This window comes from Belnapia moabensis DSM 16746 (genome assembly GCF_000745835.1).
GTDB classification, from domain to species: domain Bacteria; phylum Pseudomonadota; class Alphaproteobacteria; order Acetobacterales; family Acetobacteraceae; genus Belnapia; species Belnapia moabensis.
Genome location: NZ_JQKB01000046.1, coordinates 1 through 42084 on the forward strand (window position 1 = coordinate 1; position 42084 = coordinate 42084).

Consider the following 42084-nt stretch of genomic DNA (forward strand, 5'->3'; position numbering starts at 1 on the left):
GATCTCTATGGCGCTGGCGGCGACGCACTTCTCACGCGCAACTTCCTCCAGGCGGGCGGGGAAGGTTTTTTAAAATTCTCGATGGCGTCTTCCGCCTGCGCATGATGGCGAGGACGTGCCGAGAGCTTGCGGTAGCCAAGGGCCCGCACCTCGCGGCTCATGGTCTGCTTGGCGGCCGTGACCCGGTGCTCCTCCCACAGCCACTGGCAGAGATCGACCAGCCGCCACCGCACCACGCCATGGATGGCCGGTATCGGGCCGCTCTCGAGCACCGCCGCCAGAGCCGCACGATGCGTGCTGCTCAACCGCGATGCCTGGCCCAGCGCCTTACGGTCAATCAGCCCAGCCGGACCCTCGGCATTGAACCGAACAACCCAGTCCCGGACGATCTGCACCGTCACCCCGCCGATCCGGGCGGCCTCCGTGCGCGACACTCCGTCGTAAATGGCTGCCAAGGCCAACAGGCGACGTGCCTGGGCCGCATCCTTGGTCCGTCGAGCCGCAGCACGAAGCCCAGCCGCGTCAAAGTCAGCTCGGAGTGGGATGGGCATGGCGAAGCTCCCCTGTTCGCCACGTTGAATCAGAGCGCCGTCGTCCCGGGAATCCCCAGCGAGTCACGCTCTCCGAGACTTGGTATAACTGGATCGAAGCATAGGGTAGTCGGGCGAAATCCGCTGCGAGCCACAAGTTCGGGGCGCTGCAATGAGACAGATGTGAGACATTTGAGCAGATTCCGGCTCATGCCTCAAACACGTGCGAACACGAGGCACCGCCTTGGATTGCGCGTTGAGACAACGCCGAAATGCCCGGCACACGGCGTCTCATCTTCCGCCTGCACTCTGGAGAGCGGACGAGACGGTCGTCGTCAGCCGGTGCGTGGCGCGGCAGGCAGCAGGGGCGGTGCTGGGCGGGCTGGCGGTATTCCATCCGATCGCGGCGGAAGGCTACCTGCCCGGACGGCCATCGCCAGTGGGGGCCAGTGGAGCATCCAGTCGGTCGGCCCGGGTGACGGGCGGCCGAAGTGTCGTCTAACGATCGCATCGACTTCGGCCCAACCCAATCGGAGCTCAAGACTCACGGTTCGCGCTAACTCTTGGATCGCATCCCATGCCGCGCGGCCTCGTACGAAGGCTTGAGCCAGCCGGCGAGCACGGGCCGCCATGGCGATGCCCTCCGGCCAATCGGCGATATCGGTCTCAATCAGGGCCCAATCTCCCTCGCCACCCCCACCGTGAAGGATGCTTTCCGCATCGAGCCGCCAGTAGCGCCGGATGGGCTGTTCCCCCGGGCGTCGGAGGATGTACCGCCGTGTGTGCCCCGCATCCGCTAACGGACCGGCGTAGGCGCAGAACATCTCCATCTCGGTAGCTGCGCGACCACGGGCCAGCGCCTCCGCGTCTCCTGCCGCCGCCCGCGCAAGCCAGTCCCGCCGTGGCGGTACCAGGGCGAAGCCCGACACAGCACCCGCCGTCATCGCTATTGGCCCGTCCTCCGGGTTGAACGGTGGTTCCCTCCTGGAACACACCCGGATTTCGCCGAAAGGGACGCCTACATACCAGTGGGCCACAGCGTGGCCAGCCTCGTGGATGCACGTGTCCATCCGGGCCTTGTGCCCCCACCGTCCCACGGACCTCGGCAGGGGTACTTCGCTAGGCATGGATGCGGCGGTTGTATCCTGCTCGGCAGGGGTATCGGGGGCACAAGTCACTGCCGCGGCCCGCTGCGCCTCCTGCTCCACATAGATGTCAGCCATTATACGAGCGAGCCCCGGTGGCCCCATGCAAGCAACGATCTGGAGGCGTCGCAGTCGTGCCTCTTGCTCTGAAAAATCTGCTGGGTCTTTCCAGGAGAAGGTCCGTGCCTCAGGCGATTCGGCCCTGGCCGGATCGAGGCGGGCGGGGGCGGGCGGTTGGCGCTCAGTCATCGACCTGCCGCTCCAGGCGGTGTTGCGTCAAAGAGGTCCGCCTGCTGGCTAGAGCGCCAGCGTCTCACTGAACTTGGCGGTGTAGCTGGCGACCGCCTTGGGTGCCCGCTCGTCGCCCGACCCTGCGAGTTTGGGGACGCACTGCTGTGGTCTGTCCCTGTGCGGGGTGCCCAATGCTCGGAGGTGGACGCCGAAACCGAAGCAGGGTTTGGTCCGCTGGGCGTCGGCTGCGCAGTCCGTTTGGCTATGTAACGGTAGACCGATGCCCGGCTCACCCCGGTGGCAGCGGCGATTACCTCGGGTCGCATTCCTGCCATGGCCAGCGCGGCGACGCGGTCCACAAGCGCCGCCCGCGAAGAGGAGTGCTCCGCGCTGCTCATCAGCCTAGGGGCAGCAGGCCTGGATTTCGGCCGCATTCGCCTCTCGAGAACCTCTAGACGCTCTAGAATGTCGGAGATTGGATAGGCTTCGGTATGGGAGAGCTGCGGCGATTCCAGCTGCTCCAACCGCCGCAAGTGCGCGTGGAGCGCGTCTACGACGAGGCGACCAACCGTTAGCCCGCGCGCACTGGCCGCGGCGGAGATTGCTTTGGTCAGATCCTCCGGAACGCCGCTAACCAGCCACGTCTCTACCACGGTTCCGCTCCTCTCATATGGCTCGAAGATCGTTCTGGACTTTTTGGCAGACACCGGTCTGTTGCCATGACCGGCAGTTGCTATCCGCGACGACGTCATCGATGGATGCTGACCCAGGCCAGCGTCCCGCCACCCTCCTGCCGCCACGACAGGCCGGCCTCGCCAAGGCGGGCGAGATGTGTCGCGTGTCGCGATCACAACGTCTCCTACGCCGCGGCTACCGTTTCTGGGGGTGTCTCAACAGCGTCATCAGCGTCACGCGCCGCTACAGCGTCATGCCATCTTGAATTGGGGTGTGACGCTGTGACGCTGATGACGCTTCTCGCCCGCCTGCAGCAGAGATGGAGACGAGGCGAGCGGTGCTCGTCCGCGTTTGTGCCACCTCCACCCCGGCACGCCGGAGCGCGGGCGCCACTCGTCTCAAATGCCCCGAAAGGCGTGCGGAGTCCTTCGGCCAGCCCCGTTCGCGCTGGCGCTCTTGAGGTGTGTCCCGATTTATCGCGGCAAGTAGTTCGCTTGCGGTTCCGGACCAGCCGCCGTTCTGCTCCGCCAGACCCTGCACCGCCACCGCGACGGGATCGGCCTCGATCACGCCGGCGACTGTCCCGACCCGGTTCTGCTCCAGCGCATCCAGCATGTCGTTGGTCGTCCAGCCGAACGCCGGGGCCGCAGCGCAGGCGATCTTGGCAAAGTCCGCCATACGGGGCAGCCGCGGCAGGTGCAGGCGGGGTGCATCCTTCAGCGCCAGTGCCAGCCCATCCAGCAGCAGCGCCAACATGCCGGGTGCGGCGGCGTCGAAGTTCTGCCAGATCTCCGCTTCCGTCCGCCGCGCCGCGTCCGGGATCGATGGCAGTGTCAGGGCGATCGCCCTATCGGCCAAGTCACCTCGGGTCAGCAACGAAGGAATGCCGTTCAGCAGGACCGGGTTGCAGACGTAGACAACGAACTCGCCGCCATTCGTGCCGAGTTGCCGCTCGCCAAAGCCGCCGCCGGTGGCCACGCGACAGAGTGCGTCGGCCATCTCGGACGATAGGGCGCTTAGATTGTCGAGTGCGACCAGCCGGCCGTTGGTGGCGGCGACGCGGAGGTCGCGCTCCTCCCGCGGCACAGCGCGCACATCGGCGCGGTTCGGGTCGACCAATCGGCGTAGTACCCTGCAGAACGTGGATTTTGCACTACCCTGCTCACCGTCTACCGCGAGCACAGGATATGGACCGTTGGGGTGCAGCGCTGCCACCAGCCACGCCACAACCAGTCGGAAGTCATGCTCCGAACCGAAGTTCAGCAGGCTACGAAATGCCTGCAGGGCACACGGCGACCGCACAGGCTCCGGCATTGCCTTCATGCCAGAGGGGCGCAGCAGAGGCACGTCTGCCCCACCCACGAGCTGCCAGGTCTCAGGAGTGATCCGCACCAGACGCCAGTCCGGCCCGCCAAGGTCTAGCCACACCTCGTTGCCCTCGCCGCGGCACAAGCGCGGGCGCGGCTCGCGCTTTGCTCCGCGGAGCGCGAGCGCCTCGAAAGCGCCCAGGGCGTCATTAAGTGAGTGCTGAGACGCCGAGCCAGGCCGCGTGCCGCCTCCCTTTGTTGCTGCCGGGTGAGCGTCCCCGTAGAGCAACAGGACGAGGTTACGAAAGTCGCGCGAGCGGACCGGATAGCGCTCGATGCGTCCCTCGTTTGGTATGGTGACAAAGGCCTCCCCGGACGAGTCGCGCCAGAACGTGGCGCCGGCGTCGAGCACCACCGCAATGATCTTCTCGCTCTTAGTCTCCAGCGGAGACTTATCTTGGCCCTGCACCACTGCCATGTGCGGATCAATCTCCACTGTGTCGCACACGGGGAAACTGTTAGTTGAGGCCATGCTGCACCCCCACCGAGGCAGCGATGCCACAAGCCGAGAGGTCGGTGCTCGGGTTGTCAGGCGTGGCGACGTGCACAGGGCGACTCTCGGCCCGCCAACGACGGGCTGCTTCCCACGCAGGGTGCTGGCCAGCTTCGTTGTGATCGGCGGCGATGACCGCGGTCCGCACAGCCGCCGGCAGCGCAAGCCGCTTGATCAAGTTGCTGGCGGAGATGGCCGACCAAGCAGGCGCCCCGAGCAACCGGCCAGCGGAGAGAGCGTCGCATGTTCCGCGGCACGTCCTGTGGAGCGTCGCGGGAATGGGCACGGCAGGAACGTTGCGGCCAGCGGCTACCGCGTGCTTGAAGTAAGTGAGGTGCGACCTCGCCAAGCCACACGGCTTTGCCACCGTGCGCTTCGCCATTGTGGCACGGCTACCGATGGTCGGGCGCTGAGAACGCCATGCGAGTGAACGGTGCTGCCGGCGGCACGCGAACGGCACGGCGCCACCGGCACCGCCAAGCGAGCGAATAATTAATTCGATCATAATGCTGCGCTCCTCAGAGCGCGGCTAGCAGCGGCGGCGCGGAGCACGCCCATAGCAGCGCTTCCGGCCGACCTGTCATCGACCAGCTGTCCGCAGGGACACCCGCAACCCGCCCGGCCGTGCCGCGCGGGTTGCGTTATGCGAAGATTGGGCGGCGCTTCCGTGCCAGTTCGGCGGCACGGTCAGGGTGCGTCCGTTCGGCCAGCCAGGCCTCACAATCTGTCAGCCGGTACAGGATACGGCGCGGTCCGACCCTGACGAAGGGCGGCCCCTCGCCGATTAGGCGCCAGCGCTCGATCGTGCGCTCGGACAACTTGTAGCGCTTAGCGATCTCGCTTTGTGTCAAGTACTCACTGACCACCGCTGGTCCATGCGGTTCTGCGTGCTGCAACTTTGAATGGGGCATGGATGTCTCGTGCGCGGCGCCCGAAGTCGCCGGAGGAAGTTGCTGCCTTGCGCGGGTGTATGTTGTCCGCCACGCGGCTTGGCTATAGACTTCACTCCGGCGGCTCCGTGCTGCCGCTTGATCCCAGTCAAGCTCTGGCCCCCGCCGTGTAGCAGCACGGCGGGGGCTTTCCCTGTTTGCAGGGAAAGCCCCCCAAGGGGTTTCCTTTTGGCCAAGTCAGCGATCTGCCTCATGGCCCCAGAGCTGAACCAGAAAATGCCCCAGTTACGCTTTGTGCGCCATAAAGCATTTCTTCCGATCTTTCGAATTCTGTTGCCCTACAATGGCTTATAGGATCCTATTTTGAATCCTATTCCTTATTTTCCAGTGCCTAACGTCCGGCGCCGGTGCGAGTGAATGGGGCTACGAACAAAAATTCACAAGCCTGCGAGGATTGAAGGCGGTCATCTCCAACTGAAAGCGAGCTTGGATTTAGACCACCCAAGACAGGTCACTGCGGGCAAGCCCGGCGCAGTTCACGGGTATCAGCTGGGCCACACCATCCACCATCACCACAGGCAGGCGGCGATGCTCTGCTCTTCCTCCCACACGCCATTATGTATGATAATATCTTTTATCATCCGTAGCGCTGGACCCGACGCCGCCCGCCCGGCTAGGCTTCGGCCAGGAGCCATCCCCATGCCCGCCACCGTTCCCGTGACCCTCGAGGTCGAGCCCGACGTGGCGGCCGCGCTCGCAGACCCCGCCACCCGCGAGCGGGTCGCGCGCCTGGTCAGCCGCGCCGTGCGGCCCGCCCCCTCGGCCGAGGCGCGCGCCGCAGCCGGCGAGACGCTCGCAGCCGAGTTCCGGGCGTTCCGCCGCGGCCGCAGCCTCGGCGGCCTCGATCCCAAGGCGCTCATCCGCGAAGGCCTGCGGTAAGCCGCCACGATGAGCCTCTGCGTGCTGGATGCCTCGGCCACCTTCCCGTGGCTGTTCGAGGACGAGGCTTCGCCTGCGACCGACGCGCTGCTCGACCATGTGACGGAGCACGGCGCCGTCGTGCCGGCGCTGTGGTTCCTCGAATGCACGAACGGCCTCGCCATGGCGGAGCGGCGCGGCCGCATCGACGGCACGAGCCTAGTGGCGGCCGTCGCGCTGTTGCGGCGCCTGCCACTCGTCGTGGACGACGCGGCGCCGTCGCGTGCCCTCGACGCCGTGCTCGAGCTCGCGCGGACCCATCGCCTGACAGCCTACGACGCGGGCTATCTCGACCTGGCGCTCCGCCGCGGCCTGCCGCTGGCCACGAGCGACGCACCGCTGCGCGCCGCCGCCACGGCCGCCGGTGTCAGTCTGCTGACCATTGGCGCGTGAGGGAGGGACCGGGATGGCGCATGACCTGATCGACCTGGGTGCAGGATCCCCTGCCCTGCCCGCCCTCGTCGCCGCCAGCGGCGAGCGCGCGGGGCTACGCTTCCTGGAGTTCTTCGCCGCCGCCATCCGCAACCCGCATACCCGGCGCGCCTACGGCCAGGCGGCGGGCGCCTTCCTGGACTGGTGCGCGGTCGCCGGTTTGCCGTCGCTCGCCGCGGTGCAGCCGCTGCACGTCGCCACGTGGATCGAGCTGCAGACCCGCGAGCACTCCGCCCCGACCGCGAAGCAGCGCCTGGCGGCGCTGCGCCACCTGTTCAACTGGCTGGTGACCGGCCAGGTGCTGCCGGCCAACCCGGCGGCCGCGGTGCGCGGGCCGCGGCACAGCGCCCTCAAGGGAAAGACGCCGGTGCTAGACGCGGCCGAGGCGCGCCTGCTGCTCGACAGCATCGACGTCGCCACGCCCGCCGGCCTGCGCGACCGGGCGCTGATCGCGCTCATGGTCTACAGCTTCGCGCGGGTCGGCGCGGCCACGGCGATGCGGGTGGAGGACGTGTTCACCCAGAACCACCGACTCTGGGTGCGCTTACGCGAGAAAGGCGGCAAGCGGCACGAGATGCCATGCCACCACACCCTCGAGGCGTACCTGCACGCCTATCTCGACGGCACCGGCATCGGCGCCGATCCGAAGGGGCCGCTGTTCCGCACCCTTGGCCGCGGCACCGGGCGGCTGACGCGCACGGCACTGCCGCAGGCCAATGTCTACGCCATGGTCCAGCGCCGCGCCGCGGCGGCCGGTATCGGCACCAGGATCGGCAACCACACCTTCCGGGCGACGGGGATCACCGCCTACCTAAAGAATGGCGGCACGCTCGAGAACGCCGCTGCCATGGCCAACCATGCCAGCACCCGCACCACCCAGCTTTATGACAGGCGTCGAGACGAGATCAGCTTGGACGAGGTCGAGAGGATCAGGGTGTGACGGCGCAGAGCTCCAATCAGCCTCCTAGCATATTTTCTCAACTCTGACCCGAGCCGGATACGAGGTCGGGTCAAAGGAGTGGCGCTATATGCCGAAGCAAGCCCGAGAGATCATGTTGCAAGCCCTAGTCTCCTGCGTTCATGGCTACACCCCCGAGAATACAGAAGCCGCCAGTGACGCCGAACTCGAGTTTACAGACGGCACTCTACACGAGCTGGAAAAGCAGGGCTGGACCTTGGCTCCAGTCTCTGATCGGCAAGAGAGCGCGGAAGCGATGGTGAAGGCGCTGATCATCGCTCTTTACGGCGACGCTCCTGAAGACCTGGGAAACCCCGACTACAGCGACGCTGTCAGCCTGGGCAAGGACATCCTTGCCAAGCTGGCGAACCACGGTTGGACGCCGGTGCGGATCAGGAGCTCGAAAAGCTAGGTCCTGATCCTGCCTCTTTCCTGCAGCTTCACAATCTGAAAGGACAAGTTGGCAGACTGGGAATATATAGTTTTTTCAATGATATGTGGGCCAGCAAAAGTTAGTTTTGCACGTGCCTAGAGCATGATGAAGGGACGCCTGCAACCGAGGATGACTCTTGCAAATTAGCAACAATGCGGCGTTTATAGCCTTTTGCAGTGAGCCTAGGCCGAATGACAGAAGGCATCCTCCTCTTCCAAATGCTCATTATCTCGACGATCTTGGTAACGCGAGTTGTTTCCAAGGAACATGTCCTGGCAGCCTGTTGGGCTTGGACCCTCTTCACCCTCGTCGCCGTATTTGCCTCGGGATTGATGGTGCTGCAGCTTGTGGTCGTGTGGGGCGCCTACATGCTCCTGCGCCCGAAGGAAAGCGTCGGGTCTGAAACACCGAAAGAGGTGGCGAAGCAGGACGGGAAGTCTCCACCGCGCGCTCCCACCCCAGTTCCAAGGCAGATGGCTTCAGTAACCGAAGCCCGAGCTGTAGAGACGACTGCGACGCCGCAAACTTCGACCTTTGAATTTTCTCTGCAAAGTATCGACGGTGCCATCTCGCGGCAGTCCGCGATCATTGAGGCGACGGGTGGATTGCGCCTCACCTTCTCTGTCGAGAGGCAGATGCTTGAGATGGCCCTGGAACGCGCTACGAGGCATCTGCAGCACGAAAGACATATCCAGTCCCTGGGAAAGGAGAGAGGAGAGGCGTACCGAAAAATCTACGAGGAGAATCGGGCGAAGATTTCCGCTGTTATTGACTCCAAGCTGGAACCTAAGAGACCTCTCCCCGCGCACCCCGTCCCCGACTTCACGTTATCGCCGCGCTACGCGGACGACATCCACAGGGATGCAATCGAGCAAAAAGTCGCACAGATCAAGGTGGAGCGCGATCAGTTCCGTTCTGGGCTCCTTCGGGAATTGCGGGCGAATGACCGGCTGCGCGAGAGATTCTGGGAAGAGTTGTCCAGGCTGGGACAGCCGCACATACAAGCGAGTCTCTATGATCTTTGGTTTGGTAGCTCGCCGAAATCCCCGAGGCTTGTACCGAGACTCACGTGGGAACAGACGTTTGCGTCCGTCCAATCGGCCAAGCTCGGTGCAGCCGAGATCGACGGGCTCTTCGCGGCAGCATACGTCAAGCAAATCCTTTGCCTCGCCAACTCGCGGAAGACGGGGGGACGCTGCATTGCCGGGAAGGAGTGGGATGACGGATGCGCCGGCGCCTGGCTGCGCCCGGTCAGCGCGCGCTCCAGCCATGAGGTCTCGGACGCTGAGCGCCGATACGAAGGCGGCGGTGAGCCGGGGGTGCTAGACATCTTGCAGGTGCCCCTGCTCGATGCATGCCCTGACGGATGGCAGCAGGAGAACTGGCGCCTGAACCCCGACGAATGCTGGAAGAAAACGGGACGGCTCGAGTGGCCGAAGCTCGCTGACTTCTGTGATCCAGTCGCGCCGCTCTGGCACAACGGGGACAGCACCTACTACGGGAAGAACGACGAGATCCCGCTGGAGCGCGCGAAGCTCCTCCGATCATCTCTGCGCCTCATCCACGCACCGGCAGTCCGTCTGCGCGTGTTCCGGCCTGGAGAGGCGTTTGGAAACCCAAAGCTACGTGTGCAGGGGCTTTTCGAGCACGCGGGAGATAAGTATGCGCTTCGCGTTACGGACCCGGTCTACGAGCACCAGTTCCAGGCGAAGCGGGAGGGCTACTATGATCTGGGCGAGAGCTATCTGACGATCAGCATTGGCGAGCCGTACGAGAAGCGGCAGGCCTGCTACAAGCTAATCGCCGCCATCATCCCCCGTGACCCGGGCACAGCCGTATGAGCGTAAAGCCGAAGTCTCTCCTGACCATCGGGCATTCCAACCATCCGCTGGAGATGTTCCTAGCCTTGCTGAGACAGCATGGGGTGACGGCGGTGGCTGACGTTCGCTCAGCCCCGTTCAGCCGCTTCAACCCACAATATAATAAAGTGGAACTGGAGCGCGGCCTCAAGGCGGAAGGCATCCGCTACGTCTTCCTTGGGCGCGAGCTAGGCGCGCGTTCCGATGATCCTGCCTGCTACGAGGGAGGACGCGTGCGGTACGCGCGCCTGGCCTGCACCGAGGCTTTTCGCCAGGGCATCGAGCGTTTGTGCCGCGGCGCTCTGGAGCACCGCATCGTTTGCCTCTGCGCCGAGAAGGAACCGTTGGAATGTCATCGAACGCTACTCGTAGCCCGCGCGCTCGAGGCGGAGGGCGTTGAGGTGACTCACATCCATGCCGATGGTGGCCTTGAGCCGAACACGATGGCAATGGAGCGGCTGCTCGACGTTACCGGCTTGCCGCGGGAGGATCTGTTCCGATCACGCGAGGAGCTAGTCGCTGAGGCCCTGGCGCGGCAGGAGGAGAAGGTCGCCTACGTGGACGAGAAGCTGGCCAACGATGCGGAGAACACCTGATGCAGGTCTTCACGATCGGCTTCACAAGAAAGACGGCAGAGAAATTCTTCGGCCTCCTCCGCGCGTCCGGAGCGAAGCGCGTCGTGGATGTGCGGCTCAACAATGTCTCGCAGCTCTCGGGCTTCGCCAAGAAGGATGACCTCGCGTACTTTCTGCGAGAAGTAGCAGCCATGGACTACGTGCACGTCCCCGAGCTCGCCCCGACGCAGGAGATGCTGGCCACCTACAGGAAGCAGACTGGCGACTGGCCGCAATACGAGCGGCGCTTTCTCGGGCTGATGCGGGAACGCAGGATCCAGGAGAGTCTGCCCCGCTCTATCTTCGACGGCGGCTGTCTTCTGTGCAGCGAGGACGGGCCGCATCACTGTCACCGCCGCTTGGTCGCGGAGTACCTCCAGGAGCACTGGGGCGACGTCACAGTGAGGCATCTCACCTGAAAGCAGGCGGCCGCCGCTGCTGGCTTGGGCGGCAGCCTCAGCCTAAGGCCTAGCCCTGACCCGCATCATGAGGTTGCCCGGCCGCCAGGACCACCCGTCGCACCTGGGCGGGCGACCAGCGTCGTCCACCGCGCGGCGCCGGCACACCTCGGGCCATGAGGGCCTCCGCGATCGCCGCGAGCGTGCCCGCACCCGCGCGTCGTGCCTGCTCGATGTATGGCGCGACCGCGGCGGCATGCCGGCGTGCTTTCTCGTGCTGGACCGCGTTTCACGACGCCGAGAGTGCCGCGCCGCCCATGAGTAGACGCGGATTGCCGAGCCGCACCCCCCCTCGCCTTCGCCGCAGCGAGCGCCGCCTACGTGCGCGCCGAGACCAGGCGCGCCTCCTCCTCGGCGACCGCGGCGAGGACGTGCACGGTGAGGCAGTTCACCATCGGCATGTCGGCGGCGACGAACTCGACGCCGCTCTCCATGAGGTTCGAGACGAAGGCGACGTTGCGGGCCAGGCGGTCGAGCCGGGCGATGACGAGCGTAGCGCGCAGCGCGCGGCAGGCCGCGAGCGTCGCAGCGAGCTGCGGCCGGTCCTTCTTCCTCCCGCTCTCCACCTCGACGTGCTCGGCAACGATGGAGCCGCGGCCGGCGGTATGGGCCGCGACGGCGGCGCGCTGCGCCTCGAGGCTTAGGCCGGAACGCCCCTGCCCGTCGGTCGAGACCCGGAGGTAGGCGATGAAGCGGGTGGGCGGCGCGGGGTCGGCCATGCTGCGATCGGAGCTTGACCGGACCGTTTTTTCAACCCCAAACGACCGTTTGAGAGATTGTGAAGCCTTGAATGGACAAGCACTATTTGGAGCGACAATGGTTAGTTACCGGGGTAAACGTAAGCGCCGAGTATGGTCCACTGGGGGGCCGGCGCTGCTCCGACGCGGATTGCCCCCCAATCGGCGCTGGGTGTGTTCCTCGGCGTCAGCCTAGCCGGATCAACATGGCGGCGCGCTTGGCCCTCGTCAGGGCCACGTAAATGAGCTTGCGCCTGTCCAGCGTATCGTCGGTCGGTCCGAGGTAACTGCTCGGCGCGACGACAACGACGGCGTCGAACTCTAAGCCCTTCGCACGATGCATCGTCGCGACGCGCACGGCGTCGGGCGCATCGGAGTGGTTGTTCTGCGCCGAGATGGTGACGCACCTCACACCGGCTGACTGAAGCTGGTCCGCGACAGCGTCGCGGCCCTTCTCGCCTGCCGCGATGACGCAGATAGAGATCACATCACCGCCCACTTGGCCGCCCCTAAACCGCTCCACGAATCCGACAGCGTGGGCCGCAGCGGCCTCGAGGCCTTCAGCCGCGACCTCCAGCGGTGCAGGCCCGTGCGACAGAGACTTGTAGAGGCGGCTCTCATCGTGTCCGTCGTCGAGGTCGTCGATTTCGCACCCTTCCAATAGCGCCACTGCGCGGCGCCGGATCTCATCGGTCGTGCGATAGTTCAGGTACAGCTTCCGGGAGCGACCACGTATGTCGATCCCGCACTTGCTCATGGCTGCGCGGTGCCGGCTGTAGATACGCTGGTGTCCGTCGCCCACGAAGAACAGGTCGTTGGCTCCTTTCGCAATCATCGCCCGAAGAAGTTTCAGGGCCTGCGGCCCAAAGTCCTGGGTCTCATCGACAACGATTGCGCTGTAGGCTCCCTCTTCTACCTGCACCCCCGTCAGCAACTCGGCCACTTCGCGGTAGGCGTCGTCGACCTCCTTCAACTTGCGGGAGGCGAGCTGGCCACGATACTCCTCGAAAACCGGCCACACGGCGTCCCGTTTGGCGCGGCTTAACACCGCTGAACGGCCGGTTCGACGCGCCACCCGGTACTCGTCCAGTGTCGTGATACCCTGGGCAAGTATCACCTGCTCGAGTTCCTGCTCGTAGAAGTCGTCCGACAGGTCGAGCTTCGTTTCGCGTACGGCCATTGCGGCCTGCCAAGCCTGCAGCGTTGCCTCCTGCCTGCGGTCGTAGACGATGCGGTGCTCGAGCTTGCGTGCGCGCATGAACCCGTGCACCCACGCGTCCAAATTCTTCACTTCGATCTTGGCCAGCGCCTCCGCGCCGGACAGCGTCCTGAGGTTCTGCTCGATGTCGCCGGCCAAGTTACGGGTGAAGGTAGTGAACAGTACCTTCTTACCCTCGGGCGTCCTATGCTCGGCGAGCCACTTGGCGCGGTGCATCGCGAGGACCGTCTTACCGGTTCCTGCTCCGCCGAGCACGCGTACCGGACCGCTCCTATCACCGCGCGCCAGCTTGCGCTGGGTTGGGTGAAGGAAGACGCGCCACTGCGCGAGCGGCGCGTTCATGATGGCGAGCATCGCCTCGTCGTCCTCGACGACCACGAAGCGCGACATCGACTCGGGGGTTGTCAGCGCGGTCGCAAAGTCCGCCGGGTCCACAACGCGGTCGACGCGAGTCTCGCGGTCGCTCAGCACCTGGCTTACGGTATCACCCGCTGCCACGAGGAACAGGCCCTCATAAGCTTCGACGGGCAATCGCCCCTGCATGGCGTCGAGTTGCTCCTCGGAGACAACGGTCCGCACTGCCCCGAGGGAGTCCTCAGGGACCCCGAGTCCGAGGAGATCGCCGTCGCTAAGCTTTGCAAAGAGCGGCTCTGCGGGCGTGCCAGCCGCAGGCGACACACTCATCGGCGCCGGCTGAGCGACTATGTCGGGGATGCCAGCGGGCGCTCGTTCTGGCACGCTCTCGAGGATCACCAGCTGCATTGCGCCGGTCACAGGATTGACGGCTAGCTTGCGGTGCTCGGCCCAGCGATAGGCGTTGTCGTGGTGGTCAACGTAGAGCAGCACGTAGACGTCGCCGCTGTTCGGTTTGAACACGATCCCGCGCCAGTCGCGGTCGATCCGAACCGACTTCAGGTTCGGGTCGCGGGCGCCGTTGATTTTTTCATAGTTGATGCCTGGGCTGGTTGGGTCCGACTGGAACTGGACAGCCCACTTCATCACCTTCGATTGGATGCTGGCCGGAAGCTTCGCTAACTGCAACAGGAAGTCCTGGGAAAGGGCTACCTTGGGCTTGAGGGTCACGGCGTCAGTCCTCGTCGTTCTTCAGCGTCAATCCGAGGGCCGCGGAGGTCATCGTCTCCCAGGGTAGCCCCTCTCTTGTCCTCAGCGTATCGTTCAGCCGGACCACTCTCCACCCCGCCCGCTCCCAGTTCTCGGCGAGGTCGCCCTGGTCGGGCCGCAGCACCGCTAGCTTCTCGTCTGGCCAAGCCAGCTCGGCGTCTGCGGCGACGCGCCCCCTCTCGTCCGCCAACTCCATTCCCACCTCCGGTGGCGGCGCTCCCGCGAGGGCCAGCACTTGAAGGCCGTTTCTCAAAGCCCGTAGCGCCTGCTCTATGGCCTGCTGCCAGACAGCGCTGAGCGCGGGCTGCGCCGGAGGGCCCGCCGGCGCATTGGGCGCGCCGGCAGGGCCAGAGAAATGGTCGTAGTCGTGCCCGTCGAACCCGGACATCGTGGCAACGATGAAGCCCGGCAGGAACTGCATCGCGTTGGCGACCTGTAGCCATCGGCGCCAGCTGGCGTGGAGTGCCTCCTCGTCAGCCGCCACGGCCTCGTCAAGCACCGCGACGGCCGGCGCCACCCAAGGCCATGCGGCGGGCATCCCCTTCGCCAGCACCATTGGCCAGCTGCCGACCAAGGCAACAGGCCCGTTCGGCCGCGACATCATCGGTGCGTAACCGGTGCCAGGCTCGCGGATGTAAGGGGGGAGCTTTGGGAGGACCTGCGCGCGTTGGGCTTCGCATACGGCGCGGTCCTGCGAACTTGACGGGATCATGCGAAAGCCGAGCCCGGCAGCGTCGCGCTGCATAACGTCCAGCGAGTGGTCCCCGGTGGCCCCACCAGGGCCGATCGCCAGCCAATGCAGGAGGCGCGCAACCGCGTTCTGCGTGAACGCCTTCTCCTGCGGGCGGGGGATGCTGGCCGGTGCCCCTGCGCCGTCGTTCCTTGCCATCACCACCAGCGGGGACTCCAGGTCGGTAGTCAGGCTGCCGCCCAACGCTGCGGCAACGTCCTGGTGCGTTACCGACCAGACCCAGTACCGCGCGCTAGCGAGGATGGCGCTGCGCTTCAGCGCGTCCTCCCGCAGCTTGCCCTTGTGGTAAGCCCACCCGTCGCAGAAGATCGCAACTGGCCTGCGCCGGGAGCCGGCAGCCCAAGGCCAGAGGACGAAGTCCGGCTTGCTCGGCACGGACACGCCATCTTGGCCGCCGACCTCGACCTGCGGCTCGATGCGGTAGCGCTGACCGCCGACCTCCAGCACGTAGCCCGCCTTACCGTTTACGATGTCCTGCACAAGCTTGACGGGCGGAAGGCCGCCGACGCCGCCCAGCTTCTTCAGGCTCTGGACGAACCGCGCCTCGAGAACCGAGTCGAAATTCGGATTGATGTAGATGTCCGAGATCGTGTCGACCCGCACTAGGGAGCTCAGCGCCTCCAGCAGCTCGGACAGGACGGACTTAGCGGTCTCCCTGGAGACCAGCCCCATCTGTCTCCCAAGGCGATACTGGTAGAGGCAGCGATAGCAACCATCCTTCTCCGGGTCCTCGTTGCAGGAGCAGCCAGTAAGGGCCTCCAGGGCCATCCGTAGGACGTCACCCAGCGTCTTCGCGTCGTGCGCCAGCAGCTGGTGCAGGTAGCCTGTTCCGCCTGGAACGGAGTCGTAGAGCATCACGTAGTGCTTGCGGGGGCCGCCGTCCTTGCCCGGCTCGTCCTGCAGCACCATGCGGATGTGGTCGACCTTGCCGCCGAAGCGCCGCTTCAGGCCCAGCTGTACGGCGGCCATGAAGGACTGGACCACTTGGTCGTCTACGCCGAGCTTTGTGTAAGGTATAAGGATGCGCAGCGCCTCGGACTCGAACTCGCGGTAGAGGTAGAGGCATTCCAGAAGGTTGCCGGGATCGTCGGTCCCGTGTTTGACACAATCGAAGCTGTGGACATGGTCGGCCGCGCGGCCGCCGGAGCGGGCCGTCTTCTGGACTTTTCCGCAGTGCCGGCACAGCCTGAAGCCCGGACGCTCCGCCTTCCGGCCGGCGACCTTGAAGTCCACGCCGGGCCTCGCGAGCTCGCCGAAGTTGACGTCGCGGAACGCAGCGCGGGAAATGAACTCGAACCCGAACGGCGTGCCGCCCGTCGGTATCTGCCAGGCTTCCCGCACGTCGGTCGGAAGGAAGTCCGCCATTAACTGGCGGACGTAGTACTTGGGCTCCCGGTCCTCGCTGCTGTCGTCAATGCGCACCTCGGTATCGTTGCTGTTTGCGATCGCCTGGCGGAAGCGCAACAGGGTGCGCCTCTGCCCGCCGTCCGACCACATCGGATCGGCGCAGCGCGGACAGGTCGGGTGGATGTCCGGCTCGACTGCAAGGTTCTGCATGTGGTGGCAGCTCGGGCAGAAGCGCCAGTCCTCGGTCTTCGCCAGTGACATGTTCACCTGGTCGACCTCGACCCGTCGCTGGTTTGCGTAGAAGCGATTCTCGGGCGCGAACTCGGACAGCGCTGACTGCGCGGGCCGCTCGTACTTCTGCGCGGCCAGGGTGACGTAGGCGCCCGGCCCCGGCTCGTCGCTGCCTCGCTTCCTCCACAGCACCGATTTCAGCTGGATCCCGGCCTCGGGGAAAGCGTAGTTCGGTATGAGGCCGGCATCCGTGAGCGTGCCCAGCAGGTCGCGCCCGTTTATCTCCGCGATCAGTTGGAGCATCTTGTCGCGCTCGCGCTCCAGGCCCTCGATCTCCTTCTGGGTCGCCTCGTCCTGTGGCCTTTGCTGGGCCTTCGCCCTGGCTTTATCGAGCTCCTCCCTCTTCGCCTTGTAGGATCGGCGCTCCTCCACAAGTTCCTGCAGCACCTTAAGCAGGCGGGACCGCAGCCCGTCAGTTTCGCCCTGACCCTGCATGAAGTCCCAGAGGCGGCTACGCACGACGTCGCTGGCGTCGGGCCCGAGCAGACCGACGAACGCGTCAAAGAGCCGCTGCTCGTGCTTCAACACGTGGTCGGAGAAGAGGTACGGAAAACGGTCCTGCCTCGACTGGTCGACCGCGTCCAGCACGGGCGAGGTCTTCTCGGGAAGTGCCGCGGGGTTGCCCAGGGATGCGACCCAGTCGTCCATGCAGAAGGCGAACAGCTGGCGGCGCAACACCTCGGCGGCCTGGAGGAACACGCCCGGAGGCGCGACCTCGCCCACCATCATCTCCTCCGTCTCGGCGAAGAAGTAGAGGTCGTGCGGGCTGTTGCCGTCAGCCAGGGTGGTGCTCATCGCGTTGCCGTCGCGACGCCCTGCCCGGCCGACCCGCTGCAGGAAGCTGGCCTGGTTCGGCGGCACCGAGCACAGCAGCACCGACGACAGGTCGCCGATGTCCACGCCCATCTCCAGGGTGGGCGTCGCGGACAGCAGGTTCTCGTACCACGGCCTCGGCTGCCGGTCCTTGAAGCGCTGCTCGAGCGCCTCGCGCTCCTGCCGCTCCAGCAGGCCGGTGTGTTCCGCGGCGATCACGCGCCGGAGGTCCCCGCGGCTGAAGCGGCCTGCCCACCAGTCAGCAGCTCTGGGGATCAGCAATACGTACATTGCATCGACCGCGTCGAGGCAGGGAGCGCCTAATAGGCGCTCCGCGTCCTGCCTCGGGAGCGCGAGCTGACGCCTGCTACCCTCAGCGGCAACGAACGCTACGTCGGTATCGACCTCTAACGCCTCAGGGTTCAGTGCCAGCGTGTCCCCGAGGTGGTGTGCCGTGCGCACCAGGACGCCATCTTCTACAAGCTCTCGGAACGCCACGCGGTAAAGCTCCGCAGCCATCCCAGTCGCCATGAGCATCTGTCGGCCCAGGGCCGCCGCCGCCCACCTGTCGTACCACGTGGCACGGGTGTTGCCGGTGAGTTTGTCGAAGAAGCGATGCTGTCCAAGGGTGAGCAACACTGGGCGGGGCGTCTGCTCGCCCATCTTCGGCAGCCACTCGGCGCGGCCGGCCGACCTAGCAAAGCCAAAAACGTTCCCCTCGGCGGCGTACGTCCCCATCTCGGGATGCATGACGCCGCCCCGCTGCCGCATGTGCGCCAGGGTGCCCCAGAGCCACTGTGTCAGGACCCACAGTTCCAGACCCTGCGTCCCGAACTCCTCCCTGAACCGCGGAAGGAGCTTCTCGGCGACGGCCTCCACTCGCGCCCAGGGCACGGAGATTGTCACCTTGCCGATGCGCTCGAGCGTCCGCCCTCGTCGGCTCTGGTAAGTGAGGTCGCTGAACAGGTGCCAGAGCAGGCGCTTCTTCACCCTCTCGGGCAGCCGCGAGTTCTGGGGGAGCTGCCCGTGCTTCAGCAACCCTTCAGCCCAGTCGCGCTGCCAGGTCATGTCGGGCGCCAGGAACTCAGCGATCAGCGTCTCGGCGGGCAGGTTGAGCACCGAGCCCGGCTCGCCGAAGCGCCTTTCCACGAGAAGAAGAAACTCCGACCAGGGTATGCGGGACACCTGCAACTCATCAAGCACACGCGCCCAGGCGGTGCGGACGTTGTTCTGCCAGGTACGGGCTCCGAAGAAGCCGGCTCGGTGGGCGGCATCCTGCACGGAGTCCGAAAAGGCGATCAGTTTCTTGTCGTCGTTGAAGACGCTGGCCCAGCTCGCCTCCACCACCTGCGCGCCGAGCGTCGCACTCCGGGCGCCGAGCAGCAGCAACTCACCGCGCTCGCCGCAGCCGGGGCAGGTGTCGTCATGTCGGGTGAACTGCGCATTACCGGAGACCTGCGTCCGCTGCGCAGTCACTCGAAATACGGGCGCCACTTCGTGATGTGCGCAGGCGATGCAGGCCGCGTCGCCCGGCTGCACATTTCCGCAGGACACGCAGGCGTACTGGCTGATGCCCGCCACCTGTGAACGACCCACGCTGGTGGCCGGGTAAAGACGCGCTGCCTCAGGCCGACGACCAAACCAGGTGTTGTAGATTTCGTCGAGGTCTGTGGAGAGCTTGTTGCTGCCCTGGACAATCCGGGAGAGCCAACCTGTCGTGCGGCACTGCCTGCACTGCACCATTGGGAGGTAGACCCCGTCGCGGGCGCCCGGCAGGTCGCGCTCACTGCACAGGCGCACCTCCGCCGGATCCTTCGACAGCTTTGTTACCATACGACGGAGCTCGCGGACCCAGAGTTGCACGCGCAGCGTCACCAGGGGCTGGTTGCCGTCACGACGTGCCCAGGCGACCAGCACCAGCAGGGCGTCCACCACGCGCACTACTTGCTCGGTCGTGGCCGTGGGCATGCTCCGCGAGAAGGCGTCCGTGAGCGCGGCGTAGCTCACCACCCCGCCCTTCGTGACGCGCAGTAAGTTGACGAAGAGCTGGTGGCGCTTCAGCACTTCGCCTAGGACCCTGCGCCAGTCGTCGTGGAGCGTTTCGGTCTCGGCGGCCGGCTGCGCCAGCTCCGGGAAGAATAAACCGAACCAGGTACGGACGGCCGTCTGCGGCAACGCGTACTGCGTAGGTTCCAACGCGGCGTCGAGTTCTGGCCGCCAAATGAACATGTGGTCCACGGTCGCGTCGCCAAGGAAGGCGTCCACCGACAGGCGGCTCTCGGTGATCACCGCCTCGCGCGGGAACGGTACACCGAACACCTGTCGCGCATACTCGCGCAGCGGCTCGGTATTCGAAGCTCCACCCAACGTGGCGGAGGTGCCGCAACAAATCAGCTGGCCCCCGTCCATCTTCAGCCGCGCGCGCAGGCGCCGCAGCAGCAGCGCGAGGTCCGTTCCCTGCGCGCCGTCGAAGGTGTGCAGTTCGTCCACCACGACGTAGCGCAGTGTCGCCGGCCCGTTATGCGCCCAGAGCGGCTGGTCTCTCGGCCGCATCATTAGGTAATCGAGCATCTTGTAATTGGTCAGCAGCACGTCAGGCGGGTGCTTCCGCAGCGTCTCGCGGTCAGTGATCACACCCGTCGGCGTCATCACCATGCCCTGACCCGGCTTGCCGGCGTTGCCACCCACGTACAGGCCGACGCGCAGGCCGGCGAAGGCGGGCACCTTTGCCACCAGCTCCGCGATGCGTCGCGCCTGGTCGCTGGCAAGCGCGTTCATGGGGTAGATGACCAGCGCCTTGATTCCGGCCTCGCCCGCGGCGCGGGCGCGCCCGCAGTGGTCGAGGAGGGGAAAGAGGAAGCACTCCGTCTTGCCGCTGCCCGTGCCGGTGGCCACCAGCGTGCTGGCGCCAAGGTGCCGGCTGGAGAGGCGCAGCCACGCCTGTTCCTGGTGGCTGAAGGCGGGGTGCTCGGTCGCGAAGTTCTGGAAGAAGCCGCGTTTGGCAGTGCCCGTTGCGAAGGGCAGGCCCAACTGGACATAGGGACCCTTCAGCCAGGCGGCCTCGTCTTCCGCAAAGCGGGTCATCAGCCCGTGCAGGAAGGCGTCGGCGGGCTCGAAGCCAGCGACGAGGAACTGCTTCAATCCCGTGCGGATGTCGCGTGCGAGTAGCGACGGAAGCATGCGGTCCCCCTTCAGTCAGCTTTGCTGCGCTTGGAAGAAGGCCCAGGCGGTACGGTAGTCCGCCTCCCGGTCGGCGCGGGTGAAGGGCGCGACGTAGCTACGCTCCACCGTGCGCGGGCCGTCAGGCAGCGTGTCGTCGGCCACCCATTGAGTGACGATCGTGCCGTCAGGCACAAGGAATTCATCGTCTCTGTGCAGATCCTCCCAGCCGAAATTGCCTTCGCGGGCCCTGCCGTGCGGCGTGCGGATGCGTGTCCGCGGCGTCGTGCGACTGCCTTTGCGTGGCAGACCAATGCCGACGAGGCCCTTGCTGTTAGTGAAGACGATGCGGCCCTCGATGTCATACCAAGTGTCGCGCTCATACTGCTGCATAACCGGAAACTGCACGCGATAGATCAGCAGCAACTCGTCCAACGCGAGGCCAAGCGCCTGAGCTACAAGCACATCAATTTCGACTAGCGCCATACGGCGCGCGTAGTCGGCGCGCAGCGCGCAGCGACGCGTCCAGGTGCTGGTCAGATTGGACCAGAACTCTTGTGGCAACCGAGGATTGGAGGGCTGAGTCCAGCTTAATTCGGTGAAAGGAAGATCAAAAACCGACTCCCATATGTCACTGTATCGGGTCGTAAGGCAGTTTAAAGCCAGAGCCCGGGCTACCACTGCAGGATCCCAAGAAATTGGTATGGGCAACTGACCGACGAGGGTGGAATTTGCGTGCCCCATGCCGGTAGATTTCACACGGTAATCAGTCACGACCGAATGTGACCACGCCAAAGCAGCACAAAGATCCCGCGGATTTCGAAACGCATGCGCAAGAACAGTGTTGACGTGCGCGCCTCCGGGCGCCACCAGCGCGCTGATATACGTCCGCTCGTTGGACGATACGATCATTTCACGGTTTACCATTCTGTAGTAGCTCGTGACGGGCCTTCTTTGACCATCTTTCGTGTCTCGCCAGGTGACGCGCGGAATGCGAGCCACGTAGGTCGCGCGGTCTTGCATCGGCCTGTAGTTCGTCCGTGCCATATAATCGTCGGGAAGGTCCAAAAGGTCGATTGCAGTGTAAGCGCCCCGAGTATTTGATATTCGGTCTGGCGTCTTGCTAAACGGATTTGCCACGTAGAAATGAGGGCCACTCATTACTAAATCTTGAAGGCATTCAGGAAATCCTACATCTCCGGCAGCTCTCCGCACAATAGTACCATCTTTCTGACTGCCTGTTTCGTTCCAAAATTCTGTAGAAAACCAATCTTGGCCCAGATCAGATATGCGACGAGGCCAAAGCGCAAGCTTAGCCATAACGCTGCTCAGACTCTGCGCATGCAACCCTGGCAAGCGCGCATGACGCGCTGGAATATCCGGTGAACCGTAGAGCTGAGCAAACACCGCCAGTGCTTCGTCGTTCACGCGGACTATACGTTTGGCGTGACCTACCGTGTTCCAAGCCCCAGCAGCGTCCCGAATGCCTCCGACTTCGCCTGTTCCATCGTGCTGAAAGCAAGCATCGACCGTTTTCGGTGTGAAGAGATTAGAGATATGGTCAAAGTCTACTTCAGCACGTGGCGGACCGTAAATGTGCAAGCCGAAGCGTAGGCGGCCATGATCGTTCGTGCCCACGAAGAGCTGCAACTCATTCTGAAACTGAAAATGCGCCCGCAATCTCGGATAGAGCGCCGCGCGGAGATTCCCGCCTTTCGGGTCGTCGTAAGGTCCCTCGGGATGCAGCAGTCCAGAGATGCCGTGTTGAGAATTCAGACTCCAAGCTAGCGGCATAAAGCATTTGTAAAGATTCGCTTTCATTCCTTGAAGAAGTGAGTAGTTCTGCACCGCGTTTAGAAAGCTTTGCGTCCCCTCCGCTTCCTCCAGTTCGGACGTCCATGCCTCGCGCAGCCCTGCGTGACAATGGAAAGCCTGGGCACGTAGCTTCGCTAGCTCGGAGGCGCTGACGTTCCGGATGGCAAATACTGGATCAGCCTCGCCGAGCACTCCCGCCTCGTTCCAGGCGACCTTCAACCATGGCGGGTTACCAAGAACGAGGTCGAAGCCGGCCCGATGGATCAGCACATCCGCAAAACAGAGCTCCCAATGCATGAAGCGACGCGCCGCGGCGATCGCTTCCACCTGCTTGACCCTCGGTAAGTGCTCTCGCATGCGGCTGATGCGCAGCTGACCGAAGCGGTCGTGCAGACGCGGCGGCTCAGTGACATGGCGTAGCGGCAGTTGGGTCTCGAGACCGGCAAGGGTGCCCTGGCGCTCGGGCACCAGCAGCGGGCCAGGGTTCTGCAGCAGTGGTTGGAGATCGAACTCCTGCTGCGGCGCGACGTCCACGACGTTGCCTTCCAGGATCGCGCCGACTTCCAACCACCAAGCCTCGCGGCTCGGCAGTTCAGCGCTCGCGGTGATCGGCCAGAACCACAGCGCGCACCAGTAATCCATCACCAGCTTCAGCCGGCGAAAGGGCGTGGCCAGGTCGCCATCCTCGTTTAGCAGTCCCTGGCGCCGGATATCCTCCTTTTGCGCGCGGGTAAGCACGGGATGCGCTTGGTCCTGCGACTTCTTGGTGTGCGGCCAGATATCCAGCGCGTCCTCGGTGCGGGCGCGGTCGCGGGCGAGCGCGTTGATGTGCTCCTCCCACAGCTCCTCCACCCTAGAGCTGAGCTGCTGCAGCCGGGCTATCTCGTACGACTGCAGCGGCGCTGTGAAGGCGCGGCGCCACGCCTTCAGCTGCTCGAAGTGCTCCGGATAAAGCTTCTTCGCGTCCTTGTCGGTATAGTCGGCCATGCCGGGGTCGGGCAGCAGGAAATGCCAAATCTCGTCGGCATTACGCGGCGCATCGGCAGTGACGCGGCGGGGCGGCCCCTCGTGCCAGGCCGGCTTGGCGCCCCGCGTCAGGCTGCTCGCGTCGTAGACCTGCCGGCGCGCGCCGATCAGGCTGTTACCGGTAAAGAGCTGGTAGCCGAACCAGGGCACGCGCGCGGCCAGCGGGCGACCCTCGCCGTCGGTCTCGCCGTAGATGGCGTTGAGCCATATGGACACCTCCGCCAGCTCCACCGCGACGGGGTTGAGGTCCACACCGAACACGTTCCGGGCGGCGAGGACCATGCGGACCTTCTGTAGTTCTTGCGCGAAGTCCTCATGCGGAACGCGGCGACGCAGCTCCTGCTGCTTGCGCTCGAGATAGGCGTCGGCCAGCTGGTTGACTGCCTCGTTAATGAAGGCAGCGCTGCCCATGGCGGGCTCGCAGACCGTCAGAGTCAGGATGTCGTCGGCCTTCCGCACGCGCTCGCTGTTGAGCAGTTCTTTCAGCGCGTACTTCACCAAGCACTGGGTCAGCACCTGAGGGGTGTAGTAGCTGGCGCTTTTCTCCCGGTCGCGGCCGGCGAGGCGGTAAATAAAGCTACCCTTATCGTGCTTCCTCAGCTTTTGGTGCCCGTTCTCGTCCAGGTCATAGACGCGCTCTTCTTCCCTGAATTCCTTGAGCCGGCGGGCTGGGACGAACCAAGCGTTCTCCAGCTTGTCGTCACCGTTCTGGCCCACCCGGCCGCGGCGAGAGGAGGGGGTGTCCTTGGCCTCGCCCTCCTCGTCGTCGCTCTCTGCTCCTTCCTCGCTCTCGTCCTCGCCGGTGGCTCGCCCCTTCTTTGGCGCGGGCTTCACCTCGTAAAGGTCCTCGGCTGCGAAGAAGCCGCGGTAGCTCAGTAGGGCCTCGTACACCGCGCCCAGCTGGTTGATGGAGAGCAACTGGTAGCTCACGCGGCCGCTGCGACGCCCCCGACCCTGGCCGCGGCTCAGCGACATCAGGCGGATCACGCGCTGCCACACATGGTTCGGAAAGCGCACCTTGTTGAGCAGCGGCAGGGCGGTGTCGTCGAACAGCCTGCTGTCGAGCGGCGCTAGAGCAAAGGTGTCCTTGGCGCCAGCCACGGAAGCGGCGAGCTGCTGGTTCGCCACTGTGAAACCACAGCCCCGGGATACAAGCGTAAACAGACGGCGCAGCGTCGCATCAAAGAAGAAGCCATCGTGCGCCTGTGGCGAGCTCAGCGGTTGAAGTTCCAGGTCGCGCAGGCTCTCCAGACTGTAGCCTTTGAGGTAGACCTCGCTCTTGCGGATGGGCACGTAGCCCAGTTCTGGCCGCGCCTCGATGTAGAACATGAAGAGCAGCCGGTAGACCATGCGGAGGCATTCGAGGCTGAGGTCCGAAGGGTCCAGCTGGTCCTTTCCGCTGAAGAAGCCCTTCTTTGCTTCCGCCGCCTTCTGGCGAAGCTGGACGGCGGCCTCGTTGCCGAGAAGCTCGATCGCCTCGCGCAGCGCGTACTTCAGGTCCTCGCTAACGCCGAAGGCATGCTTGTGCGCGTTCTCGTCCAGGCTCTCGAGGAGGCTGTTGCCCTCGCCCGGGGTCAGGCAGTCCTTGTGCAGCAAGGCCGCGCAGGCCTTGAGGGTGTCGGAATCCTTGCGGTCGAGGATCTCGGCCCAGTCGAAGCGTAGTGCGCGGTTGTTGGGCCACTTGTAGCGGTCCAGCAGCAGCCATTGGTCGAGGCCAACAAGAAGCACGTAGCGAGGCGGGTGCTCGGCACCGAAGACCGCGTCCGAAAGCAGTTCTGCCCAGGGCTCGCCCTGCAAAGGCTGTGGTACCGCCTCGCCGGCGTAGTGAAGGGGCCTCAGCTCCTGGTCAAGCAGGTCCGAATCCTCAGCCCCCGGCTGATAGGCGGGGATGACGGCGAGGCGCGGGACCTGCAGGCGCCAGAACGGCACTGGAGATCCCGGGACCAGCTCGTGCGGGGTCGGCAGAGCCGTGGGGGCGGCGTAGCCGAGCGCCTGTAGCAGGCCGGCCTGCAGTTGCGAAAAGACGTCCCAGCGCTCTGCGCTGTCGCGCGCGCGCTGGATCTGGCCACGCAGGCTGAACCATTTCTGCGCCCAGGATTGCAGGCGCTTGAAAGGGGCTCGGTGTGCGTCATCCCCGGGGTGCTCCGCCTCGGCGGCCTCCCAGGCGTCGAGGCGCGCCTTGATGTCGCCCTTCAGGACCTCAGCCAGGTAGTGGTGGCTGTAGAACTCGTTCTCGTTGGTGATGCCAGCGAAGGTGTGGACGGCTTCGAGGACGGGCATGGTCAGGCTGTCGCCTTCAGCGTGTTGGGATGAGCAACGGCCGCGAGCACCTGGATCCAGGGCTGCGGTTCCGTGGTGAGGGTGTCGTTCACCCATTGGCGGTACTCGTCAAAAACGCGGTTGATCTGCCGGCTCCGATGCTCGAAGCGACCCCGCTTGACCGTCTCGAGCTGTCGGTCGAGCTCCAGGCTCAGCTGCTCGATCTGCCGACCCTGCAGGCGCTTAAGGTCCCGGAGAGTGCCTTGGAGCCGCTCGTTCAGGCTCTCCGCAAACGCCCTCTGCTCCTTGACCATGTACGCACGCATCGCCTTCACGGCCAGCGGTAGGGCCCGCTGCATGCCATCCATGACGCGCTCCAGGCCGGGCGCCTCGCCAGGGTTGGGCAGCTTCCCGGCCTTGATGCCAGCGCGAGCCACGAAACCCTCGAAGGGCTCGAGTGCGAACCCGCCATCCGGGTCGGCGCCGATGCGTCGCGTGGCGACGCGCCAGTTCACAAGGAGCGGCTGTCCCTTCCGGTTCGGCACGAGGCTCATCAGGATGAAAGCCTGCTCATCCGGGTCCAGCCGGGGGCTCAGAAGGAGCGGCGCGCGGTGGCGGCCAAACTGCGTGAGCACCCGGTCGCCGAGCCACTCCATGATCGGGTGCTGAGGCCAGAGGTAGTGCAGCTGCGGCCAGGTATCCTCCTCGGCTCGCGCTTGGCGCGCCGTCTCGATTGCGGCGGCCATCCGCTGGCGGTCGGCGCAGAGCGAATAGTAGTCGTTCTTGTCCTGAGCCTCGCGGGGTAGCTGGCGGAGCCGATCCTGGAGGTCGCGCGGGGCGGTGATGGTGATGAGGCGCTCCGCGTCGCGCGACTCCCACTGGCACACCGCTCCCCGCTGGTTCAGCTGGCTGAGGGCAGTCTTTGCATAGTGGTAGTCGTCCTCGAACAGGGACGCCGGCTCATCGATCTGCGCTAAGCTGTTGACCGATGCAGGCCCGGGCGCGTTGTCGGCCCCCGCGCCGCCACCGAACAGCTGCATGAGGAAGTCGCCCTCGTTGTCGCCGACGCGTGCTGCCGCATCGTCGAGCATCTGCTCGACTCGCTCGGGCGCGAGGCTATCAGCCATGAAGCCGCTGACCTTCTCGGCTTCCTTATCCGGGTCGAACACGTTGAGGAAGGCGGAGGGGTCACCCAAGTTCAGGTTGGCCTGGTCGTCCTTCCTTTGCAGGATCTCGAGGATACGCAGGTCTCCGCGGACGCGTTCGTTCTGCGTCTCGGTGAAAAGGTAGACGATCTGTGGCTGGAGCTTCTGACCGTAGCGGTCCACCCGACCGTTGCGCTGCTGGAAGACCATGAGGGACCAGGGCAGGTCGAAGTGTACTAGCCGGTGGCAGAAGTAGTGCAGGTTCAGGCCCTCGCTGGCCACGTCGGAGCACAACAGCACGCGGATAGGGTCTTCGAGGCGGCCGAATCGCTCGACGAGCTGCTGCTGCTCGGTGTCCGCCAGCCCGCCGTGCAGGACCTCCAGTTGGCCCCGCCCGAGCTGCAAATCCTTCGTCAGCTGCTGCTGGAGCCACTTCAGCGTCTCTATGCGCTCCGAAAAGATGACGAGGCGATCGTGGGCTTCGTCCAGTTGCCAGCCGAACTCCGCTGACTGAAGGGTTCGCAGGAGCCGTTGGTATCTGGTGAAGGCACCGGACGACGAGACCTCGGTCAAGGCGACGAGTGCGGCGCGGAGAGCATCCAGTCCCTCCAACTCCGTCCGCTCGTCGTCGGTCGCGTCTTTTTTGGCGCTGAGCAAATCGATGCGGCGGCGCGTAGACTCGAGGGCGGCTGCCGGGCTGGAGAACAGCGCCTTCTGGAGGCCGACGCGTTGCAGCTCCTGTTGGCGTCCCGCCCTGTGTCGGCCGTTCTGGGTAAACGCCACGCCGAGCAGCGCACAGTACGCTGCCTCCTCCAGCGTGGAGGCTGCCTCACGCAGACAGGTCGTCTGCCGCTCCTGGAAATCGGCTTCAACCTGGTCACGGATGTCCTTCTTAAAGCGCCGGATCACCAGTCCCTTGCTGCTGAAGTCGTCGGGCCTGTAGTCGTCCGGGTCGGAAATCGCGGTCGGGTCGAGCAAGCTCATTAGGGACGCGAAGCTTCGCGCAGAGCCGTCGTGCGGCGTGGCCGACAGCAGGATGAGCGTGTCCGAGCGGGCGGACAGCAGCTTGGCGAGGCGGGCGCGACGCGACAGGCCGGACTCGCCGGCGCGCGCCGCGACGTTGTGGCACTCGTCGATGACGATGACGTCCCACCAGGCGTTCTCGAGATAGTTGCGGTACTCGAGGTTGCTCTTGAGCGTGTCGACCGAGATGATGCTCCGATCAAAGTAGTTGAAGGGGTTGTGGTTGGCTGGGATCCGGTTGCGCATCCTCGCCAGGCCTACGGAGTCCAACCGCACCAGGGGGATGGAGAAGCGGCTCCACCACTCCTTCTGAAACTGAGTGAGCATCGCCTTCTGCGTGACCACCAGGATGCGCTTGCCGCGGCCGCGTTGGATCAGCTCGGTAGCGAGAATGCCAGCCTCCAACGTCTTGCCGAGGCCCACGGCGTCAGCGATCAGGATGCGCGCGCGCGGCTGGCGTAGGGACTGCAGGGCTGGGTCGAGCTGGTAGGGCACCAGGTTCATCACCCCTCGGTGTCCGAGGTGGATCCTGGCGTCGTTGGCGACGCTGCGGCGCCGCATGCTCTCGAGGTAGAGGACAGTCGCGTTGTAGGTGGAGCTCGCGTCGGGCACCAACTCGGTTTTGGCTGGGTCGAGAACCTCGACGTCATCCTCCAGAGTGGTCAGGAAGAGGGGGGAGTGGCCCCGTACAAGGTCGGAGACGCCGTCGCAGCTCAGCAGCCAGCCGCCGTCGGCGGCTGGGTCGACACGTCGGATGAGCCACTCCTCGTCGCGGATGACGACGCGAGAGCCGGGCGCGTAGGGCAGCAACATGACGTCCTAGGTTTGCTGTTTTAGGGGGCAGCTAAATTCCGAGGTGCCCACATTCAGGTGGTGGCCTTGGCTGGACCACCGCCTTTCCCGCCTTGGTCTCTGATGAGGGTCGCCTCGCACCCGCGAAGCAGGCGCACGGAGGTCCTCCGTCTTCATGGACACGAGCGGACCGCGCAGGCAAAGCCTCGCCGCACTCGCTGCCGTCAGGCCCGATGTGGTCCCGCACACGCCCCCCCTCGCAGAGCCTGCACCGTTCCCCTGACGGTGCGAACAACTATATAACGTAATCTCCTAACAGGCGCACCTCGGAGCAGCGGGCCGCTGACCGCCTCTGCTACCCTCGTGCGCGGCCACCCCTCGCTACCCCCTGTCGAAGCGATTGCGGCGAGCCGTCGGTGCAGCGGCGTTAAGAGCATCTTGCTCTGTCGCCAGGCTCATGCGGGGGCACCGAGGCGGACGAGGCGCTGGAGGTTGTAGGTAAGTCCGCGAAGTAGCGCCTGGACGCGCTGCGTCGGATCTAGCTTGGCGGTGAGCGCCTCGCCATGGCATCGCTTCACAACGGACATGACGGTCTCCACCTTCCACCTTTGACGGTAAGCGACGCGATCGGCTTCGACGTCTGGCTTGCCGAGCCGCCGGACCATCTCCTGCCGCAGCGGCGTGGTTGCGACCACGCGGGCCGAGCGCCTCTTCTTGGCCGGGATCAGGCTGTCGACGCCGAGACCTTCGCGGCAGTGGCGGTGGTTGGCTTCGCTATCATAGCCTGCGTCTGCCAGGAGCTGCTCGAAGGGCATGCGGCTGGCCGCCGCGCTCGCCAGAGGCGGCAGGTCGGTGAAGTCGCCGCACGGGCCCGGCCTGACCCGCTGCGCCAACAGGATCTGGGGCGCGACCCACATGGCGAAGGCCCATTTCAGCCAGCCGCGCTGGCCCCGGTGCCGCTTCGCGCGCCACTCAAAGTAGCGGGACGTGTGTGCGAGGAAGAGACCGGTAGAGTCGAGCGCGATCTGGGACGCGCGCTCAGTACCCCCACGGGCGCGGCGGACGGTTTCATTCAGGGCCGCATCCAGCAGATCGGGGCCGGCATGCCGGCGGGCGAACCGCCATACCGTCGCATGGTCCGGGACAGCTCGGAGGCCGAGAAGGCGGCGGAGTTGGTCCGAGAGGCGGAGAAGATCCTCCAGGCCACGGTAGGTCAGCCGCAACCTCTCCCGCAGCAGGAGCAGGGCGAACAGGGACGCTGGCGCGTAGGTCGGGGTGGCGAAGCGGCTCGGGGTGGGGGCTACGCGGCGCGCCACCGTCACCGCGAGCTGGGCAAAACGGAGCAGTTCATTGTCCATGATCCCCAAAGTGGGGCTTCAAGCCTTATCCTGCCCGGATAGGCTCGCGACAGAGCAAGATGCTCTAAGCCAGTCTGGAGGCACCAGGCGGTGAAGTGGCGCCAGTCGCCGGCATAAACGCGACAGGTCTCGGCGGCATCGGCGCGGGCGATGTAACCGAGGGCGCCGCGCAGGGCCTGTTCGCCCTTCGGCGTCGGCCGCTCCGCAACGGCCGCCGTCGCCCCGACCAGGTCCGCGCCCACCGCGCCCTACCCTTCCCTACCGCCGGGTCGAGGCCTTCCAGTGGGACGTCGAGGCCAAGCCGGTCGGCGATCGCCTTGAGCGCCGTGACGTCGCCCTCGTGCCATTGCCAGCGGGTCAGCAGGCGGACCACCTCGACCGAGGGCAGGCCGGTTGAGGCGTCAATCGCCGCCGGTGTGGTGATGGCACGGTCCTCGAGATAGGTGTTGATGCTGTAGCGTAGGCGGATGGCCTGTAGCCGGCTCCGCCTGATGATCCTTCCTCGTGGCCTCTGGCATGCCCCTGCCGTGTTGTGCGCCACGCGTCCGGCCGGTGAGCAGCCTAACCCCTTCGGTAGCTGTTTCCACTTGCGATAATACTCTTTCCCGCAAAGTAGCCCGGGGCGCCACAATTCTGGAAAACCGCGGCGGGAAAGCCGTCTGCCCGGATCTGGAAAGGCGGAGCCGAATGGCCGAGCTACTCGATCGCTACCGCCGGGGTGCAAACGCGGAGCGGCGGTCACTGCCGCACCGATTCGCAGTCTAGGCTGGACTTTGGGAGGAGATGGCAGGCCCGCCGTCCCCAGTTTCGCCTGAACTCTGGAAGGGATAGGCTGATCTTTGGTAGGAGGCACAAAAATCGCCATCCATAATGCATCAATGGCTTATTGAGGATATCTACAGGACTTTGGTAGTCCATACTAGGTAAGAGACTAATAACTCTAGCTAGGCCTACCAAAGTCCAGCCTGCTTGGCGCCGCCGGTTCTGGTAGAAGCAACAAAGGCTCATGAGAGGAGTCGGGAGCCGATGGGCACCGTCCACCAACTCCTGCTCGATCTGGGCAAGGAAGGCGCGCTGAAGGCCGATGTAGACCGTCCGGTCATCGAGGCAGCAGCAGCCTATCTGACGGCCGAGGACAACGAAACCGGCTATCTCTACTCCGGTTGGGCGCAGGCAGCCTTGCCGCACAAACGCCTAGCTGACGATGCGCTGTGGCAGGTGAAAAACGACCGGGTGACGCTTGTGGTGCAGCCCGGCGTCCGCGTGGTCGAAGACGGCCCGCCGGTCTATGTGGGCGTGCCTTACGGCTCGCGGGCCCGTCTGATCCTGCTCTATCTGCAGTCAGAAGCGCTTCGCACCGGCTCGCGGGAAATCGAACTGGGCCGGTCACTCCATGCGTGGCTGCGGCGGCTCTCCATTCCCATTGGCGGCAAATCGATGCGCGACGTGCGCGACCAGGCCGAGCGCATCAGCCGGTGTCGCATGTCCTTCGAGATCAAGCAGGGCGCACGCACGGGGCTCGCCAACCAGCTAATTCTCGATAGCGCTATGTTCGAAGAGGACGGCGGGAAAAAAGGTTTGCAGTTCATCGAAACCGCCACGTTATCGCAAACCTTCTTTGAGCAACTAAAAAAGCATCCCGTACCGGTCGAAGAAGCTGCTGTCCGGCAGCTTGCCAACAACTCGATGGCACTGGATGTCTATTGCTGGTTGGCCTACCGACTTCACTCACTGACTAGCCCGACGCCGGTTTCATGGCGGGCGCTCTATGCGCAGTTCGGCCAGGGGTACGGGCGGATAGACAACTTCTGCCGTAAGTTCCGGGGTATCCTGCATCTGGCGCTAGCGGTGTACCCAGAGGCACAGGTAAAGGTGGAAGAACGCGGCGTCCTACTGAATCCCAGTCGCCCGCCGGTGGTCGGGAAAGGACCACGCCTGGCACTGGTGCCCACGCGCTCCCTGCTCAAGCTCTAGCCGTCCGGCTCCTCCCAAAGTCCAGCCCCACCGCAACCGTCTCCTAGCAGAGAAGTAGACTTTCCGCCGTGCGGCCTTGGCGCGGCTCCGAGGATCAGGAGGCGTCGATGGCCGTGCTCAGCATCCTTGTCACGCTAGCCTTACTTCTGTTCGGCCTGCTGAGCCTCGCCTCTCCTTGGGCGTCAGAGGAGGATGTCATCACGTTGCCGGACGGGCACACAGGCCCGGGTGCGCCGCCCGCACGGATCGGACAGCAGATTTGCCGGGGGCGGCGGCGCCTGTTATCAGAAGCCCCTTCCCCCGCCTGAAATCGGTAAAGAATAGGCCAAGACGTAAAGTCTACTCCCCGCCTTGTAGAGAAGCCTCATTGCCCTCTCGGGCAGATTTCCGCCTTGCCGTGCTTGGCGAACAAGTCGTTGAAGGCCTCCGCGATCAGGTCGTGCATCGTCCGATCCAGCTCATTGGCCAGCCCCTTCAGCTGTCGCCGGACCTCCTTGGGGAAATGTGCGGTGATCGGGGCCGTCCCGTCGCGGCTGGGCTGGCGATAGGGTTGCTCGGCGGCCTCAGCCCGCTCCTGCCCGGCGCTCGATACCAGCGGCGGCTCGGACCGGCGGCGGGTACTCCCGGCCTGCTCGGCGAGGGCGGCGGCAAGATCGGCCTTCTTCACGTGGTGGCTTCCCTACAATGCGCGGAGTAGACTTCTATAAGAGGAGAAAACCCGGCTTGGCTCAAGCGGAGGCCTTCGCCTTGGCGCGTTTGCTCGTCTCCGGCTTGGCGGATTGGCTTGAAGCTTGATTGCCAACAAGGCGCATAATCTCCAAGTAGACTTGTCTTACTTCCTCCGACGCGCGGCTTTTGCCGTCAAGTTCGAGGACGGACAGGCCGAGCGCCCCGGCGTCACCGAAGGCAGCCCGCTGACCGATGGTGTGAGCGCTCACGGCCACGCCCAAGTTCTCGATCGCCTGCCGTGCCTGTTCATGGCGACTGCCCTGTGCCGGTACGGCAGTCAGGACAGCGATCATGGGCGAAGCGTCCTTGCCGGTCCGCGCCGTGGCGACCAGCTCCAACGTATTGGGAATAGTTTCCAAATCGTACATTTGGGGACGGCAGGGCAGTACGATCACGTCGGCCAGCTTGGCGGCCGCCAGCGCCGCGTCCGCGGAACGGGGAGGCGTGTCGATCACGGCGAGCTGGATACCCCCTTCCTGCGCTTTCTGCAGGGCGTTCGCCAAGCGGGCGGGCTGGGCATCGATGACAATTGGGGATTCCGCCTTTCGCCGGTCGCCCCATTTGCAGGCGGTCGCCTGCGGGTCGAGGTCGATCAGCAGGGTCTCTTTGCCCGCCTCGACCCCGGCACAAGCCAGGGAGATCGAGAGGGTCGTTTTCAACGCGCCTCCCTTTTGCGACAGCAGCGCCACAGTGATCATGAGTATACTTGTCTCCTTGGCTCGCTGGAGCATATCAGCCTTGGTGCACACTCTTAATTTCGGCTTGGTTCGTCAACGGAAAAGGAGCGGTGGAGGCGTGGTGCCAAGTAGACTTGTCGGCAAGCAGGGGTAGGGCGCCATCCTTGGACGGCGGTCCGTTCGTGCCTGCCAGGCAGCGCCCCGGATACTGTTTGCACACGTGGTGACTCAGATCATACGCCGGCTCATCAACCTTGTGGTTCTGTCAGCGTCGGTGCACTACGTCAGTCTCTCACGCTCCATAACCGCCCTTCCAGAGCTGGAGCAGTGACCTTGATTAGCAGTGCAGATCTACGAGAAGAGCTTATTGAACAGCTCCGGTTGGGCGTCGAGAAGGCGGCGAGCCATTTGGTTGGCGTAGAACATGTCGGGGCTCGCCTGCACGGGCAAGACGATCTCTGTATAGTCGGGCGCGTCCTTATTGAGGGTGAAGGTGACGAGCCCGACACCATGAATACTGCAGAGCGCCTTCAAGCGACCAAGATCATCTTCGCTGGTAGTACCCGGAACCACGATATAGCTCTTGTGAGAGAATAGCCGGTAAGCCACGGCCTGACCGAAGGCGACAACCGGCTGATTTGGATCGATCTTGATCTCCGCCGAGACGATCTGCGGTTCGAACTTAAGCAGGTCCTGTGTGCGGGGTTTGAGGATGCCGAGCACGTCGGGCGTGCCCCACTTGCCCTTTAGCACGCTGCCGCCGAGGGCGACCGCCACATTCACTGCCTCGGCGCCGACCGCGAGCCATTCGGCAAAACTGTCGTAGAAGTCCGACTCCAGGTAGGTGACCTTGCCGTGGCTAGAGGTCTGCACCTGCACCGGCTGGCTGGCGGAGGCTTGGTCCTGGGCGAGGGCGGGCGCCGCCTGGGCATCCTGATACTTCGTTAGCTGGTATGTTCCGCGAGCGACCTTGGTGATGCCAGGGGCTCCGCTGTTGAAGAGCGCCACGAGGGCGCCCTGAACGGAGTTCATCGGCGTTTCAGGGTCGGCGCTATGGATTTGCTTCAAGATGTCAGCCCAGCGAAGGCCCTGCGGCGCGTCTTCCAGCAACTCCCGAGCCTTAGCCTGAATCTGCTGCCGGTTGAGTTTCGCCAACGATGCCTCCGACCTTTGCGGCAGAGTGATTGCATGTGCGGCGAGTGATCGTCCAGAAGGGTTCCGCCCAGCAACTACGCTGCTTTCGAGCCGTCTCTGGCCGCCGTGAGGCCACCGCGCTGGTCGTGTTGCCTCTGGCTTCGCCCGTGTCTCCCGCACGCCGGCCCCGCGCCGCGGCTGGCCGTGGACTCTGAGGCGACTCTGGCCTTTCTGCTCGCCATCCTGGGCTAGCAGGCAGCACCCCTCTCCTCCGATAAGGCCGCTTTTGGGATCGGCGCCTCGCACTCGGCTCGGCCCCTAATACGCAATCCCGGCCTTTCTCTCGTGTTTCAAGGGGTGCCTGATTTACAGCAGGGCTGGCCCAAGTCGCTGAGAAAGGAAGACTTTCGACGATTGCGGCAAGCTCCTACTCACTTGCGGTAAGCGGGCCTTATCGCATGTGTGGACGTCCCCTGCGGGTCAAGGCGCATTTGCAACGCTGGCACCGAGAGCACGACTGCGGTCATATGTCCGGCCTTGTATGCAGCCGGCCTGGCCGCGGGCCCTGATGAGATGCGCAGAACGAGGAGCACTCGGGTAAGCGCGCTCGGGGGGCGCACTGCGATAAATGGTCTGTCTCGTCACCGGCTCACCGGTTTCTCGCTGTCATCGTCGCTTCAGCACCTTGGCCCTCGCCAACGCGGCACCCTGAACGCGAAATAAGATGATCTTTCATGTCAGTTTCGATACGTAAGGCATTGTGCCGGCCGAGCCTCACTATTGTTGGGCCGATGTCTCGCACTAGCCTATGCAGCAATGCCGACCTGCCCCCGCCTTCCGCCCGCCGCATTCCCCGACCCAACCGCGGCGACGGCTGGAACACATTGGCCGACATCGAGGTCTGAGGTGGCTCCCATCGGTCGGACAGTTTGACGGCCTGGATAAGCTCGGTCCTGGTTGTCGTCAGGCCGCCAACTTCGTCACCTCGTTTGCCGCGTAGGCCTCGTCGGGGGTCTGCCCCGCCAAGGCGCTATGGGGACGTCCGGCATTGTACAACTCGACGGCTGAACGCCCACAGGACCACAGAACGGAGGCTGTTGTATCCGTGGCATCCCTGGAGCGGTCTCTCGGTCCACGTCCATGAGGTGACCGAGAGAGGACGCGGCACTGCGTTGCGGTGCAGCCTCGATGGGGATGCTGGCCGATGCCTTGAGGTACCGGCCTGGATGTTCGAGCTAGAGGCGTGCGTGCCGCTGCGCCTCGCATCCCAGCCGCAGGTCGGGGTTGGTGCGCTTTCCGCGCTGCAGCATTTGCTGGCGGAGGTCTCGGGCTGCAGGTCAATGGATGCCTCTGCCTTGCCTGCGGAGGGAGACTTCCCCGACCTGAATCGGGGAGAGGTCCATGCGACGCCACCGAGACCGCTGCCGGGGGACACCAGGGAGCCGGGTTCCACAACCCGATCTGTTCGCCCTGCCTCGGGTAGCAAGCGGCCTGGCCAGGACGGTCTGGCCGACGCTGCCCGAGGAAGTTCGGCGGAGCCTGACCGACCTACTGGCGCGCCTGTTCCTCGAGCACGAGGCCAGCGCGCGGCGCAGCGGAGGTCGCCATGAGCGCTGACAAGATCAAGCCCCACCATCTGGCGCGCAAGGCGATCGTCTATGTGCGACAGTCCTCCGCACATCAGGTGCTGCACAACCCCGAAACCCGAGCGCTGCAATACGCCATGCGCGACCGCCTCGCCGCGCTCGGCTGGTCGGAGATCGAGGTGATGGACGACGATCTCGGGCGTTCGGCCGCGGGCGGGGTCGCCCGCGCCGGCTTTGACCGGATGGTTGCCGAGGTCTGCCTCGGCAAGGTAGGGGCGGTGGCCGCGCGGGAAGTATCGCGCTTCGCTCGCAACAGCCGCGACTGGCAGCAGCTGATCGAGATGTGCCGGGTGGTGGACACGGTGCTGGTCGACCAGGAGGCGGTCTATGCCCCGCGCGACGGCAACGACCGGCTCCTGCTTGGGCTAAGGGTAGCTTGAACGAGTATGAGCTTGACCTGCTGCGGCAACGCTCGCTCGCGGCCCGCTACGCCAAGGCGCGGCGCGGCGCGGCGAGCTGGTGGTCACCGCCCCAGTTGGCTTCATCAAGGCCGGCGACCGGCTGGAGAAAGATCCGGACCGGCGGGTGCAGGAGGCGATCCGGCTGGTGTTCGACAAGGTGGCCGAACTCGGCAGCGCCCGCCAGGCGCTGTTGTGGTTCCACGAGCACGACCTCGCACTGCCGGCGCGGCACGGCGACGGCACCATCGTCTGGCGCAGGCCCTGTTACGGCAGCATCTACCGCATGGTGACAAACCCGGCCTACGGCGGCGCCTATGCCTATGGCCGGACAGGTGCGGCGGTGCGCTATGGTGGCGCGGGAGCCCGCGCTGGCATCTGCCGCAAGCCACGCGATGAGTGGCTGGCGTTGCGGCCCGGCGCGCACGAGGGCTACGTCGAGTGGGAGCGGGCGGAGGCGATCCGCGGTATGGTGAGCGACAACACCCCGACGAGCCGGCATCACGGCGCACCCAAGCATGGCGATGCCCTGCTCGTCGGGCTGCTGCGCTGCCGCCGTTGCGGGCGCAAGCTGACGCTCCGTTACACCGGAGCAGGGCATGACATCCCGCGCTACAGCTGCTGGCGCGGTTGGCTCGACAGCGGCGAGCCGCGCTGCATCGCGTTCGGCGGCCTCAGGGTCGACGACGCCATTGAGGTAGAACTCAGGAAGCGCATCGTCCGCACCGTGGTCCAGGAGGTGATCGCCGACCTCGACGAAGCTGCCGGCGAGATCGTGCTGCTGGTCCACTGGACGGGTGGGATCCACACCGAGTTGCGGTTGCCGCGGCGCCGGCGTGGTCAGCGCAACAGCACCTCGCCCGACATCATTGCCGCCGTTCGCCAGCTCGTCCTCATCGGACCCGACGACGTCATCGCCGGCATGCTGAACCGCAGCGGGCTGAGGACCGGCCATGGCAACCGCTGGACCCGCGAGCGCGTGACGGCCCTACGCTCCCACCACGGAATCCCGGTCCATCGGCGCGTGCCCGAGAACAGGGCTCCCTGGCTCAATCTCAACAAGGCCGCAGCCCTCCTGCAAATCAGCCCGAAGACGCTGCGCCTGGCCGTGGAGGCCGGTTGGATCGAGGCCATGCATCCGCTCCCCGATGGACCCTGGATCTTCGATCGCGCCGTCCTGACCGGTCCTGCCGCCCTGGACCTCGTTAACCGAGCCAGGAGAAACCCGAACCACCCCACGGGATCACCTCCCGGCCAGGTGACCCTCCAGTTCTCAATGACATAGCGAGATGGGTGTTGTGATGCGAGGTAGTAGTAGCCGATCCATTTTGACAGCCCGGCCCGCACCTCCGAGCCGGTCTCGAAGGCATGTAGGTAAACGCACTCGTACTTTAGGCTGCGCCAGAGCCGCTCGATGAAGACATTGTCCATCCAGCGGCCGCGACCGTCCATGGAGATCCGCACCCCGGCCTGCTGCAGCAGGCCGGTGAACCGCGGCGAGGTGAATTGGCTCCCCTAGTCGGTATTGAAGGTCTCCGGCTTCCCGTACCGCGCCAGGGCTTCCTCCAACACCTCGAGGCAGAACTCCACCTCCATGGTATTGGACACCCGCCAAGCCAGCACCTTACGCGTCGCCCAATCCATCACCGCGACCAGGTAGGGAAAGCCGCGCCGCATTGGCAGGTAGGTGATGTCGGCGCACCAGACCTGATTTGGGCGGTCGATCACCAGATCCCGCAACAGATAGGGAAAGATCCGGTGCTCAGGGTTCGGCACCGTCGTCCGCGGCCGTTGGTAGATCGGCGTCAGCCCCATCTTCGCCATGAGCCGCCGGATGCGCTTGCGGCCGACCACGTAGCCCTCGCGCCGCAGGTGCCGCGCCATCTGCCGCGAGCCGTACCAGGGCGTCTCCAGGAACTGCGTGTCGATCAGCCGCATCAGCTCGAGGTTCAGCGCCGTCTCGCCCGTGGGCCGGTGGTAGAACCCCGAACGGCTGATCGAGACCAGTTCGCACTGCCGCACCACGGACAGCTGCTGGTGTTCTGGCTCGATCATCTGGCGCCGCCGCTCCAGGCTCATCGACCAGACGCTTTGGCCAAAAATCCCGTTCCACCACCAGTTGCCCGATCTTGGCGTGCAGCTTCTCAACATCCGCCTCGGCCGCCTTCGCGCTCTCCTGCGCCGCCGACTTGCCGGAGAACACCGCCGTCAGCCCTTCCATAGCCTGTCGCTTCCACTCGCCCACCATCGTCTGGTGAATGCCGTGCTTGGCCGCCAGCTGCGCCGTCGTCAGCTCACCTCGCAGCGCCTCCAGCGCCACCTTCGCCTTGAAATCCGCCGAATATCGCGTCCGCTTGCCCGTCATCCGGGCCCGTCCTTCTCGCAGGCGAACCGAGCTTAACCACCTGTCCGAGATCCGGGGACCATCTCAGTCTTTGTCTTCGCGGTCGAGGCAGAGTTGGAAGCCATGGACCGCGAGCGGGTGGGCCTACACCGCCGTGGCCGCAAGCCGGACCCCGCGCTGCGGCGGCGCCTGATCGGGCTGATCTGGACACTGACCTTCGGCGGCCTGCAGTGGCGCGTTGCCGGTTGGCTCTCGGGTATTCCCTTCACCACCCTGCACAGCAGCTTCGCGCGCTGGACCCGCCTGGGCCTATGGCGTCGGCTGGCCGCCGTCTCGCGCTCGATTGGCGCCTGGCCCGCGGCGATGAGGTGCTGCCCTCGGCGGTGGTAGCCGACAGCCGTTCGCTCCGCTCGGCCCCGACCGCTTGGGTGCGCGGCATTGATGGCGGCAAATTGGTCAAAGGCGTGAAGCTGTTTGTCGTCTGCGACAAGCACGGCTCGCTGCTCGATCTCGAACTGCAGCCCGCCAACACGGACGACCGCACGCGCGTCCTGCCGATGCTGCCGCGACTGTCCGCGCTCGGCTTCCAAGGTAACCTTCTTGGCGACAGCGGCTTCAAGGGCGCGCCCTTCGCCGCGGCAGCGCTCGAGCATGACATCCACGTCTCTATCTCGCCGGGCGGCACGCGCGACGGGCGATTTCTGCCAAACGGAATCAGGTGGGTGGTGGAGCGGCTGTTTGCCTGGCTCAGCCGCTACCGGCGGCTCAACATCGTGTACAACCGCGCCGCCGACCTCTTTGCCGGGCACGTCTGGATTGCGATGATCTCCATCATCGCGCGTCGACTCGTCGCCCAAATCCGGGCGCAGCAGGGCTTTTAATCGCGTACAGCTTCTTATCCAAGCCGCCAAACTGTCCAGCGAATGAAGACCACCTCAGCCGGGGCTAGCTCAAAAGCCCGACGAGTTACGTAGCCTCAGCACCAAGGTTGGCGGCAGGACCATGACGAGGCCACCACCTTGTTGTTCGGGCCGCAATCTTGTGGTCCATTTCACGATCAGTGGCTCGATTGAAGGGCATCGTTGAAATGGTCGGTAACAATGGCGTCAAAGTGATTTGAGAGCTCGTCCACAATCTCATTGCGCTAGGAGTCCACCTCGATGACCCGCCGCCTTTACCGCCGCGCTCTTGGCGCTATCGCCACCGCGACAACACTTGGTGCGTGCTCGACTACGCTTGAGGTGCATCCGATCCTGGCGACTGCATATGGCAGCGGGTCGCCGATGCAAGGCTGGGACTACAGCCTGCCTTTTGTGCAATACGAGATAATCGTGACACATCGGCTGCGCGGCTGCGTCGACGTCCCGGTCATCGCCACCATTGTCAGCGCTACTCCGCGTTATCTGGAAGATCCCGTCCACCGCTACGCCATAGACCACACCAGTCTATCGCACGCGTTTAAAACATCCGAGCTTGCCATCGAGCGGCATCCGAATGGTATGCTACAGCGGATAGGGGCTAAGGCAGACGATCGGACGGACGCGGTCCTGGTCAACACCGCGACCGCCGTGATTCAGACAGCGATCACCATTGCACGCCTAACCTCTGGCGTACCCTCGCTGCCGAGGGAGCGCGCTGCTCCTCGCCGCGAGACCACGCCCGCATGTACGCAGGCCGCCAAGACGGCCTTGTTTAATATGCAACGAACACAGACAGCGCTCGAACGGGCCGCTAACCAGCTTCAGGAGGCTACAAGTAGATGGAACGCTGTGCGCGAAGCCGTCACGTTGGTCGGCACGCGCGCGGACGCTGCTACCCAGCGAGCCCTGATGGATACGGCCCAAGCACTTGCAGGGGCGAAGTTAGCGCAAGAGCGTGCGAGCACGGCTCACGTAAATGCACTCGATGCACTGACGGAAACGCGGACGCTCTATTGGCCGCCTAACGGCAGCACGTTTGCCGGGAAGCTGGAAGGATCCGAGCTCTCGGACGCCAAGCTGCAGATGTGGACCACAGGCAGTTTAATGCCCACTGGTACAGAGGTAAGTGTTCGGATCGAACGGGTACCACCCGAGCAGCACCAGTCTAGCAATGCTGCAGATGGATCAGCGGCAGCTTCGCCTGGGCGCGGGATAAGGTACCGTACGCCCTTGACCGGTGTGCTCGCTGCGACGGTTGGCAGCGCCACTGAAGCGAAGCTCCTTGCTCAGGGAGCAGTTCCTCAACTCGGCCAGATGATGGTGCTGCCGTTCACCAACGGCGCATTCCAGCAGAACAGCCTGTCAGCGACCTTCGCCGAGGATGGTAAGTTAGTGACCGCCAGCTACGGCGAGCTGGCGAGCCGCGCCGAACGGGCCAGCTCTGCCGCTGCTCAGCTGGCGTCGATGGGCCCCCAGGCGGTCGCTGACATCGCAGGCGCACGCAATTTCGGTGCACAGCAGGCGACAGCGCAAATCCGTGCGGAACGCGAGGTACTGCAAGCAGAGCAGGAACGACGCGTAGCGCGCGCGGCACTCGCTATCTCGCCTGAAGACCCATCAGAAAGACGGCGCAGGTTGCTCGAAGCGGACACGGCGCTTAAGAACGCAGAACGCCTCAACGTTGAGGCTGACATTGCACTACGAGAAGGTCAGCAGCGCATGGCAAGCGTGCCATCGGTAACTCGGTAGTCGCCTATGGCCAGGAAGCTATGCCTTCTCGCCAAGTACGTAGGCGAGCCCTTGCCGAAAATACCGCGGCCAGCCCCTTCATGGCTTGCCGCTTCCACTCGCCCACCATCGTTTGGTGAAGGCGCAGTTCGACTTGGGTGTGGGGACGCGCAAATCTGACGACGGCTGACTATATCATGTTCTATGTCCAGCCTCGACTCTCGTCGTCTCAGCCATCTTGAAACCGCGATCCGGGGTACGCGTCGTGTCGGCCACACGGAAATCAGCTCTTGACGTTGGTCGGTATGCTTCGGGTGCGGTGGTCAGCTACACCGTGCGTTCGCGCCAGTAGCCGCGGATGGTGCGGACGGCCTCGGGGATGTGGTGGTAGGCCTGTGCGGCATGCGCCAGCTTGTCTGGCTGGCCCTGGAGTAGACGCTCGACTTCCTCAGTGGCGTCGCAGGTGATGATGGGCAGCATGAGGCCGACGAGGTCCTCGCGCTCGAGCATGGGCCGCCAAGCTGCTGGCCAGCGCTTAACCGCGAACATGAAGCCGGCGGCCCAGGGCTGGGCGATAACGGTGCCGTCGTCGGTGCGCAGATAGAGCGGCTGCC

Annotated in this window: 26 protein-coding genes and 1 pseudogene; 12 read left to right on the top strand and 15 right to left on the bottom strand. The window is 64.8% G+C overall.

The window, feature by feature from the left end:
* Positions 1–5 precede the first annotated feature (5 nt).
* The 4 genes from EP26_RS21215 to EP26_RS38500 all read right to left on the bottom strand — a co-directional run bounded on the left by EP26_RS21215 (position 6) and on the right by EP26_RS38500 (position 5352).
* Complete coding sequence (locus EP26_RS21215; RefSeq protein WP_043341650.1) at positions 6–551, bottom strand: helix-turn-helix domain-containing protein; 546 nt, start codon at positions 549–551, stop codon at positions 6–8.
* Positions 552–2824: 2273 nt separating this feature from the next.
* Positions 2825–4366 (bottom strand): hypothetical protein, encoded by a 1542-nt coding sequence (locus EP26_RS21220; RefSeq protein WP_052389466.1) that lies wholly within the window; start codon positions 4364–4366, stop codon positions 2825–2827.
* 40 nt (positions 4367–4406) lie between these two features.
* Positions 4407–4946, bottom strand: coding sequence for a toprim domain-containing protein (locus tag EP26_RS38640; RefSeq protein WP_084112725.1), 540 nt, complete (start codon positions 4944–4946; stop codon positions 4407–4409).
* A 136-nt stretch (positions 4947–5082) separates the two neighbouring features.
* A complete protein-coding gene (locus EP26_RS38500) occupies positions 5083–5352 on the bottom strand; it encodes a helix-turn-helix domain-containing protein (RefSeq protein WP_052389467.1) in 270 nt (89 codons plus the stop codon).
* 678 nt (positions 5353–6030) lie between these two features.
* Between EP26_RS38500 and EP26_RS21230 the strand changes: the two genes are divergently transcribed.
* From EP26_RS21230 to EP26_RS21260, 7 genes are all read left to right on the top strand, one after another.
* Positions 6031–6270, top strand: coding sequence for a hypothetical protein (locus EP26_RS21230; RefSeq protein ID WP_043341652.1), 240 nt, complete (start codon positions 6031–6033; stop codon positions 6268–6270).
* A gap of 21 nt (positions 6271–6291) precedes the next feature.
* Positions 6292–6702, top strand: coding sequence for a type II toxin-antitoxin system VapC family toxin (locus tag EP26_RS21235; RefSeq protein ID WP_211259500.1), 411 nt, complete (start codon positions 6292–6294; stop codon positions 6700–6702).
* A gap of 13 nt (positions 6703–6715) precedes the next feature.
* Entirely contained in the window at positions 6716–7681 is a 966-nt protein-coding gene (locus EP26_RS21240) for a tyrosine-type recombinase/integrase (RefSeq protein WP_043341654.1), read from the top strand.
* Between the two features lie 88 nt (positions 7682–7769).
* On the top strand, positions 7770–8111 hold the full coding sequence (locus tag EP26_RS21245) for a hypothetical protein (RefSeq protein WP_043341656.1): 342 nt from the start codon (positions 7770–7772) through the stop codon (positions 8109–8111).
* A gap of 212 nt (positions 8112–8323) precedes the next feature.
* Positions 8324–9973 (top strand): dual OB domain-containing protein, encoded by a 1650-nt coding sequence (locus EP26_RS32215; RefSeq protein WP_052389468.1) that lies wholly within the window; start codon positions 8324–8326, stop codon positions 9971–9973.
* A complete protein-coding gene (locus EP26_RS21255) occupies positions 9970–10587 on the top strand; it encodes a DUF488 domain-containing protein (RefSeq protein ID WP_043341657.1) in 618 nt (205 codons plus the stop codon). The genes EP26_RS32215 and EP26_RS21255 overlap by 4 nt, the downstream gene beginning before the upstream one ends.
* Positions 10587–11024, top strand: a complete 438-nt coding sequence (locus tag EP26_RS21260) for a DUF488 domain-containing protein (RefSeq protein ID WP_043341659.1) — start codon at positions 10587–10589, stop codon at positions 11022–11024. The genes EP26_RS21255 and EP26_RS21260 overlap by 1 nt, the downstream gene beginning before the upstream one ends.
* A 356-nt stretch (positions 11025–11380) precedes the next feature.
* Here EP26_RS21260 and EP26_RS36860 read toward each other — a convergent pair whose 3' ends face one another.
* The 6 genes from EP26_RS36860 to EP26_RS21290 all read right to left on the bottom strand — a co-directional run bounded on the left by EP26_RS36860 (position 11381) and on the right by EP26_RS21290 (position 29920).
* Positions 11381–11782 carry a recombinase family protein gene (locus tag EP26_RS36860; protein ID WP_084112727.1) on the bottom strand — a complete coding sequence of 134 codons (402 nt, stop codon included), beginning with the start codon at positions 11780–11782 and terminating at the stop codon, positions 11381–11383.
* Positions 11783–11987: 205 nt separating this feature from the next.
* The gene (locus tag EP26_RS21270) at positions 11988–14102 is read right to left on the bottom strand and encodes a UvrD-helicase domain-containing protein (RefSeq protein WP_043341661.1); all 2115 of its coding nucleotides are present in this window, start codon (positions 14100–14102) and stop codon (positions 11988–11990) included.
* Between the two features lie 4 nt (positions 14103–14106).
* On the bottom strand, positions 14107–20523 hold the full coding sequence (locus tag EP26_RS21275) for a DEAD/DEAH box helicase (protein WP_043341662.1): 6417 nt from the start codon (positions 20521–20523) through the stop codon (positions 14107–14109).
* A gap of 15 nt (positions 20524–20538) precedes the next feature.
* A complete protein-coding gene (locus tag EP26_RS21280; protein ID WP_043341664.1) occupies positions 20539–25623 on the bottom strand; it encodes a DNA methyltransferase family protein in 5085 nt (1694 codons plus the stop codon).
* Positions 25624–25625: 2 nt separating this feature from the next.
* Complete coding sequence (locus EP26_RS21285; protein ID WP_043341666.1) at positions 25626–28583, bottom strand: DEAD/DEAH box helicase; 2958 nt, start codon at positions 28581–28583, stop codon at positions 25626–25628.
* Positions 28584–29017: 434 nt separating this feature from the next.
* The gene (locus EP26_RS21290) at positions 29018–29920 is read right to left on the bottom strand and encodes a transposase (RefSeq protein ID WP_043341668.1); all 903 of its coding nucleotides are present in this window, start codon (positions 29918–29920) and stop codon (positions 29018–29020) included.
* 1026 nt (positions 29921–30946) lie between these two features.
* Between EP26_RS21290 and EP26_RS21295 the strand changes: the two genes are divergently transcribed.
* The gene (locus tag EP26_RS21295) at positions 30947–31894 is read left to right on the top strand and encodes a replication protein RepA (protein ID WP_043341669.1); all 948 of its coding nucleotides are present in this window, start codon (positions 30947–30949) and stop codon (positions 31892–31894) included.
* Between the two features lie 364 nt (positions 31895–32258).
* Here the strand turns inward: EP26_RS21295 and EP26_RS21300 are convergent, their stop codons facing one another.
* From EP26_RS21300 to EP26_RS21310, 3 genes are all read right to left on the bottom strand, one after another.
* On the bottom strand, positions 32259–32561 hold the full coding sequence (locus EP26_RS21300; RefSeq protein WP_043341670.1) for a ribbon-helix-helix domain-containing protein: 303 nt from the start codon (positions 32559–32561) through the stop codon (positions 32259–32261).
* 61 nt (positions 32562–32622) lie between these two features.
* A complete protein-coding gene (locus tag EP26_RS21305) occupies positions 32623–33321 on the bottom strand; it encodes an AAA family ATPase (RefSeq protein WP_052389469.1) in 699 nt (232 codons plus the stop codon).
* Between the two features lie 330 nt (positions 33322–33651).
* Positions 33652–34455, bottom strand: coding sequence for a hypothetical protein (locus tag EP26_RS21310; RefSeq protein ID WP_043341671.1), 804 nt, complete (start codon positions 34453–34455; stop codon positions 33652–33654).
* A gap of 1585 nt (positions 34456–36040) precedes the next feature.
* Between EP26_RS21310 and EP26_RS37590 the strand changes: the two genes are divergently transcribed.
* Positions 36041–36460 (top strand): recombinase family protein, encoded by a 420-nt coding sequence (locus EP26_RS37590; protein WP_245624464.1) that lies wholly within the window; start codon positions 36041–36043, stop codon positions 36458–36460.
* 79 nt (positions 36461–36539) lie between these two features.
* Positions 36540–37763: a recombinase family protein gene (locus tag EP26_RS21315; RefSeq protein ID WP_245624465.1), complete on the top strand. Its 1224-nt coding sequence runs from the start codon at positions 36540–36542 to the stop codon at positions 37761–37763.
* 8 nt (positions 37764–37771) lie between these two features.
* Here EP26_RS21315 and EP26_RS21320 read toward each other — a convergent pair.
* Positions 37772–38843 (bottom strand): annotated as a pseudogene (locus EP26_RS21320) (IS3 family transposase); the annotation flags it as partial.
* A 290-nt stretch (positions 38844–39133) separates the two neighbouring features.
* Between EP26_RS21320 and EP26_RS21325 the strand changes: the two are divergent.
* Together EP26_RS21325 and EP26_RS35075 are read left to right on the top strand one after the other, a co-directional pair.
* Positions 39134–39703, top strand: coding sequence for a transposase (locus EP26_RS21325; RefSeq protein WP_211259501.1), 570 nt, complete (start codon positions 39134–39136; stop codon positions 39701–39703).
* Positions 39704–39982: 279 nt separating this feature from the next.
* Positions 39983–41491: a eukaryotic translation initiation factor 3 subunit J gene (locus tag EP26_RS35075; protein ID WP_157033656.1), complete on the top strand. Its 1509-nt coding sequence runs from the start codon at positions 39983–39985 to the stop codon at positions 41489–41491.
* A gap of 306 nt (positions 41492–41797) precedes the next feature.
* Here EP26_RS35075 and EP26_RS21330 read toward each other — a convergent pair.
* Positions 41798–42084 (bottom strand): UPF0149 family protein (locus EP26_RS21330; RefSeq protein ID WP_043341672.1); only part of this gene is annotated, 287 nt, incomplete at its 5' end.

What these genes read in the sequence shown, in the direction of transcription:
- EP26_RS21215 (WP_043341650.1), bottom strand. Translation starts at nt 551, where the DNA reads ATGCCCATCCCACTCCGAGCTGACTTTGACGCGGCTGGGCTTCGTGCT.
- EP26_RS21220 (WP_052389466.1), bottom strand. Translation starts at nt 4,366, where the DNA reads ATGGCAGTGGTGCAGGGCCAAGATAAGTCTCCGCTGGAGACTAAGAGC.
- EP26_RS38640 (WP_084112725.1), bottom strand. Translation starts at nt 4,946, where the DNA reads ATGATCGAATTAATTATTCGCTCGCTTGGCGGTGCCGGTGGCGCCGTG.
- EP26_RS38500 (WP_052389467.1), bottom strand. Translation starts at nt 5,352, where the DNA reads ATGCCCCATTCAAAGTTGCAGCACGCAGAACCGCATGGACCAGCGGTG.
- EP26_RS21230 (WP_043341652.1), top strand. Translation starts at nt 6,031, where the DNA reads ATGCCCGCCACCGTTCCCGTGACCCTCGAGGTCGAGCCCGACGTGGCG.
- EP26_RS21240 (WP_043341654.1), top strand. Translation starts at nt 6,716, where the DNA reads ATGGCGCATGACCTGATCGACCTGGGTGCAGGATCCCCTGCCCTGCCC.
- EP26_RS21245 (WP_043341656.1), top strand. Translation starts at nt 7,770, where the DNA reads ATGCCGAAGCAAGCCCGAGAGATCATGTTGCAAGCCCTAGTCTCCTGC.
- EP26_RS32215 (WP_052389468.1), top strand. Translation starts at nt 8,324, where the DNA reads ATGACAGAAGGCATCCTCCTCTTCCAAATGCTCATTATCTCGACGATC.
- EP26_RS21255 (WP_043341657.1), top strand. Translation starts at nt 9,970, where the DNA reads ATGAGCGTAAAGCCGAAGTCTCTCCTGACCATCGGGCATTCCAACCAT.
- EP26_RS21260 (WP_043341659.1), top strand. Translation starts at nt 10,587, where the DNA reads ATGCAGGTCTTCACGATCGGCTTCACAAGAAAGACGGCAGAGAAATTC.
- EP26_RS36860 (WP_084112727.1), bottom strand. Translation starts at nt 11,782, where the DNA reads ATGGCCGACCCCGCGCCGCCCACCCGCTTCATCGCCTACCTCCGGGTC.
- EP26_RS21275 (WP_043341662.1), bottom strand. Translation starts at nt 20,523, where the DNA reads ATGCTTCCGTCGCTACTCGCACGCGACATCCGCACGGGATTGAAGCAG.
- EP26_RS21280 (WP_043341664.1), bottom strand. Translation starts at nt 25,623, where the DNA reads ATGCCCGTCCTCGAAGCCGTCCACACCTTCGCTGGCATCACCAACGAG.
- EP26_RS21285 (WP_043341666.1), bottom strand. Translation starts at nt 28,583, where the DNA reads ATGTTGCTGCCCTACGCGCCCGGCTCTCGCGTCGTCATCCGCGACGAG.
- EP26_RS21290 (WP_043341668.1), bottom strand. Translation starts at nt 29,920, where the DNA reads ATGGACAATGAACTGCTCCGTTTTGCCCAGCTCGCGGTGACGGTGGCG.
- EP26_RS21295 (WP_043341669.1), top strand. Translation starts at nt 30,947, where the DNA reads ATGGGCACCGTCCACCAACTCCTGCTCGATCTGGGCAAGGAAGGCGCG.
- EP26_RS21305 (WP_052389469.1), bottom strand. Translation starts at nt 33,321, where the DNA reads ATGATCACTGTGGCGCTGCTGTCGCAAAAGGGAGGCGCGTTGAAAACG.
- EP26_RS37590 (WP_245624464.1), top strand. Translation starts at nt 36,041, where the DNA reads ATGAGCGCTGACAAGATCAAGCCCCACCATCTGGCGCGCAAGGCGATC.
- EP26_RS21325 (WP_211259501.1), top strand. Translation starts at nt 39,134, where the DNA reads ATGGCGTCGGCTGGCCGCCGTCTCGCGCTCGATTGGCGCCTGGCCCGC.
- EP26_RS35075 (WP_157033656.1), top strand. Translation starts at nt 39,983, where the DNA reads ATGACCCGCCGCCTTTACCGCCGCGCTCTTGGCGCTATCGCCACCGCG.